We start from the raw sequence: 57671 nt of genomic DNA on the forward strand, positions 1-57671 counted from the left end.
ACCATATTGAGGACGTGAATAGTATAATCGGGAATCGGAATTATTAAATAAAGCGTAAGTGTAATAAACTATGAAAAAAAACAAATGATAAAGAAATAATGTATTCATCAGTTTTTTCGAAAAGAACTTATGTTTTTTCGAAAAAGTGCTGTACATCATTTGATTGATGACAAATAGTGCTAACATTAAAACTAAAGCTCCAAGCATTAACTAGAATAATTCAAGATCCCCAAGGCTATACTCCCAGGATTTAAATTTTAAAAACATATTTTGATCAAGGTTTTCATCAATTAGTTTAAAGGTTAAAACAGGTCCAAGACCCCCACTTAAACTTCTTTTAAAAATAGTACCTTCCAAAGGAACATTCAAGCTAACAAACTGGACCCCAAATTTTTTAGCCCAATTCATTATAATTTTTTTAATCGTCTTTCTAGAAGCATCTTTTGTAAACAACAACTCCGAAATACGAAACTCTTTGAAATTTTTATGAATTTTCACATAGCCAGCAATAAAATATTCAGAATTTGATTTTATAAAATAGGATTGCATTGGGTTATTTACATATCTCCAATTTAAATAACTCTCCCCTTTTGGTGTGAAAACCTTATCCGACCCTATAAGATCCTCATTCCATTTATCCAGATCTAAAAATTCATTTGGTACGTCATTACTGAAATTTTGCATTATTTCTTTCTCCTTTTTCCAGTAAAAAGGGTTCACGGGTATTACATGAATTCTTAACTTAGAAATTTCTTTCCATCCCATTTTAAGATACCCCGGCTTACTCTGGGCATTTGGGGTGTTAAAAACGAAATGATCCCCACGTTCCTTCCCCATAGCCAGAGCATTTAGAGTTAGTTTTTTAAAAATTCCCTTACCCTGATGATCAGGATGTGTTGCAGTATCTACCGCTCTGAAAGCAGAGTACACTTTATCCCCCTTCTGCCAATTCCATCGCATAAAAGCCCGTACTCCAATGATCTCATTTTTTTCTTCTGCTACCAGAATTAAAGACTCCCCAAATGGATTATCTATATGTTTATATCTCCAAACCTTTTCGGTTTTTTCAGAAGATCCTTCTCCCAGACTGGCTTTCAAAACTTTAATAATATCTGGTATATCACTTTGACTAGCTTCCCTAATATTCATACTGCTATTATTAGTGCTCAAGTTTAGCCTGATTACTGTATAATTCTTCCAGCTCCTTAACCATTATATTTAAACTGAACTTTGCTCTCACACGGTCTCTTGCAGCCCTTTTAAATTTAGTGAGACTATCAGGGTTTTTTATCATTTTCTGAACAAGCACTTCTAATTTCCCCAACTCATTCGTCTCACAAACAAGACCATCTATTTTATTCCTTACTACTTCTTTAATACCTCCAGCATTTGTAGAAACTATTGCACACTCCATACTCATTGCTTCCAGCAGTGCTATAGGCAGACCTTCAAAAGAAGAACTCATCATAAAAACATCCATGACTTCAAAATAAGGCTTCACATCTGTTTTAAGGCCAGGAAAAAAGACTTTATTTTCTAATCCAAGACTTTTCCATTCTTTCTTTATCTCATCTTCCAGGGGGCCGGCACCAATAATTAAACCATATACATTTGAATTCCTGTCGCTTATAGTTTTAAATACCCGTAACCATTCAATTAATCGCTTTTGAAATCTAAAAACAGCGACATTACCAATAACTAAAGCATCCGCTGGAATTCCCAGTTCCTGCTTGGTCCTTAAAGATCCTGATTTTATAAAAGCATCAGTATTTACTCCATTTAAAACTGTTTTTACCGGAATGTCTGGGCTAATATTTTTCGATATAGAAAGTGTCACATCTTCCGATACTCCTATAGCCATTGACTGACTGTTAAATGAATATTTATTTAAAATTTTAGTAACGGGATGATAGCGTTCCTGCATATTATGTTCACTATAAATCACCGGAATATTTGTTCTCCAATGTACCAGACGCCCGGCAAAACCTGCCCATGGAAGATGACAGTGGATCAGATCTATTTTGTGCTCTTTACAATATCCAATAATTTTTTTATACTGCGTTAACAAACGGATATTATCCTTCGCTTCAAAACAGGTAACCTTTCCACCAGCCTCCTTAATTGCCTCAACCATTTGATCTTTCCAGGATAGAAAGTAGATATAATGAAACTCAAATTTTTCCTTATCATGCAGCTTTAAGGTTTCTGGCAATAACATTTCAGCCCCCCCTCTTCCCAATGATTTTATAATATGAAGTATCCTGATTTTTTTCATAGAAAGGCAAAGTTAACCGAATTGCAACCTCTATCAATTAATTAAAAAAAAATTAGTAAAATATTCTTTTTCAGAAATGATAATAATAGGTATCCTGAAAACGCTTTGCAATTTCAGAATTGAAATATATTGATTCTACCTTTTTTCTGGCATTTTCAATGATCTCCAGATTAGGACTATGTAAGATTTCTAGAACTGAATTAATGAAATCTTCTTGATTATTAGCAGTTACTATTATTCCGGTTTCCTCGTTTACTATTTCTGAAATCCCCCCAACATCATATGCAACTACAGGTGTTTCGCAAAACATGCTTTCCAGTAAGACACCAGGCAAACCTTCAATTATACTAGGTAGAATCAGGACATTTGCCGCTTTAATATAAGGAAGAGGATCAGTGACAAAACCATAAAAAGAAATCTTATCTTCCAGTTCCCTTTTGCTTACAAGTTTTTCAATTTTTGATCTTAAGGGGCCATCTCCCAAAAGGTGTAAATGGGCATCTGGATATTTTTCTAAAATCTTTTCAAAAATATTGATTAAGCCTTCATGATTCTTTTCAAAAGTAAAACCTCCTACATGAATTATATGTTTCTTTCCAAAAGGTTCTAATTTCTCTGGCATTATCGTTTTAGAATTCTCAATACCAATGGGTATCGTTACAGCTTTATTTTTTAAAACCGGGAAGTTTGCAACTATATCATGCTTTGATACATTGGATACTGAAATTACCTGATCAACCTGATTATAAAGGAAGTTATTGAATTTCTTCTGAAAATTGCTTTTTAAATACCTTCCAACTTCGCTAGCATTTCTAAAAACAATCGGGACCTTCCAATTATATACTTTTTTAGAAAAGACTGCATATTTTAAAGTATCACCTGCATTTGCCTGAACTATATCGGGTAAAAAATTTAGAATAATCTCATTAAGTTTTTTCCAGGCCTTTAAATCAAAAAGCCTTCTGTTGGAAGAAGCTCCTAGTGACTCTATTTCTCCCTTCCATGGCAGATCTGTTTTTCCAGAAAATACAGAAACTATTTTCACAGTATTACCCAGGCTATCCTGATGATTCGCTAATTGACATGCAAAGGTCTCAGCTCCTCTATTTTGAGGTCTTTGTATTAAATGCAGGATACGTAAGCGATCTTTTTTATGGTGCTTTTTTATCCTGAAATAAAAATTCTGATAATCAGAAATTCTTTTTTTTAATTCAAACTTATGGACAGCCTGTCTGCGCGCATTCTCTCCAAGTTTATTATACTTCTTTGGATCCTTAAGAACTTTTATTATAGCATCTGAGAGTTCAGAAATATTCCCTTTTTCATATATTAAAGCCGATTCCTCATCAACGCATTCAAGATTTTCCGGGATGTCAGAGCAAATAATAGTTTTCCCGGACATCATTGCTTCTATTAGAGCTCCAGGCAGACCTTCAGAATATGATGGATACAAAAACACATCTGCTTTAAGAAGTAATTTATTAATATTATCTATACGGCCAAGGAAATGGATGTAAGGCTCTAACTTTAATCTTTTAACTTCCCTTTCAAGATGTGTCCTGTATGGTCCGTGACCAGCAAAAACAAGTGAAACATCTCCACATTCTCTTAAAACCTTAGGCATAGCCTTTAAAAGATCATTCTGACCTTTAAGCTGGATTAGACGACTTACATTGAGGAGAATAATTCTTTGATTATTAAGATATGGAAATTTTCCATTTTTTTTATCAGGGTCAAATTTAGAGCTATCTCTTCCCCTATAAATAACCTCGACCTTATCCTTTTCAATATTTAGAGCTTTTCCAGTTTGTGTTTTTATAGTATGTGAATTGGAAATAAAATAATCTACATATTTCACACTTCGCCGATCAAGCTCAAAGAAATAATTTAGTTTTAATTTGTCTATGGCATTTTTTCCTCTAAGTCTTTCAGGAGAATAAGCATTACTTACAAAACTACCAACAAGGCAAATAGCAGGAATTTTCTTTTTAAGTTTTCTGGCAATAATTTCAGAACGAAATAATGTAGCATGTACAATATCAGGCCTTTCCCGGTAATAAATAGGAATTAATTTATCCAGCGCCTTATTGAATGCGTACTTATCTTCTAAATCCAGTGAGTATACCTTTATCCCTGCCTGCTCCAGATGGGGCTTCAACATATCTCCCTGATAGATATGCACAAAGACAGGTGTTACTTCTGTAAAACCCCTGGCAATTTCAACCAGACTCTTTTCAGCTCCGTATCCCTCTAAAGTATCTATCAAAAAAAGTACCTTCATTTTTTATTTCTCTACTTCTTTTAATATTTGATCATACAGGAGTTCATGTTGCCGGGAAACTTTTCCTATTTCAAATCTTTCTTCAGCTACTTTCATGCCAGTTCTCCCTAATTCCTGCATTTGTTCAGAATTCTCTATGGCCCAAATAATTTTCTGGCTTAAATCATGAATATTTTTTGGTTCAAACAATAAGGCCGACTTTTTATCTTCAACAGATTCCTCTATTACCGGTATTTTAGCCGCAACGATCGGGGTTCCCATAATCATAGCTTCTACAAGGGCTCCTCCCTGACCCTCATAATGTGAAGGGAAGAGAAATAGATCTGCCCGTTTTAATAGTCCCGGTACATCGCTCCTGTTGCCTAAGAGAATAACATTCTTTTTTAAATTCAATTCTGAGATCAAACTTTCAAAAACAGACCGGTCGTGACCTTCACCCGCAATTAAATAAGTTAGATCAGGAACCTTTTTTATTACTTCGGCCATAGCTCTAATTGACTCTACATAACCTTTTCTTTTTAATAACCTTGATACAGTTAGTATTACAGGGCTATTTCCAAGTTCTTCTAATTGCGAAAATTGAACCTCGGCTTTTGCTCTAAAATGACCAATATGTCTGCCCCTGTAAATAACTTTAATATTGTCCGCATTAATTCCCAGGGCTTTAGAATTTGAGGGAATAATTGCGTTAGTAATAGACATAAACCTATTTGCACGCCTAGCTGTAATTCTATCTATAAAGCGATAAAAATTTAAGGCTAATGTTTCTTTGAAATTTAGACTGCTAAAACGTTCAGAAGAATAGCTGTCATTTACAAAACTATTTAAAACAGGTATATTATACTTAGGTCCTAAAATCCGGCTAAACTGCTCTGCCCTAAAAAGTGTGGCATGAATTAGATCTGGATTTTCTTTTTCAATTATACTTCCTATTTCCTTCAGACCAGGAATTATACCGAATTTATCTTCCAAATTCAGGGTATATACTTTAATCCCTTCATTTTCAAATCGAGATTTCAAAGTATTCCCCTTATATATACTTATAACAAAAGGCTGCCACTCCTTTAAGCGCGAGGCTATTTCAAGAATACTGGTTTCAGCTCCCCCTATTTCAAGTGTATCTATTAAATATAAAATCTTTTTCATTTAGGCCGATAACTTTTGATGTATATAAGAGGCTTGTTTTAATGGAAGTATTTCATATAGATATTTAACGATCTTTATTTTAATACTTTTTAATTCAGAGGGTATTTTATTGTAATAATGCCTTGCTCTTTCTTTTTCATATATGTGAAAATTGAGCCACATTAGTTTATAATAAAATTTAGCCTGAAGAATTTTACTCCCATCTATTATATCAAAATGCTCAGGAAGAAAAATATTATATGCCACAGCTATTTTCTCAAAAGATTTAGACATCCTATCATCCCCTTTTTTGATTACGTTCATTAAAATCTTATCACTATTAACATAATCATATTGCTGGGAGATCCTAAGAAAAAAATCTGTGTCTTCCACAGCAGGTAAATTTTCATTAAATCCACCACATTCAAGAAAAGCACTTCTTTTTAAAGTAATTCCAGATCCAGAACCAATTTGTAAGTTATGTAGAAAAGTGATATATGGATTTTTTTTTCTAGGTGGAGTCCATGCACGTTCATATGTTCTGTCTTTATAATGATATCTTACCCCTGTCCACATAAAACCAACATCAGTTGAAGTTTCAGATAACAATTTATTGCTTTCTTCCAGAAAATTCTTCTCGTAAAAATCATCACTATCAAGAAAAGATATAAATTCCCCCTTTGCCAGGTTCACTCCATAATTTCTTGCAACAGCTGCGCCTGAATTTCTTTTTAATTGGTGAACAAATATCTTTTCACTCTTTAACTGTTCAATTTCGGAGATAGAATTATCCGTAGATTTATCATCAACAATTATTATTTCAAAATCGGTATAAGTTTGATCAAGAACACTCTGTATTGCAACTTTAACCTTTTGAGCTCGATTATAATTTGGAATAACTACACTGAATTTAGGCATTCTTAAGTGAGGTTGATTTATTACTTATCTTTTTAATTATATTTTCTAAACCATTTCGTTCCTTTTCCAGACTAAAATGATCTTTTATTCGATCGACAGAATTCGCACTCAGACGACTTCGTAAATCAAAGTCATTATATAATTGAATTAATTTCTCGGCATGTCCTCCAATATCTCCAGGTTCAATTAAAAATCCTGTAACTCCGTCCACAACACTATCTTCCACACCTCCACACTTACCTGTTACGACAGGCAATCCAAAAGACATTGCTTCAATTATCGTCACACCAAAAGCTTCAACCTGGTTTGTATAAGCATCCACCTTATTATGCGCAGTAAAAATATTACATTGCTGATATAAAGTTTCCGCTTCTTCTTTATTAACCCAACCAAGTAATTTAATTCTATCCTTATATTTTGACTGGTTGATTTTCTCCCGACATTGATCTTCCATTTCACCCCCTCCTGCAATAAGCAACTCTCCCTTTAATCCCAGTTGGCATGCTCTTTCAAAGGCCTCTATTGTTTCCAGTGGTCCTTTAAAATCGACCAGCCGACCCAGGTAAAGAATCTTGAATGTTTTATTATTTATAGGTGTAATAAGCTTTTCTTTTATTTCAATTCCAAAATGGTTGATGAAAATTCTTGATTCATCCACTCCTTTTTTTAATAATTGTTTTCTGGTAAACTGTGAGTTAGCAATAAAATAAACATCTTTGGAAAGTTCCTCTAATGACTTAAAATACTCCGGTGGGTGGACTGGTATACCTGTTCTAATATCTTTCAAATCCCACATCACATCTTTACCGTGACAATGAATTAAAGTAGGATTTTTAGACTTACGGATAAATGTTTTAAATTTTATCGCATATCCAATAAAATGAATATAATTTATATTGGTATTTTCTTTTTTCTCAGCTTTTAATAAAATTGTTGGATACGTAAAATTAGAATTAAGATCCTCATTTATTCTTCTTAAGATTTTCGAATAAAACGGATTTATATTTAACTGGTCAGTTTTTATTCTTTCCGTATTTATTTCATTTGTACCTATAACCGCAATAGAGCCGCCTAGATTTTCAATTAACCTGAAGATCCATTCAGATTTTATCTTCAATGAAGGAAATAGCATTAATAATTTCATCATTCTAAAAATTTTATATAACTCTAAGTTTAACTATCCTTGATTCTTGAAGTATACATTTAAAAATATCTACATGAAAATTTCATAGTTTCAAAATTCCTACTTAAATAAAATATGCACCCCGTGATAACAAGTTTTTACCAAAATTAAGGTGTTAGAAAGAAAATATTTGAACTCTCCTTTTTTAACAGGTCTCGTAAAATTAAAAATCATGTTTTTAAAAAGATATTTAAATCTCCGTCCAGATAAATTCCCTTGTTTTTTTAAGCTTTTTATAGCATAATATCTTGCCAGTATTTGATGTTTATAGTGGAATGAAAAAGATTTCTGATTATGCATTTGCTCTGAGTGCATTCTACTATATACCAAAACTTCATCGTCGATATGGTAATTAGGTTTCTTAGACAGTTGTTGAACAAGCATTAACCATTCCTGAGAATTCCTTAGATCTTCTTGAAATGGAGAAGGACCAATAAATTGTTTTTTCCATAAACCATCTCCCGTACTAAACCTTATTTTTCCAAATAAATAATTATCAAACGGATCCTTTAAAGGAAAGAATTTGGACCAATATTTATCCCAGGTAAAATGACCATCACTGCTTATTTCTTTAAAAAACCTGGACCTTGAGAATACTACATCTAAATTATTTTCTTTTATAAAACTCATTTGTTTCTCCAAGCAATGTGGTGCCAAAAGATCATCTGAATCAAGCCATTTCACATACTTACCTTTACTTACCTCAAAGCCCCAATTCCTTGCTGCATTTCCCCCTCGCTCTCTATTTGCAGGTCGTTGCTGATAAATTATCCTGGAATCCCCAAATTGTTTAATAATTGATTCCGTATTATCTGAAGATCCATCATCTACAATTATTAATTCCCATTTTGGATATGTTTGATTTATAATACTCTTAATTGTCTCACCTATAATATGAGCCCTATTATAGGTAGGTATAATTATGGAAACGTATGTAGTTTTGATCATTGAATAAACTTTCAATTTTTTAAAAAGCGATGGATTATAAAAAGTAGGAACATCTTTTGAATGAATAAAAGACTATTGACCTTTTTTATTCCTTTTACATGTTTAAAGTATAGCTTGCAATAATTAATAAATGCTTCCCAATTTTTACTTTTAGCATATTCGAAAATAATGGGTCTTAGTGTTCCACTTATTCTATCAGAATAGTAGAATGAAACTTCCCTATCTTTTGATCTATAGAAAGAATTGAGACTTTTGAATAAACTTAACCTCATTTCAAGTTTCTTTATTTGGGCTTTTTTACCCCAAACACCTCCTCCATGTAACCTATAACCAGCTTTTTGAATAAATGGCAAATATTTTCCCTTGCCATAATTTCCTAAAAGGCTAGTAATAAAAACATCTGGAGTAGAAACACTATAAATTTCCCTTGGATAATCTTCAATAATGTTACGGAAACATATACTTAGAAAAAGTAAATATGCTCCTTTCATTAATTCAATTTGAGTAAAATCTTTTCGACAGCTAGCCGGTAACTTACTATCTTTTAATACTTCCCCATTTTCATTGACAACAAGTGCATCGTGATAGGTAACTACATAATCCTCATGATTTTCTAAAAATTCAATTTGCTTCTGCAACTTTGTTTCATCAGTCCAAAAATCATCTCCTTCACAAATAGCTATATACTTTCCCTGACATTGTTTTAAAGCAAAAATCAAATTTTGAGTAACACCAAGATTTTTTTCAGGGCAAAAATATTTTATACAGTTCCCTTTATTATGATTAGCAATAAGCCTTTTAACTATTTCGGCTGTTTTATCTGGAGAATTATCATTAGAAATAACTAATTCCATTTCAAACTCTCCTTCTTGCATTAGAATGCTCTCAACAGCCTGTTCCAAGTAATTTTCATGCCTGTATGTAATCATACATACACTTATTAGTGGCTTTATTTTTTTAGGGCTAGTTTCATCAGATAACATCAAATTTGGTTTCTTATTAACTTTTCTTTTTCTTTAATATTAAAATAAGTTCCTTTAAACTATTCCAGCCTAATAAATATGCAATTCCGAAATAACTTATTACACCTAAAAAAGTTCCTCCAATGAGCCTTATCAAATCCATTCGATGATTTAATAAATAAAAATCTAAAATAAAAACGAATGCTCCGGCAAGAATAGCTACTAGTACAGTTGGTAAAACATCATAAATTTGCTCTAAAGCAGAATAATTAATAAACTTTCCCGAATAATGTGTATTTACCACAAAGGCCATGACTGAAGTAAAAACCTGACCATATAACAGGGCAATAATTCCATAATTTATGGTAAGGGCAATAGTAATAATGATAATGATCTTCTTAACAACTTCTAGTTTAAGAAAAAGATCACTCCGCCCCTTTACATTCAGTATATTTAGGTTATACGAATGAATAGGATATAGTATCCCTGTTGCACATAGGATTTGAAAATAAGGAACTGCAGGCAGCCACTTTTCTGTAAATAAAAATCTAAAAAGTGGTTCTGCCAAAACGGCCATAAAGACTAAAACTGGAGCAACTACAAAAATCACCATTTGCATTAACTGCTTATAAACCCTCTTAAGTCTTACATCGTCATCTTGTATACTTGCAAATAGTGGATAAGTAACTTTATTTAGAGCATTTGAAATATTGGTTACCGGCAATTGCTTCAAGGTTTGGGCCCGCGTGTAAAATCCCACCTGCCCAGCTGAAAAGAAACGGCCTATGACTATTATAAAAAGATTATTGAAAACCGAATTTAATAACTCAGACAGTGTTAACTTATAACCAAAATTAAAATGATCCTTGAACTTTTTTATATTAAAAACAAAACCTGGACTCCATTTAGAGTAAAACCAAAGCTGTACTGAATTAATAAAAGCACTTGCTAAGGAACTCCAAACTAGGCTCCAAACACCAAATCCGGTATAAGCCATTCCAATACCAATTATTCCTCCAATAATATTTGATGGAATCGAAACGATCGTGAGGGTCTTAAAATCCATCTTCTTTGTCAACCGTGAGCCCTGAACTGCAGAAAATGCCGATATTAAAAACGTTAGGCAAAAAACACGAATAATATTAATTAATATCGGTTGTCCATAGAAATCAGCTATAAGTGGCGCAGAAATATAAATTACTCCATAAATGAATAGACTTGCAGCTAGGTTAAAATAAAACACTGTAGAATAGTCTTCCTCATCCAGATTATCGCTTCGGATTAATGATTGTGTTAAGCCTGCATTAAGAAGTGTTTTCCCAACTGCTATAAATACGGCGATCATACCTATAAGACCAAATTCTTCCGGCATCAGAATTCTGGCTAGAATTAAAGAAACCACAAATCCTATTGCTTGGTTTCCAAACTGTTGAGCGAAAGTCCATGCTATTCCTGAGGTAGCCTGTTTTCTTAATGACATAAATACTTTGTGATTAGGCCCTATAATTACTCATCTGGAGTTAATGTAAGATTCAAAAATATCTTTTTCCCATCCTCTTGAAAAAAAGCGTTTTGATATTCACCATGTGTTAGTGCGCGTAATCTATTAATTACTTGCCCGTAGGTTGCATTTTCATTCAAATTTATTTCACATAGTTTATAGAAATCTTTTTTAGAGTAAAAATTCCCCCTCCCTTCTGGAACAATTTTCTCATAAGTATTATCAAAAATTTGATCAAAATAAGTATAGAACAATTGCATTTCGGCCTCCAGAACTCTATTATAGATATCCAAAGAAGTATCCCAAGGATATTTTTCAACTAACATTCGACAGATAATTGGGCCATTATCAAGTTTTTCATCCATCTCGTGTATTGTAGCACCAATTTCCAGGTTATTCACAATTGCAAAGACTTGAGGATACCAACCTCTATTTATAGGATTATACCCTGGATGAATATTAATACTCCTAATATTATCCACAATCCGTTTAGGAAAAAATTGATAGCAATGCACGGAAATGACTAAATCGTAATTTTTAATGATCTCCTCCTTGTGATCATTAACATTAATAATCGAATCCTTATTTAGGAAATCTTCATGATCCCAAATTGCAGTTTTTATACTGCTATGTTTAAACTCAAAGTTTAGGTCATTTCTATTCTTTTGAAGGATAATTTTTTGCATTCGATCATACTGAACTCTATTATCAATAATAACCAGTATATTTTTCATATTGACTCAACTACTAAATTGCATATCCTTTGAATTTCATCAAATGTCAAGTCTTTGTATAAAGGCAGACATAATATTCTTTTAGAAATATCCTCAGATATTGGATTTTCCTGATAGTCAACTATTTGTGTATAGGTATTAACTGAAGGATAGAAATACCTCCTTGGATATATCTGGTTATTATTAAGCTTTTTTTCAACCTGTAATAATTGATGTTCAGACTGAAAGATAACGGGAAAATACGAGTAATTACAAGTGCCTAAGTCAAGTTTCTGAAAACTCAATGAGTTTTTATTCTCTAAAAAATTCTTATAATAAAAGTATTTTTTCTGCCTATCCCTCAATACTTTGTCAAAGTATTTAAGGTTTGCCAAGCCAAGTGCAGCATGTATCTCAGTCATTTTGCCGTTAAATCCATCTTCGATCACATTTTTTTCTTGATCGTGCCCAAAAAAACGGATTCTTCGTAATTTTTCATGTAGCTCGGAAGAATTAGCAATACAAGCACCGCCTTCCCCGGTATTAAATAATTTAGTTGCATGTAAGCTTGTCGCAGAAATATCACCATAGCTTAAAAGACTTTTATTATTATAAGTACTCCCAATCGCATGAGCCGCATCATATATAACCTTTAAATTATACTTTTTTGCAATCGAATCAATTTTTTCAACATTGCAGGGATTGCCGAATACATGTACCGGCATGATTGCTACTGTATCATCTGTTATTAGCGATTCTATTTTATTTTCATCAATATTGAGAGTACCGGGATCAATATCACAGAAAACCGGTTTACACCCTTCCCATTTAATTGCACTAATTGTAGCAACCCAAGTAAAGGAGGTAGTAATAATCTCACCTTTTAAGCCAAGAGCTTTGATAGCCATCTGTAATGCTATTGTTCCATTTAAAACAATAGAAAAATTATTCAGCCCGAATTTTTCAGCTACTTCAGCTTCCAGCTGTTGCACTTTGGGACCATTATGAGTTAGAATTCCTGAATTCCACACTTCTTCCATCAACTCTACATATTCTGATAAAGGAGCCAAGGAAGGTTGTGTCACATAAATTGGCTTACTTTCGCTATTCATTTGCTTTTTGTTTTATTTCCTGTAACAGGCAGGATTGATTAATGTTTTCAAGATATTCTTGTTGTCGTAATTTTTCGCTTCCAATAACTTCTCTGAAATATTCCAGCATATTGATAAAATGATTGGCTGGTTTCAGTTCAATATTCTTCACTCCATTCTCTTTTGTTTCAAGAATTATAGACGGTGTAACATTTTCACCTGCTGTAAATATTCTGTTGGTATAAATTCTTCCTTCCGAACCTAAAATTTCCACATTACACTGGTAATAGTTATCAAAACCAAAATTTATCTGTGATCGCAAATTGCCTTTACTTTGTTTTAACGTCGCTCCTCCCCAAATATCTACTTCAAAACCATTATTTGAATTAAGACTGGCATCTGCTACAACAATTTCTTTTCCAAGAATAATCTGAGAGATCTTAACCGGATAAGCCGCTGCATCCAGCAATGCACCTCCTCCAAGTTCTTTTTTATACCGAATGTTATTTTTATCTGGAAAAGGAGGAAAACAGAAGCTACTTCTTAAATACCGAAGCTCTCCAATTGCTTTATTTGACAAAAGTTCCAGAATATATTTCAATTGGGGATGGAACCTGAATTGAAAATTCTCAACTAGAGCTAAATCTTTATTCTCTGCTATATTATTTAATTCAATTACTTCAGAATGTGAACATGCAAGTGATTTTTCTACTAAAACATGAATACCCTTATCCAAAGCTTGTTTTACCCATTGAAAATGAAGAGAATTTGGTAAAGGAATATATATTGCATCCACAAATTCTTTGTCAATTAGATTTTCATAACCTTCAACAAGTCTATAATCATCATTTAATGATGATTTTTCAATGCTTCTAGTGGCTAATCCATAAAGCATGAATACATCAGGCAGAGCCTTAATAGCCGGGATTACTGATCTAGTTGCTATGTTAGCACTACCCAGAACTCCTATTCTAATTTTATTCGATTGTTTCTTCATAAGCCAGTTTAAAGGATAAAGCAGATAAAAGACTTCTTGCCTGAATATTTAAATAATTATTATGTTTTAAGAACATTTGAAGTTGATTATAGCTCATCCAAATATAATTTTCAGGAAGATTTATAGGAATCTCATCCTCATCAAAAATTATCATGCTCCTATTTTGTTCTTTATAAAACCTTCCTCCCTCTTCGGACTGAAAAGTATCAAATATTAATTTTCCCTTGTCTGTATTTAAAATGTATTTTAGATAAGGCAATCCTTCAATAGAAGAATCAGTTCTATAATTATCTGTCAAACACTGAACCGTCGGGGCTAGCTCTATTATATCAAAATTTCCACACTCTAACTTAGCTTGCATAATAAAATGCAAGACACCATTTATATTCTTACAAATTAAAGCACATAATCCTTCTTGCACAGGTTTCACCATAGGTTGAGACCAGTTTACAACCTCCCTATTATCTATTACGATATCTGCAGCTATTATCTCAAAATATTTATTGTCAATATGATAGATATTTCTATCAGTGATAATCCAATTTTCCAGTGAGTGAAGTGGTTTTTTACAAACATCTAGTTCCCACTTACATTTTTGATACGTAATAAATTTAATTATATCATCCAAAGAGTTTACATTTTCAGAATCATATGCACAAGATTCGAGTAAACCTTCATTAAAATTACTAGAGGAAAAACCAGGAAAAGTGTGACGGAACTGATCAAGATTTATCTTGGAAGATTCAAATAAGGGAATACCTGAAACGACCGTTCGAGTATCCATATTCACAACATTATCAAACCTCATAAGCTCTTTTATTTGAGACAGGGTGAGCCAAATGAAATTATCCAATATTTCCAATTCTTCGTCAATCTTTATTATGATGTTTCGGTTTCTCTTTTTTAAAAACCTGGCACCCTGCTCCGATTGCAACTGGTCTATGAGTATTTGTTCCTTTTTTACGTTTTGAAAATAATTCAAATAGGCAGGAGCATTCCCTTTATGAACTTTAGAGTAATTACTTTTTGTTGCCTGGAGAGTTGGAGAGAGTTGAACGAAATTTATATTGCCCGGCTCTATTTTTGCCTGCACTAAAAAATGAAGAACCCCGTCAAACTCTTTTGTAATAAATCCCAGATAGCCTATTTCAGGCTGATTGATTATTGGCTGTTCCCAGTCAGTAATTTCTCCATAATTAGTAGATATCCGGATACCATCAATTGAAAAAAATTTTCCTGAATTGTGCATTAATGAATTTTGACTAAAATCCCAGTCTTTAAGACTGGAAAATGGAACTTCATTAATATCTACATTCACTTTTCTGTTTTGCTCCTTAATCCATTTCAACGCATAGGAAGTAGAATGAACAGCTTTATTCCCTAAAAGACTTTTGGTAAAAAGATTTATTAAATAATTATTCATATTGATTCTCCTAAAATTTCTACTGGCTTTTTACCTCAATAAATAATTTCTACAATTTCTTTCAGATAATTTCCGTATTTAGATTTCCCATATCGTTTCGAAAGTTTTTTAACTCTTTCCTTATCGATAAAATTACTTAGATAAGCAACTTCCTCAATACATCCAATCATAGTACTCTGTCTATTTTGTAAGACTCGAATAAATTCTGTAGCATCATCTAAGGATTCAACTGTTCCAGTATCAAACCAACTCATCCCCCTGGTCATTACCCCAACTTCTAACATTCCATCATCCAAGTACATCTTATTAATTGTTGATATCTCTTTTTCCCCCCTATCAGATGGCTTTACTTCTTTGGCATATTGGACTACTTTATTATCATAAAAATATAATCCTGGAATAGCAAATTTTGATTTTGGTTTTGAAGGTTTCTCTTCTATACTTTTTACTTTCCTTGCTTCGTCAAATTCTACAACACCATAACGCTCCGGATCTTTAACCGTATAAGCAAAAATTGATGCCCCTGTAATATCAGTTTTACTCCGCAATAAATTAACAAGACCATTGCCATAAAAAATATTATCCCCTAAAACCAATGCAACTTTATCCCGACCTATAAAATCTTCACCAATAATAAAAGCCTCAGCGAGGCCATTAGGCTTATGTTGTACAGCATATTGAAAATTACACCCAAGTTCACTGCCATCTCCTAAAAGTTTTTTAAAAGCTTCCTGATCATGAGGAGTTGTAATAAATAATATATCCTTTATTCCGGCTAGCATCAATACCGAAAGTGGATAATAGATCATAGGCTTATCGTATACTGGCAACAATTGTTTACTTACAGCAATTGTAATTGGATACAACCTCGTTCCACTTCCTCCAGCTAATATAATTCCTTTCATGACTTGTATTGTTTTATATAGTAATCTTGGTATTGTCCAGAAGTGACATTTCTCAGCCACTCCTCATTAATAAGATACCAATCGATTGTTTTTTCCAAACCTTCTTCAAAAGTTACCGAAGGTTTCCACCCCAACCCTTTATTAATTTTATTTGCATTGATCGCATATCTTTTATCATGGCCAGGCCTATCCTTTACATAAGTTATCAAATCTGCAGAAGTGCCTGGTAATCTGTCTAGTTTCTGATCCATCAATTTGCATAATAGTTTGATCAGGTCGATATTTTTCCACTCATTAAAACCTCCAATATTATATGTCTCCTTAATTCCACCATTGTGAAAAGTTAAGTCTATTGCCCTTGCATGATCTATAACATAAAGCCAATCCCGCGTGTAATTTCCATCTCCATACACAGGCAATGATTTTTTTTGAACAATGTTGTTTATAAATAAAGGAATTAATTTTTCAGGAAACTGATTTGGCCCATAGTTATTTGAACAATTAGATATTATATAGGGAATACCATAAGTTTCTCCGTAAGCTCTAACAAAATGATCTGAGCTAGCTTTAGAAGCCGAATACGGCGAGTTCGGATCGTATGCAGTCTCTTCCACAAATAGACCGGACTCACCTAAAGATCCAAATACCTCATCTGTGCTAATATGATAGAATAATTTCCCATTATAATTGCCACTCCATGTTTTATTAAAAGCATTCAGTAAATTTAATGTTCCAATTATATTAGTTTTAACAAAGGCTAATGGATCTTTTATTGACCTATCTACATGAGACTCAGCCGCTAAATGAATGACTCTTTCAAATTTATGCAAGTTGAATAAATCTTCAATTACAACAGCATCATTAATATCCGCTTTCAAGAAATGATAATTTGGTAAGTTCTCGATATCCCTCAAATTCTCAAGGTTACCAGCGTAAGTCAATGCATCAAGATTATATATTTCATATTCTGGATATTTATTCACAAATAACCTCACCACGTGAGACCCGATAAAACCCGCACCACCAGTAATTAAAATTTTCATTTTTCTTTAATTTAACTTCCTATCGCATAAAATTCAAAACCGATCTCTTCCTTGGTCTTTCTTTCCAGTAACCTACGACCATCGAAAAGGAAAGCAGGTTTTAACATATCATCATATATCTTTTTCCAATTCAGCTCCTTAAACTCATCCCATTCGGTAAGAACCGCCACGGCATGAGCATCTTTGGCTGCCTCATAGGAAGTTTTCACCACTTTTACCCGAGATCGGTTTTCCTCTGAAGACCGGCTATTCAAATAATCCAGATCTGCATAGATCTGTTCGGCTTTTACCTTAGGGTCATAAACCACGATCTCAGCTTGTTCGTTTAAAAGGTAATCGGCTACATAAATCGCAGCAGACTCCCTGGTATCGTTAGTATCCTTTTTAAAAGCCCAACCTAATAATGCGATCTTCTTACCTGATACTGTATTGAATAAGGTCTGAACCATTTTTGCGGCAAACCTTCTCTTTTGATGATCATTCATGATTATTACCTGTTCCCAATAATCTGCAACTTCATTAAGGCCAAAAGATTTCGCGATATAAACCAGGTTTAAAATATCCTTCTGAAAACATGAACCACCAAAGCCTACAGATGATTTAAGAAATTTGGAGCCAATACGGGAATCCATACCCACGGCTCTTGCCACTTCATTTACATCTGCCCCGGTTTTCTCACATAACTCACTCATTGCATTGATGCTAGAAACTCGCTGAGCCAAAAATGCATTTGCGGTTAATTTGGAAAGTTCTGAAGACCATACATTCGTAGTCAAAATCTGATCTTTAGGAACCCAATGGGCATATACATCAACTAAGGCCTGGACAGCTTCACTTCCTTTTTCAGTCTCTATATCTCCACCTATCAAAACCCTATCCGGATTCATCAGGTCATTTACAGCTGTTCCTTCAGCCAGAAATTCGGGATTAGACAAGATCTGATAATTGACTCCATTACCAGTATTATCAAGAATATTCTTTAAAGCCTCTGCAGTTCTTACAGGTAGTGTCGATTTTTCAACAACAATCTTATCTGAAGTTGAAACCCTGGCAATCTGCCGGGCACATAATTCTATAAATTTAAGGTCTGCTGCCATCCCCTTTCCAATCCCATAGGTCTTGGTAGGTGTATTTACAGAAATAAAGATCATATCCGCTTTATCTATCGCAGAATCCACATCTGTAGAAAAGAATAAATTACGATCTCTGGCTTCGGATACTATTTCAGACAATCCTGGTTCGTAAATTGGTATATTTTCAACATCCTTATCGTTCCAGGCAGCAATCCTGGATTCATTAATATCCACGACGGTAACATTGATCTCTGGACATTTTTGAGCTATAACAGCCATGGTTGGCCCTCCAACATATCCTGCACCTATACAACAAATATTTTTAATTTTCATTCTGACTTATAATTTTCGATCACATTTATTACCCAAAACTCCTTTTACGTCATAGACCACAGCTCCATTATTTTTAAAAGCATTAAGATCCAGCTTCATAAATTCCTTATGAGCAACCGTAAGTACGATGGAATCGAATTTATCTTTAGGTAAACTGCTTATAGTTTCTAATTTATATTCATGCATGACTTCTGCCGGATTTGCAAGAGGATCGTAAATTGTAACATCCACACCATATTCTTTCAGATTTTTTATTACATCCACTACCTTAGTATTGCGTACATCAGGACAGTTTTCCTTGAAAGTTATTCCAAGAACCAGAATTTTTGAACCTTTAACCTTGATATCATTCTGCAACATCAATTTTATCACCTCTGAAGCTACATATTGTCCCATGGAGTCATTCATTCGTCTACCTGCGAGAATAATTTCAGGGTGGTAACCGATTTCCTGGGCCTTCTGGGCCAGGTAATAAGGATCTACACCTATACAATGTCCTCCAACAAGACCTGGTTTAAATGGTAAAAAATTCCACTTGGTACCTGCCGCTTCCAGAACATCCTGCGTATCAATATCCATCATATTGAAAATCTTTGCAAGTTCATTTACAAAAGCGATATTTATGTCCCGTTGTGAGTTTTCAATGACTTTAGCAGCTTCTGCTACCTTGATTGTTGGCGCCAGGTGCGTACCTGCAGTAATAACATCGGCATACAGGCTATTTACTTTTTCGCCAATTTCTGGAGTGGATCCTGCAGTTACCTTTAAAATTTTTTCTACGGTATGTTCTTTATCGCCAGGGTTGATTCTTTCCGGAGAATAACCTACGAAGAAATCCTCATTAAATTTTAATCCGCTTACTTTTTCCAGCACCGGGACACATTCCTCTTCGGTAACTCCCGGATATACAGTAGATTCATATATTACTATATCACCTTTTTTCAGGACCTTCCCTACTGTTTCACTTGACTTATAAAGAGGGGTAAGGTTGGGCCGGTTATTTTTATCAACCGGAGTGGGAACTGTAATTACATAATAATTACAATCTTTAATATCTTCAAGGCTGGTAGTGCAGAATAAACCTAAAGCATTTGAGTCCTGTTCTTTTAAAACAGAGCGTAAAAGATCATCTTCAACCTCTAGGGTAGAATCCTTGCCACTCATTAATTCATCTACTCTGGCATCATTAATATCAAATCCGGTTACAGGATATTTGGTAGCGAATAACCTGGCTAGAGGTAATCCTACATAGCCAAGACCGATTACTGCAATTTTATTATTAGTCATCTATTCTAATGTATATTATTTAAGATTATCCCAATACCAGGCAACGGCTTCTTTCAAACCTTCCTTAATTTTATGGCTTGGTTTGTATCCAAGTAATTTTTCTGCTTTTTCCACAGAAGCTAAAGAATGTGGAATGTCACCAAGTCTGTTTGGTCCGTGTTTGATTTCGATATTTGCAATTTCAGGATCAAATTCCGAAAGGTAATTTTTAAGCAATTGAGTTAGCTCAATTAAATTAGTTCTATCTCCTACGGCAGTATTATATACTTCATTTAGCGCATCCGGATTATCACAAGTCAAAGCCAGTAAATTCATTTGCAAAACATTGTCGATATAAGTAAAGTCCCGGGAATATGTACCATCACCATTGATAACAGGACTTTGGTGATCCATAAATTGCATGACGAATTTTGGAATGACTGCAGCATACGCGCCATTTGGATCCTGTTTTCTTCCAAAAACATTAAAATACCTAAGACCGATTGTGTCTAATCCATATGAACTACTAAATATATCGGCATACAGCTCATTCACATATTTAGTTATAGCATAAGGCGATAACGGTTTACCTATATTGTTCTCAACCTTAGGTAAAGATTCCGAATCACCGTAAGTAGAAGAACTGGCAGCATATACAAATCTTTTCACCTCATTATCCCTTGCAGCAACAAGCATATTTAAAAATCCGGAAACATTTACTTCGTTACTGGTGATAGGGTCCTTTAAAGAACGGGGTACAGAACCCAGAGCAGCCTGATGCAAAACAAAATCAATGTTTTTGCAGGCATTTGAACATGTTTCAAGATCACGAATATCCCCTTCTACAAACTCAAATCTTGGGTTTTCAATAAATAACTCTAAATTTTTTATGTGGCCGGTAGAAAGATTATCCAGGCATTTTACTCTAGCCCCCAATTCTAAAAGAGTCTCGCAAAGATTAGAACCTATAAAACCAGCTCCTCCGGTTACCAGTATATTTGAATTCGATATAATTTCTTTCTGATTTTCAGTAATCAAGATCTATTTTTTTACTTTTTCAGTTGGCAAATATAAAATTTCCTATTCTGCTTTTTAAGATCGTCTTCTTAAAGAATTCCCAAAAACTTTAGGAGTAAGCTTAAAACCCAGTCGACTCCAAATGCACCATTGTAGTCGTGATAATCTTTTCTTCAAACTGACCAGATTCATATTTTCCTTGCAGTCTGTTATTTAAGACCTCAATCGCTGCTACTCCCAGTTCTTTAGGGTGTTGCTCTATATAACTCAAAGAGGGGGTCAAGTATTCCGCCACCTCCCGGCCAATATAACCTATGAGCTTAAGATCCTGCGGTACTTTAATTCCTTCTTCATAAGCGACACGTGTAGCCAAAATAGCACTTTCAAAATCTGTACAGAGTAACGCCTCTATCTTTTGATCAATTACGAGATCTTTTATTTTTCTTTTTAATTCATCGGCTTTAGTACTGGTTGCCATAGGTAGCATATTTTCTCCCTGCATGGCTTTTTGATAACCTTTTATTCTTAATTGCCCGATTCCTACATGATGAATAGCTGAGGCCAGTCCTATTTTCTGTAATCCTTTAGCCTTAAAAAAACTGGCGGTATCATAAAAACTTTTTTCGTCATCTACCCCGATCTTATCTGCCGGAAGGTCCAGATTGATCCTGTCATAAATTACAACCGGAATATCATAATCCAGCAAAGCGAATAAATGATCGAATTGTTTTTTCTTTTGAGTCTCTTCTGAAATAGCTATCAATACACCGTCTACCATTCCTGAAGTTAACATATCACAAATTTGTTTTTCCCGCTCCAGAGATTCGTTGGAAATATAGGTGATAATTTGCTGTTCGTGTTTATGTGCTTCAGCTTCCATTCCAGAAAGTACTCTAGCAAAGAAACTATTGGAAATATTCGGAATTACCACTCCTATGGTTCCTGTTTTACTTTTTTTGAGATTTACCGCGACCGGATTGGGCCTGTAATTATGTAATTTAGCCAGCTCCTTCACTCTTTCAGCAGTCTTTGGACTTATTTCGGGACTATCATGAAGGGCCTTCGACACCGTTGAAACACTTACATTCAAAAGTTTCGCCAGCTCCTTTAAAGTGATCTTGCTTTTCATAGAGAAATTTAATTTTTATCAGCCTGAAAATACTCAAAAAAGGTCAACCTTTATCTAAAAGGTGATTGTTATGCCGAATATTTCAATTTCCATACAAAGAAAAGAATAATAAATCGTTTACAAGTACAGAGCTATTGCTATTGAACCGAAACACAAAATTATTTCTCTGTAACGCCTGAAATACCTTAATTATATGCCCGACAATCCTGGAGGAAAAATAGTTTGATTCAGATTTATAAATTTGATTATTATCTTCAGACAATTAAAGGTAACATTATATGAAATTGCCCAAATCATACTGGTTTTATACCATTGCTGCTATTATCACAATTATAGGGCTAATTACCGGTTGGTATTTTTTTCTATTTATACTAATACCATTTAGTTTCTTTTCTTCAAAAAAGGATGATTAAGCCAGTATAATTGAGGTCTATACCGTAGTTAAACTTATCCTAAACAACCCTGAGTTCTTGCTTAAATTCGGCTTTCAGCGTAATTTGATTTTATAACTAAATGCAATAAGATGAAAGATTACGGTACATTATCACAAGCTATTAACAAACTTAAACTTGAAGAAGGTTACGAAGAAGATTTCAACCTCCTGGATGAAAAGATCGAACTCAAATCCAAGGATGAAACTTTTGGTGTGGAAGAATTTGAAGTAGATAAGGTATTGAGATTTGAAGGGATGAGTAATCCAGATGACAATGCTATTCTCTATGCAATTACCACTTCAAACAATCATAAAGGGGTTTTGGTAGATGGTTACGGAATTTCCAGTGGTCAAATATCCAAAAAAATGATGGATAAACTCGATCTTAAAGACCACAGACCGCTTAAATAGGCTTAGTTAAACTTCTATTAAAATAAGCTCACCAATTGCTCAAATTGCAGCGCTATTGTATTTTTGTATTGAATTTTACAAAACAATAAATAAAAACTATGAATTACTTAGGATTGGATTCCAATAAAACAAAGAAAACGGTAGAACAACTAAATATTCTTTTAGCAGATTATCATATATATTATCAAAAACTTCGTAATTTCCATTGGAACGTTATTGGTAAGAACTTCTTTGATCTTCACGAAAAGTTTGAAGAACTTTATGATGATGCAAAACTAAAGGTTGATGAAATTGCCGAAAGAATCTTAACTTTAAGGTATCAGCCCACTAGTAATCTAAGCGAATATCTGGAAAGTTCAAATCTTAAAGAATCTCCTTCAGATATAACAGATAAAAAAATGATCGAGATTTTACTTGAAGATCACGGTATCATTTTAAAGCAAATGAGAAAAGTTATCGAAACAGCAGATGCGGCAGACGATGAAGGTACGATAGATCTAATTGGAGCGTATATACGCGAGTTAGAAAAAACAAGTTGGATGCTGGATGCATGGAAAATGAAAACCAGTGATCAGCACAAGCCGGTAAGTAACTAATTTAATTAAAATATGCAGGAATTTAGCATTCAGGATTCATTAAACGGTATAATTGATAAATTAGGCGGATGGCTGGACTCTTTAGTCCTGAATCTGCCTAATTTTATTTTAGCCGTTCTCGTATTTATAGCTTTTATTTTTATTGCCAAATACGTAGGTAAACTTTTCGATAGAATTACAAAAAACCAGATAAAACAGGATTCTATTCGCATGATAACCATAAAAGTTATCAAAGCGATTGTAATCCTGATAGGTTTCTTTATCGCCTTAGGTCTTTTGAACCTGGATAAAGTGCTTACTTCTGTTCTCGCTGGTGCCGGGGTGGTTGGTCTGGCCATTGGTCTGGCTCTACAGGGAACTTTGAACAACACTTTTTCTGGTCTTATATTAAGTTTTTTACCAGAAATTCAAATCGGTGATTGGGTTGAAACTAATGGATATGCAGGAAGTGTTACCGAAATCAATCTGCGTAATATTGTCATTAAACAATCAGATAACAATTATGTGATCATACCTAATTCAAAGATCGTAGAAGAGCCTTTTAAAAACTTTTCAAGCACAACACGCTCAAGAGTATTTGTAAATTGTGGTGTTGGGTATGAATCAGACCTTGAGATGGTTCGGGATCTTACATTGGACGTGATTAGTGACCTGTTTCCACAGAGAGGTAATGAAGAGGTAGAATTTTTATATAATGAATTTGGGGACAGTTCTATAAATTTTGTAGTTCGGTTCTGGACAGATGCCACTAAGAACAGGGACCTTCTTGTAGCCCAGAACAAGGCTATTATTGCTATCAAGAAAGCATATGACAACAAAGACATCAATATTCCTTTCCCAATACGCACCATAAATTTCACCAATGAATTATCTTTAAATAAAGCTAAAGGATAGATTCAAATTTATTATAATAAAAAAAAGCCCCTAACCGGGGCTTTTTTTTATTTGCAATTTATTTAGAATTTCAAGCCTAAACCAAACTGGAATCTTGCTCCTTCTTCACCCGCGAAAAGGCTGAAATTAGCCTGGATGGCATCAGCACTGTTAATCCAGATACCACCACCATAACTGTCATGCCATCTTTTACTTTCCTTACTGTCTAACCAAACCCTTCCCAGATCATAACCCAGATAAATGCCGGGCTGGAAAGGAAGAAAGCTCGTCTTCACGGTTTCAAAAGAATAGCGCAGATCTGCTCCTGTACCAAAGGAACTCTTTCCAGTAAATCTTTCCAGTCTATATCCACGCAAGCCTGAATCTGCACCTAATTGCGCAGCCTGATAAAACTCAAATTCATTCCCTATGTTTAAATGTGCCTCAGCCCTCGTTTTCAATACCAGTTTACGGTTCCTGGTCAAGGCATTATAAAATCCCATATAAGGTTTAAAATAACCGTATTGCCTTTCCGGATCTGTAGTATTAATTTTTGCCCCAAGATTCAATTCGAAGAGCATTCCCCGGGTTGGATTGAATCTGTCATCATAACTTTCGTACCTGTAAATTGCATCCAGACCAGCGAAATACTTTCTGTCAAAGAAATTTTCATCTTCAGGAACAAACTCCTCGGTTAAAAATCTTCCTTCATCTTGCTGAACTTCAATGCCTTCAAAATTTGCCGTAAAACCGAAAAAACTACCAAATGGAGTTTTATTGACCAAAGCCGCCATTATCCCGTATTTACTTAATCCAACCCTGTTGTATGAAAGCCCCCTTTCATCATCGGGATTCCGGGTTTCGTTACCAAAACCGAAAAAGTTTTCTGAAAAATCATTACTGGCAAAGTTCGCACCTACCTGCAAATTATATTTACCCATAATACTGGCGAATTCGGCTACATAATTCAGCCTGAATCCGTTGGTAGCTGAGTGTATCTCCCCTGAAAAAGTCTGCTGAGAGGTAAAGGGATTTCTTTTAAATCTATTCACTGATTTTGCATATTCAAACCCAAAATTTAAGCCATCATCGGGATTATAACCAATCGCAGGAGTTATAGAACCAGAAGAAAATGTCTTTTTATCTTTATCGTACGTATTGATCTCATAATTATCAGTAAACCGAAGTCTGGCCCCATTATTCTTCGCTACCGTGTTAGGCAGGGAAACATGATCATAGATCTTTAATTTTTCTCCACTGTTAATGGTATAAACATCATTATTCTGTCCTCCAATAATCCTGACAAAGATCTCTACCTTACCATTACCATCTACAAATATTTTATCATCATCATCTAATCCATAAATCCATATTTCTTCGGTTTCATTAGATTTATATACCTTATCGCTTAATCTTTCAGCCCTTTCGCCATCTTTATTTCTGGTTATCGTGACGCGGGTCTTACCTTCTCCAAGCCTTTCAACATCAATAAAGTCATCCTTATCTGTTCCTGTAACTATAGCCAGGTTAGCAAGGTGTGCATAATATCTTTCAGCTATATCAATGATATTATCTCTCCTTCCTTTCAGGTTCTTAATGAGTTCCTGCGTTGTTTCACCTCTGGTTTCTTCAGGTAATTTTTCAAAGGCCTTTTCAATAGCTTTATCAGTTACATTTTCTTTAATATATTCAGCTTCTTCCAGCCAGGTCTCTTTTCCTGTATTCTGAAGCAGGGACCTGTCCAGGCCTATCGCCGCGATATTGAACCATTCCACATCTTTAATATCATCGCCATATACTGCAAATTGATTTGCAAAACCGGTGATAGCTCTTAATGTGCCAAAAAATGCCCCGTCAAAATTGGAATATACCTGATCCCGGTCTCTGGGTATGGGCTTGAAAAAATGTTTTCCATCTTCATTTTCGATCTCAGCCCAGCGCCATTGATCCTGGTGCCTGTCCCAGTCCCCAATCAACATATCGAAAATTCGGGCGCGTACATATGCTGACTCATCGAGGATGTATTTTTCATCACGCCTTAATCTTTCCAGCATATCTGCAGTGCTTACAATGTCATGATCTGGACTGCCAAAAGATTCATATCCTGTCCAACCCTCTTCAGGTCGTTCCACGATCATATATATATCATCTCCATGTACTGAATTATATTTTCCCAGTGCCTTTTGTTTTGGTAGGTAGAATATTTCCGGGTTGGTGTGATAAACCCCGGCAGCATCACTAAGAGTAGGTATAGTTAAAAATCCATAAGGATGGGCAGCGGTATAGAAATCTGTAAGCAGGTTCTCTGCTACCGTATTTTCCAATTTATCTTCCACTGGCTGGTTTTTAAACGCTACATTTTGCAAAAACCTTAAGGCATCCTTTCTTACACGCCTTATATTATATTCCCTTCCTAAACTGTCTTTTACGCGCAAAGAAACTGTCTGGTGTCCCCCACCCGATCTCACAACTTCAAGGCCTCCATATAAAGTATCCAGATTGGCAACTTTAAGGGCCACATCTGTACCATACAATTCCCGGTATCTTTCTCCCCATACCGTCTTGTGAACAGGACTTTTTTCAGTTTCGGTTTGCTTATAAACAGAGGTAGTGATAGTTGCCGGGAAACTAGCTGGATAATCCTTAAACTCAAAGGGAACCGGTGTTTTAAGTACTTCCTTCTGAAAAAGTAATTTTGGTTTGTTCTCTTCATTCCCGTAAAAACTCACCCAGGCAGAACCATCCTTGAAAACATCCAGTACAGCGAATCCCTGACCATTATATGCAAATACTCCATCGTTACTGAGCGTTGCATACGAAGCTTTAGATCCCGACCCGGAAACAATCTGCTTTACACTGTCATGTTCTATATACTGTAAGGAATGTTCGTGTCCTGAAGCGAATATTAACCTTTCAGAGCCCGTGGCAATGGTAGAAAGTCTATTTGCCAGAGATTTATACCTGTTATTCTGCGCATCCTGAATGGAAACCCCGCCAGTGGTCCTAATCAAAGTGGCTAAAGATCCAAGTATAGGAAGAGGAATTTTCTTTTGTGATGGATAAATATGCCTGTCTATAGTATATTGCCCGCCATGTACCCCGTTGGTATAAACAGGATGATGCAAGGTTATTAGAACCGTTTTATTCTGATTCTTTTTTATTTCAGATTCCAGTTCGAGAAACATGGCCTCCCTGGTTTTGATCTGATCACAGTCATCATTTATTTTTGGATTCTGATCCCAGTCCTCAAGATACCATTGAGAATCTATAACAATAAGCTGTATATTTTCTGAGATATCTATTGATTGCAGGCCACAGCCAATTTTAGGACTCCAAATCAATAAATCGTCAAATTTACTTTTCAGGTAATCCTTCTGCCTTTCCAGACCTTCGATCTTTTCATTGTACCAATCGTGATTTCCCGGGATCACCACTACCTTTCCATTGTAGTTTTCTATAGCATCCAGCTGTGCATCCAGCCTGTATTCTGCTGCCTCACGTTCAGGAGAACCTTCAGGAGGCATCCCGTCGGGATATATATTATCACCCAGAAAAATGGTGTAATTATCGGTTTTATTCACTGAATCCAGAAACGTCTTAAAAGCTATGAGTCCTAAAGATGTACCACCAGGAGGCGAATACCCGCCATCTCCAAGCAGATAAAAAGATTTTTCTATCTCTTTATTAGCTGGATAGTTAAAATCTGATTTTGGTTCGCCTTCACGATATTTAGGCTCTACCGTAGCGCAGGAATAGAATATAAATAATGTAAATAGCGGGGCTAAAAGTTTAACTTTTTCCATAGAAAGTTGTGGCTAAATTTTTTCGTAATTTGGACAGTAACTTAAGAACTTCAAGTATGAATAACCTCATAGCAAAAGCTGATAAATTTGTTGAAGAATTATTTAAAGAAAAACTCCCAAACACCTTTATATATCATAACTACCAGCATACTCAGCGTGTGGTTAAAAGTACTAAAGAATTAATCGATAATTCTGAAATTAATGTTAAAGAGGAAGAACCGCTAATGCTGGCCGCATGGCTGCATGACACGGGATATATTCATACATATAAGGGGCACGAGGAGAAAAGCGTAGAGATAGCTGAAGATTTCTTAAAAGATAATAATGCGACGCCAGAACTTATAGAAAAAGTAAAAAAATACATTCTGGCTACAAAGTTTTCTACTATTCCAAATTGCATTGGTGAGAAAATAATTCGTGATGCAGATTCATCACACTTCGGTAAGAAATATTTCGAAGAAACCAGTGAATTTCTTAGACAGGAATTAGAACTTCATAATATTAAAAATTTCACCAATGCCGAATGGTTGGAGGAAAATATTACGGTTTTTACAGAGAAACATCAATTCTATACAGACTACGCGATCAAGGAATGGAAACCTGTAAAAGAAGAAAATCTTCTTGATCTAATTGAGAGTAAAAACAAACAGGAGAAAAAGCTCAATAAGGAGGAACATAAAGCCAGGATGAAGGCTAAATTCAAGAATGAAAATCCGGAAAGGAGTATACAAACCCTGTTCAGGGTTACTTTGCGAAACCATATTAAATTGAGTGATATTGCCGATACTAAGGCGAATATCCTGCTATCTGTCAACGCAATCATTATTTCCCTGGCCCTGGCCAACCTTATCCCTAAATTAGAAGCCGAATCCAACAAACACTTGTTGATTCCCAGTTTAGTTTTAGTTCTTTTTAGTGTCGCTTCTATCATCCTTTCGATTCTTTCTACAAGACCGAATGTAACCAGTGGAGAATTTACCAAAGAGCAGGTCAAGAACAGAAACGTGAACCTGTTATTCTTTGGTAATTATCATAAAATGCCTTTCGATCAGTTTAAATGGGGCATGAACAAACTTATAAAGGATAAGGATTATGTATATGAAATGCTGATGCTGGATCTTCATTTACTGGGTAAGGTACTGCATAGAAAATACTTCTTATTGCGCCTAACCTATACGGTATTCATGATGGGAATAATAATTTCAGTGATCGCTTTTATCCTGGCGTTCTACCTAATGTAGTTCTTCCATTAGATCTTCGTAATTGATAACCTTGTCTGGCTGGTTGCTATCCGGTGTGTAAAGTATATTCACCCGGATGGCCTTTAAGCCAACCACGCCCTGGACATCCTCAAGCTTAAGCAGCTCTACCTGGTCTCCAAAATACTTTTTGGCCTGAAGGTATTTTATGTATTGCAAATATTCTCTTTCATCGCTTCCCTGGGAATATACAATGGTCATTTTACCCTTCTGGGTCACACGCTCCTCGGTTCCTTTCACGAAAGCTTTGTCAATGCGTTTCTTAATGATCTCGTACCTGGCGTTGTATGTGCCGTCAACATCAAATTTCTTTTCATCCATTCTATAACGTATAGACATGGTACTATTATATACAAGAATGAGAGACGCAGCTTCAAGATTGATAGGCGTTTTTTCCTGCAACTGGTAGAAACGGTTTTCCATCTCACACATGGTACTCAATTGCCAGAGTCTCAGGTTGAATAAATAAACCTTATTAAAAGGACGCTTATTCGCCATGGAGGCACCAATATACATGTTATGATCTACCCCGTCTGTCTTATATCTTTCAAAATAATGCGGATAGATCTCCTGGGCCTGTACCTGTTTTTTATCGATATACCGTGACATGGTGCGATTGATCTGCTGCACGGTATCATCATATTTTTTGCGATGATTATAGACCAGACCGGTTTCCGGGTTGAGCATATTAGAATACTCATCTACCAATTCCCTGATTTCAGCAGATTGCTTTTTTAAATGGCTCATTAAAGGATTCACTTCCTTTTGAAGAAGATTAAAAACCTTTTGCTCACTACTTGCATTCAGTTTATCTAAAAGTTCTTCTCTGAAATCTGAGATCCTGTATTTTACCTGGTCATATATCGGCAGCTCCTCGATTTGATAAGCTTTTTCAATAATATTCAGAATGATTTCCAGCTGGTCCAGGAGATCCTGCTTAATGGCCTCATTACGAGCTTCTGAAGAGGCCACGATATCAATCTGTCCATAAAGCGGATAAACATCCTTAAAGGTGATATCTTTAAAGGAGGCCAGGCCGTCTTTATCGAGGTCTCTAATGAATTTTTTAGCTTCTTTTTCAAATACCCAAAGCACACTTGGGTGTATGGAAGTACATTCACTTTGTATCACTGCTTTAATCCTGTTTTCGAAATCATTTCGATTACGTTCCACAGTAGAAACAATATAGGGAAGAATATCGTCAAGTTTAATCGCATTGATACTATTCAGTTCATTTTTCCTTTGCGATACCAGTTCCAATATCCCCAGCAGTTTACCGTTTTTGGCTATAGGTGCCAGCAAACAGCTTTTAATTTTATTTTCAGCAAGATTTCTTGCCAGGAGGTTATCATTTTCCTTTAAATAATCTTCAACATTCGAGATAGTGAAATAAGTATTACTATCTATCAGTTTCTGAAATCCCTTTTTACATATACCCGTTTCACAGTCATTAGCCAGCTTATTATTCAGAATAAAACTTCTGGCATCATCATTCTCCATTCGTTCAAAGATCATTTCTTTATGATTAAAAACCGTGAAGCCAACCCGCAGATCTGAAATTTTATATATAGACCTGAAAATTTCCTGAAGTTGTTGTAATTCTTCAGCTTCATTTACTTCCTCAAATAAAAGAGTTGTTTTTAATTCTGAAATAGCATCATCTATAGTCACATCTGTAAGGTTCACAATAGTAAAGCCTTTAAAAATATAACTACCGGGAGGAAATTTTTCCTTCCACAGGTCTGAATCATCTACGTTTTGCAGCAGTCTATCCACATCTTCCTGCGATATTTCTGGTGCATCATCTTTCTTAATGATTTCAACAAAATCTGCATTCATGGCTATACGGTAATGACGCTGGATGCCGTTCTCATCTGGAATATCATAGTATAAAGGCCTGGATACGTCTATCTGGAAATCATAGTGATGCTTTAGTATCTGGATACAGGAAAATATATAAATCATATCTTCATCTGTATTCCTGAAAGTGAGTTCAAAATCCTCGCCGGCATTTGCCAGGATCTGTTTCAATCTTTTGGATTTATTGAACAAAACATCATGAAACGGTATAGAGGCAGCCTTGATTTCATTATTAGTAAGTATACTGGGAAAAAGATCATCTAAAAGAATTTTTATAGGCTCGCGGTATTCCTTTAAAAGTTCGAGATCATTAAAACCTTCTGCCAACGCGGGATAATCTGATATATAATCCAGCATTTCCTGCAGGTATTTCCGGGAAATACTGCTTTCGATCTCATTTACTTCCCTCTGGTATTGTTCAATTACCTTGTGAAAGCTGATCTTTATTTCTAAAGGAAACTCTTTTAACTGCTTCGTCATAACCTGGTAATTTAAGGTAAAATTAAAAGTAATTGCCTCTGTAGGTAAGCAACTACTTTTAAATTAACAATAATTTATAAATATTGCCCGTCTATAAATAAGCAGTTCTTTATTTTTGTCAAAAACACGGAACAAATGAAAAAATTGGCCATATTATTTTTTGGTTTTGCTTTAATTCTTAGCAGCTGCCAGGAAGATAAAGGATACTATTTAAGTGGTACCATCGACGGATTTGAGGATGGCAAAAAAGTTTATATATCAGAGAGGGATGAATCTACCAGAAGCCTTAAAACTATTGATACCGCAGTAGTCAAGGATGGTAAATTTGAAATTGACCTTGAAGAACAGGAATTACCAACTTTGAGTTTTTTAGGATTTGAAGGCTTAAATGGTAACGTGGTCTTTATTTCTGAGAATCAGAAAATAAATTTCGACATTAATAAAGATAGCCTGAGGAACTTCCTGGTTACGGGAGGAAAAGAGAATAAAGCTTTAAATGAATATTTGAGCCATTTAAAGGAATTAAACCGGAAAATGGTTGGTATGCAAACCGATATGAGAAACGCTGCATCGGCAAGGGATACCGCCCAATTGAACAGTCTTAGAAACACCCAGCAGGAATTGAGGGATAATGACAAAAACTTCAAAGAAGAACTTTTCAGCAGAAACAAAGATTCCTATGTATCGGTAATGTTGTTAACAGATATGCTTAACATGAGATCGCATACTTCTGCGGAAGTAAGAGAAATGTACGGTGAAATTTCTGAAAGACTGAAAAAAACACCTTTAGCCAAATCCTTAAAGGAGACCCTGGATAATAGTCTTGCTGCGGAAATAGGAAGCAAAGCACCTTCATTTACAGCTCCTACTCCAGATGGTGAGCAATTGTCACTTGAAGATAATCTTGGTAAAGTCACCGTGGTAGATTTCTGGGCTGCCTGGTGTAAGCCATGTCGCATTGAAAACCCAAACCTGGTTAAAACCTATAATAAGTACAAGGATCAGGGCTTAAATATCATAAGTGTATCCCTGGACAGACCTGGTCAAAAAGACAGGTGGGTGAAAGCTATTGAAGATGACAATCTTGAACAATGGAGCCATGTGTCCAACCTTAAATTCTGGGATGAGCCTGTTGCCAGGAAGTACAGGGTGAGATCTATTCCTGCAACCTTCATCCTTGATGAAGATGGTGTGATCGTCGCTAAAAATCTAAGAGGTGAAGAATTGACCAATAAGATCGGTGAATTATTGAAGTAATTATTTTCAATTTGAATAATAAAAAAAGCGCCTTTCGGCGCTTTTTTTATTTTAATTCGAATCCTATACTCACTTTGATCTTAATTTCTAACTCTCCCGGAGCTATTGTTTGCCCTCCTTCGTTCGACATATTCATTTCCTGCATTGCGGCATCCATCTTATATATTGGCTGAAAACTGTTGTAATCTGTTTCGCTAATAGTAATAGCCCTGCCTATAGTTTGTCCTAAAGGTTCTGCAAGTTGCCTGGCGATATTCTGAGCATCTAGAACAGCTTTTTTCCTGGCCTCCTGCTCATATTTTTCCATTTCAGAAGATTTAAATTGTATACCATCTATTCGGTTCAAACCATTTTCTAACAGGCCACGCATGATCTTTTCATATTTACCAATATCATGGAGCGTTATTGAAATCGCCTGATTTGCCACATAGCTATAGGTCTTCTCATTATAATCATACCTCTTATTAAGATTCATATAATCTGTTTGTATATCTTTTTCAGAAATATTTTGAGATTTTAGATATTTGATGACCTGAGCTACAACTTCATCATTTTCTTTCTTAACCTGGGCAGCTGTAGAACCTTCGTGTTCTATTCTTGATTTAATGAGCACCTCATCTGGCTCAACATTTACAATACCTTCCCCGGTTACATGAACTACAGAGCGGTGCGGTTCTTGTTGCGCTATGATTGGCATAGTGACTATCAGAGCCAGAGCAAATAATATATTTTTCATAGTAATAAGTTATTAGAGTTACTATATATCCAATAAGAATACCAAACTATATATAGCCTGTTCTTTGCAGAAAAAAAAGAATAACAATGGGAATCGCCAAAAGCACCACCATCAATAAGTGCGCTTCAAAGACCCATGGAGCAAATAACATCGTGATGAGGTATCCGCCGGTAGCACCTCCAAAATGTGCGTCGTGCCCAATATTATCTGTCCTCTTTTTCATCCCATAGATTGTGTAAAGTAAATAACCTATTCCGAAGATATAGGCCGGAACAGGAATTACAAAGAATAAGCCTAAGGTCATATCTGGTTGTAAAAGTATCGCGGAATACAAAACCCCCATAACTGCTCCACTGGCGCCAACGGCAGTATAATTATAATCATTCTTGTGAAAGTAGAATGATAGGAGATTACCTAATAATAAACTACCTAAGTAAATTATAAGAAATGCAATAGAGCCTAAATTGTAGATCAGGACATTCGCAAAAAAATACAGGGTTAGCATATTTACAAAAAGATGCCCTGTATCTACATGAAGAAAACCTGAGGTGAAAATTTGAAATTTGGATCCACCTTTTATTTCTGCTATGTTAAATTTATACTTGTTAAAAAAAGTTTGTTTACTGAAACCTTTAAAAGAAACCAGAACGTTCACCGCAATTACCACGAGCGTTACAAGGCTTAATTCTCCCATATTTGCTTAAGTTTAGTTTCAAATATACCATATATTTGCCGAAAGTTTTTTTATGCATGGATTAGTTTTTTGGCTTGTTTACCCTATTCTTTGGGTGGTTTCCATTCTACCTTTCCGATTATTTTACATGTTTTCTGACGCCATTTTTTTCCTGGTTTATTATGTGATTGGCTATAGAAGAAAAACTGTAAGGGAAAATCTCAAACTTGTCTTTCCCGATAAACCTGAAATGGAAATCAACAGGATAGAAAAAAAATTTTACAGCCATATGTGCGATATGTTTCTGGAGATGATCAAGAGCATCAGTATTTCAGAAAAAGAGATCGCCAAACGCTTCACCTTTACCAACCTGGATTACCTGAGGAAATTAGAAAGTCTCGACAAAAGTCTTATTGTAATGTGTGGTCACTATGCCAGCTATGAATGGATAAATGCCTTGCAGCTATACGGACTTAAATACAAGACTTACGGTATCTATAAAAAAATTAAGAATGAACATTTCGATTCTCTGGTAAAGAAAATCAGAGGAAGGTTTGGTGGAACTTTGATCACCACCCAGAAAACCACAGAGGTCATAAGGTACAACCAGGAGCATGGTATCCTTGGGAATTACGGAATGATCGCCGATCAATCCCCAAAATTAAGTCGCGCGAAACACTGGATAGATTTTATGGGAATTAAGGTTCCAGTATTCGATGGATCAGACCGGCTGGCCAGGAAAATGGATATGGCTGTAGTATACCTACATGTAGAAAAAGTTGGGCGGGGATATTACGAAGCAACTCTCAAACCAATTACTGAGGATGCTCCCGGCGAACCACCACACGCCATCACCAAAAAATTTGTTGAATACCTGGAGAAGCAAATTTATAAGAAACCGGAATATTATTTATGGACTCATAAACGATGGAAACATCGTAATGAGCCCATACCTGATAATGCTGAGATAATAGACTAGGTAATAATATCCTGAATTTCCCTGATCATTTTTTGGGCAAGTTCATCTGCTTCCTGCTGTGATTTCGCTTCAGTATAAATACGAATGATTGGCTCTGTATTGGATTTCCTCAAATGTACCCAGTTTTCCGGAAAATCTATCTTTACCCCATCTACAGTCGAGATCTCTTCCTTTTCATGCCTTTTCTCAACAGATTTTAAAATACCATCCACGTCCAGTCCCGGTGTGAGTTCGATCTTATTTTTACTCATAAAGTAGGAAGGATATTCGCTCCTTAATTCAGAAACTTTTTTACCATTTTCAGCTAAATAAGTAAGAAATAATGCAGAGCCCACAAGACTATCTCTTCCATAATGGGCCTCAGGATAAATAATACCTCCATTGCCTTCTCCTCCAATAATAGCATTATTATCTTTCATTAACTGTACTACGTTCACCTCACCTACAGCGCTGGCTTCATAACTGCCGCCGTGCTTTTCGGTAACATCTCTGAGGGCGCGGGACGAAGATAGGTTACTTACCGTATTACCCGGTGTTTTAGATAAAACATAATCGGCGCAGGTCACAAGGGTGTATTCTTCTCCGAACATTTCTCCGTTTTCATCAATAAAAGCAAGTCGGTCAACATCTGGATCTACCACTATACCAAAGTCTGCCTTTTCTTTTTTAACCAGCTCACATATATCTCCAAGATGTTCCTTCAATGGCTCGGGATTATGCGGAAAATGCCCATTTGGTTCGCAATAGAGTTCAATTACCTCCACACCCATTCTCTTCAACAAAGCGGGAATAGCAATCCCACCTGTGGAGTTCACCGCATCCACAGCCACCTTTAGCTTGGCACTGGCAACTTTATCTCGGTCCACCAGCTTCAGTTTTAAAACTTCATCTATATGCTTTTCTATATAATCCTCGATGATGGTTATTTTGCCAAGCGCATCCACATCAGCAAATTGAAAACTTTCCTCCTCGGCGATCTGAAGTATTTTCGAACCCGCTTTACCATCTAAAAATTCACCCTTACTATTAAGTAGTTTAAGGGCATTCCACTGTTTTGGATTGTGACTGGCCGTAAGAATGATCCCTCCATCAGCTTTTTCCAGAGGAACTGCGACTTCTACCGTAGGTGTGGTAGATAAGCCAAGATCAACTACATCTATGCCTAATCCGGTCAGGGTATTCATAGTTAGTTCCTGGATCATCTTACCGGAAATTCGGGCATCCCTCCCCACAACGACTTTCAGTTTTTTATCTTCTGAATTTGCTTTAAGCCAGGTTCCATATGCTGCAGCAAATTTTACAGTATCTACCGGGGTTAGATTTTCACCGGTTTTACCACCAATGGTTCCGCGAATTCCTGAAATTGATTTTATTAAGGTCATTCCTGATTTTTTAAAATTATTATAGCCTGTCTAATCTGGTATTATCAATAATCCACAAATATACATGGGAGGTCACCTACTCTCCAAAACTTAACAAAAATTAACCCCTGCATTGATAAAGTTGTATATTAACGAAATGAATTTCCTTGCCCACATCTACTTATCAGGCGATAACGACCAGATCAAAATTGGTAATTTTATGGCCGATTCGATAAAAGGAAAGAAATACAAGAAATATCCGGCAGAAATTCAAACCGGGATCATACTTCACCGCGCTATAGATTTTTATACCGATACCCATCCTGTTTTTATGCAAAGTACAAGACGCTTATTTCCAATTTATGGCCATTATAGCGGGATCATTATTGACATTTTCTATGATCACTTTTTGGCCGCGAACTGGTCCAGATATTCCGGAACACCATTAAAAAAATATACCCTGGATTTTTATGCTCTATTAAAAGATAATTTTGATGTTTTGCCATCGAAAGTTCAGAGTTTCCTGCCTTATATGATCAGGGATAACTGGTTGTTAAGTTATGCCTCGATTGAAGGGATTGAACACGTACTAGCCGGACTGAACCGGCGCACAGGAAAAAAGTCTGACATGCACCTGGCGATAAAAGAACTAAAAGAGCATTACCAGGATTTTCAATTTGAATTCGAAATATTCTTTGATGAGGTTATTATTTTCAGCAGGGAAAAGATCCTGGAACTTGAAGAAGTCAAAAAAGGCCGGTAAAATACCGGCCTTTTCATTTTTTAATGTTAAAATTTCTATTTAACGAATCTCCATCTACCGCTAATTAGCTCTACTTCTTTAAGATTTTTACCTTTTTCAACATACCAGGTATCATTCTTTCTTAGAACCATTACCCCTTCAATAACATAGTATTCCCCATTGATATATTCTGTTTCAGGATTAGTAGGTTCTGGTTCGGTTGGTTCAGGCTCTGTAGGCTCAGGTTCGGTTGGTTCAGGCTCGGTTGGCTCCGGCTCTGGAACTGCTCCCGGGTACATTACCTGGATTCCCTCAAGATCTCCGTTAGAAAGTTCAGATCTTTGCACTGAATATGTTGAACCATCTTTCCTTGTAATAGTAGGTTGACCATTCGCAGAAAATGAATAAGAACTATACATCATTATAGAACCAAGGTCCAGACCTGCAGTATAATCTGCTCCATCATACCCTGTTTCTACGTAGGTATAAAAGTTATGTTCTCTTCCAGATTGGATATTATCAAAATGTACGGTTATCGTTTGATCGCGATCTGCACGGCTCTGTTCGTGCCACAGGCCTACAGCATGCCCTATCTCGTGGATAGTATTCCCTGTAGAGCAAGCGTCTGCTAACGTGATAGGCTGTCTACCGCCTATCATTCCCACGTATGAAGAACATCCTCCACCCGGTGTAAAATATATATAATTTGATTCAGAAGAACGTCTTACGAATTGAACTGCCGTCGTAGATTCCCAATGAGCAATAGCATCATTTACCCTTTGCTGATTCGGAAGGGAAGGGTCGATATCATAATAAACGGTATTATCTGGCCACAAATATTCTGTTCTTCCAACACTTTTGTCGGTCGTCGCAGGATCCTCATCTGCTTCCAGTATCAGATTAGCCGGACCTTTAGTGATATTAGACTCCGGTAAAAAGATATCACCCTGATAAAGATATTTACCTTCAATTACCTCGACTGGCAGCTTTCTACCCGCGAAGTAGATATTGGAAACTTCTCCAGATTTGGAAGGAAAAGCAACTTCTGTGAACTCATCGGCCAGATAAGCCAATGATTCATTTTCTTCTGTTAGCGAATTAGACAGCTCATCTTCGCTACAGGCAATTAATCCAAACAATGGAATTGCCAAAAGATACTTGAGATTTTTCATAAGTAGGATTTTAGTTAAACGTGATGGAAAGAATCATTTTGGGTAAAGGATTCGTCCCGGTAAATTCAGTTATTATTTTTATCGATTAAATTTACTCTTTATCGATTGTCTTAAAATTGCTTCGAAGCCAATGTTAAAAAATTAACTGTGTAATTATTCCACAATGGGTGTTGCTTTAACATTTTCTTTACACAGTTAATTTTAAAAAATTGTGACTATTATATTAAGCCCAATACCAGTATCCATTATAAAGCTTAACCTCTCTCCAACCAAAAGGTCCATAGTAGAACCAGGCATCCGAATACCTTAAAACTGTCAGACCACTGATGGTGTAGTATTCACCATTTATATAGTTGCTTACAGCCTCAGTTCCTGCTGGATACATAGAATTCACACCTTGTATATCTCCACTAGACAATGCAGACCTCTGGGTGCTATAAGTACTGCCATCTTTCTTGGTGATCGTAGGCTGCCCGTTACTTGAAAAAGCATAAGCGCTATACATCATAATAGATCCAAAATCAAGACTGGTAGTAAATTCTTTACCATCGTAACCTGTGGCTGCATAGGTTTTGAAATTATACTCCCTCCCACTTTGGATATTATTAAAATTAATCGTGATATGATTATCTCTGTCTACACGGCTTTGTTCATGCCATAGGCCTACAGCGTGCCCAATTTCGTGAATAGTATTACCTGTTGAGCAGGCATCAGCAAGGGTAATGTTTTGTTTGCCGCCAACCATTCCAACGTATGAAGAACAACCGGAGCCTGGGGTAAAGTAGATATAATTAGACTGCCCTGAACGTTTTACAAATTCCAGGTTAGTATTGGCCTCCCAATGGCTAATAGCATCATATACGCGATTCTTATCTGGCAGACTACCATCTATTTCATAATATACTGTATTGTCTGTCCAGTAGGCAGAAGTCCTCCCTACACTCTTTTCAGAAGGGGTTTCACCTTCTTCGTAAACTAACTTTACAGGACTTTTAGATGTTTCGGACTTTGGGATAATAATATCTCCCTGATAGACATATTTTCCATCTATATCCTCAACTGGCAATTTGATTCCAGTATAATAAATTTCTGTTTCAGCTCCCTTAGAATCAGGGAAAGCCATTTCTGTTAGATCATCCTGAAAAGTAACTGTTTGAGTTTGGGGCTCATTCTCAGTTCCAATCTGATCGGTAACTGGATCTTCACTACAAGCTAAAAATGCAAGAACTGGTAGTACGAAGATAAATTTCAATTTTCTCATAAGTAGGTCTTTTTTATTTATGTATTTAAATGGTTCCTAAGTTTCGATTTCCGGTCAGTGATTTACAAAGTCCGTTCCAAAAATTTTAACTTAACTTTCAGTTAATTTTTTAACAATCAAATTCTTACAATTTTTTTGAATTTGAATTATTGAATAAGATCTGGGGATCTCGATTAAACATTGAAAAATTGTTTTCGAACTTCTCAAATCCGCTGAATCCGTTATAGTTTCCCGCAGATTTTAAGATTTAAAAACAACCTGATATCCTTGTTTGATAACCTCAACATATTATTTTTTTTGAAAACCTTAACTTTTTTTAAGAAAATAAAAAAAAAGGCTGTCCGGAAAAGATCCGGACAGCCCATACAACATCCTCAACAGAGAATGAGTAAATTAACCCGCAATATTAGTCACCCCCCGGTCAAATAATAGTGTCGGGTTAATATCTAATATTCTAATTCGCAGAACATGCATTAATTTGTATCCTAACAAAGAATGAATAATCATAATTACCGAGATTACTAAATTCTTCGAAAATATCAGGCTCGTCTCCACCGGGTGTTGGTAGTGAAATACCGTTTTCGCAAGTGACGTCACTTCCACTTTCGTCTTTCACTTCAATAATATAATCATCTGCACTGAAACCTTCGTTTAAAATTACGGTAACTACAGGATATAGGTCATCACTTAACTGTATTGTAACACTACCAATTCTGTCATCGTCACCGCCACCTTCAGGTACTATAAAGTACGGATCTGGAAATTCACCGGCTGGCTGAGTAATTTGAACAAAACCGTCTAACCCTTCAAGAAAATATTCTGAACATCCAGAATCTGGAGCTGGAATAGTAAGGTCACAAGCCACTGGTCCGTTAGTTTCTCCACAATTAGCATCAGGATCATTTATACATCCCGGCTTCTCGTCCTTATCAGCAATTCCATCTTCATCCGCATCAGCACAACCTTCAGAAGTTACTGGAGTATTCTCAGGAGTATCTGGGCAAAGGTCATCGCCATTGTCAACACCATCGTCATCACAGTCGGCTAGTGGATTAGTTGGATCACATTCGGTACCTCCACCGTTTCCGCCAGAGCCGTCACCAGACAAAGCACCTTCGCATTCACCTATTAGGATGTGATCATATTCATTAGTGGTTCCATCAGCGTTCAATAATCCATTCACATCATTCCAGCTCAATTGAACCTCGATAGGAGAATTATCGATATCTCCATAATTTCCATCCCAGTCATTAGGATAGATTACCAGGAATAAATATGGAGCATTTGCTGCAAGAGCATCTGGTTTACCAGGAACTATAAGACATAATGGATCTGAATAGTAATTTCCAGCCACAATACCATAATCTGCATCATCTACATCATCTAATGATATACCATCATATAACTGGATACCGGTATCATCAGGACCAAAGTAAAGGTCTACGCTGTAATTAGCAACAAAGTGTCTTCCATCCTCGTCACAGTAGTTTATAAATAAACAGTAAGGGTAAATTACCTCGGGCACTACATCAAAGAATACGTAACCATATTCATTAGCCATTCTTCGGTCATAACATAAAACCTCAACATCTATATAAGGCTTTGTTCCGTCCTGTACTGAGAATACGAATTCCAATGGATCTTGCACATAACCATCATATAAATCTGGATTATCATCCGGGGCGATGGGTGCAATCCAAATTCTATTGCCTTCGGCATCGAATACAATAAAACTCTTTAGGGTAACATCTACTTCATCCCCATCTGGAACGGGAATTTTTAGTTTCTCGGAATAATCGGTAAAATAATCTCCCCCTTCAGAAAGAATATCTATGGTAATTACGCCCATAGATTCTGCCGACTGGCCTGCATAAGAAATTTCCAGTTCCACATAGGCAGGTTCTGCATCTGAACAATCAGGAACATTGTCAAAGTGTTCTTTATTAACTTCTGCTTTCCTGGACAGGTCATTCAATAATGCACCAAAAGTTAGATCTACCGATTGAACCGATGGGTCATTTGAAATTGTAGTATTTTCATCTTTACTACAGGAAGTAAATAGCATTGCCACAATTGCGGCGAAGGCTAAATAGTTATATATAAATTTCATAATACTTTTTGCTTTAAATTAAAAATATAGATAAAGCCGGTCGCCAAAGCGACCGGCTTATATAATTAGTCATCGCTATCGTTATCATCACACGCATCTGCATGAACGATTACCCAGAAATCATCTGCTAGATCATCAAGAATATCCAGGCTCTGATCTTCCAGTCCAACCAATATGCTATTTCTATTATATCTTCCAGGAGATTTGGCTACACCATAAGCTTCCTCTTCCGTATCTGCTACGTGAATATGCAGGCTGCTAAAGCTGTAATCTCCCTCTAGATCGAAATCGAATTTTAAATTCGAACCATCTCTGGAAATAGTAACGCTACCTATATTGGTACCTTTACTCAGATCATTTTGACCTGCTCCTACGTAAATATCCCGGGTTATGCTTCCGTCCTCATCAAAGAACTCGATCCAGCCCCAACGATTAGAGTTGGTAACTTCATTTATTCTAAGGTTGTCAGAATACATGAATGCGGTTCCACATTGTCCTTTTTCTGGTTCATCGCAGTTATTTGATGCATCATCCGGACAAGGATCATCGTTGTTTGGTAAACAATCGCCGTCATTATCATTCTCAGGTTTTACCAACGGACATACGTCACACTCATCTCCTGTTCCATCAAGATCTGTATCTTTTTGATCATTATTTGGCTTTTCCGGACAGTTATCACAAACGTCTCCATATAGATCACCATCAATATTCGATTGGTCGCCATTAGGGACATTCGGACAATTATCACAGGCATCACCATCACCATCACCATCTGAATCGGCTTGATCTGGATTATTTACACCAGGACAATTATCACAGTCATCTCCAACACAATCGTCATTATCTGGCACACAATCCCCATCTCTGTCAATTTCAGGTGAAAGTGGACAGTCCTCAATTGGTGGCTCACAGCCAATAAACAAGTGAATGTATTCTACAGTGTCACCATCGGCATTCAGGTAGGAATCAATATCATTCCAGCTTAATCCAACCTCTGGAAGAGGCGTGTTATCAATATCTCCATAACTTTGTTGCCAGTCTAGTGGAGTTACGGTATAGAAAATATAGTCTCTGTCCAGATCATCAAACGGTGATTCAGGAATAACCAGACATAATGGGTCTGCGGCGCTGCCGTCAGCTGAAACATCTGGAGTTTGAGAGGTACTATAAAGAGAAATTCTATCTCCGTTTATATCTTCATATTCTAAATCAATGCTATAATATCCAACATAATGTCTACCATTAGGACTTGGACAATAATTGGCAAAGAAACAAACCGGATATAATTTGCCCGGTACAAGATCAAAGAATGGATAACCATATTCGTTTACCATACGTCTGTCATAACAAAGTACTTCAACCGGAATATAGGGCTTGGTACCGTCCTGAACCTGGAATACAAATGGGAGCGGGTTGCTCACATAGCCATCGAATTCACCTGGTGTTTCTTCAACCGGTGCGATCCATATTAAGGCTCCTCCGCTATCTGGGTCACCGTCATAGACTCTAAAGCCGTTCAGGGTAACGTCTACAGATCCTCCATCTGCTACGGGGATTTTAAGTTCGTCAGAATAAGCAGTAAAAAAATCTGTTCCATCTGTTAAGATTTCAACATCAGTTTGATAGTCAGTACCGCCATATTCATAATTGATTCTGGCAAAAGTTGGTGTTCCATCAGAGCAATCTGGCACATCACTAAAATGTCCTTTATTTACTTCTGAAGCCCTGTTTGCCAGGTCATTTAAAAGAGCTCCAAATGTTAGCTCTACAGATTGCACATTGGGATCATCTCCCGGGGAAGTCCCCTCATCTTTACTACATGAGGTAAAAAGCAATGCTATGATTGCCAGGCAGCTCATGCCGATTTTTAATTTTTTCATTATAAAAAGTTTTAATTTGATATTTAGAATGGTTAATAAATAATCAGAAGCCTGTCTGAGGATCCCAGACAGGCTTTGATCTTCTATTCTATTTTTTCCAGTTCACCACAGGCAACCGGCAATAAATCTTCTCCTATGCCATGTAGCACGATCACTTTTTGGTCAAGGGGTGTTAAACCTGCTTTTTGGTCTGCGCTAAGGGTTCGGGTTCGTTGATATATGTAATTACCCATAGCATCTGCAGTTGGGAAATCCCCTCCTGGCATATCTAATCCTAACCGAACTCCTCCATAGAATGGCACTCCCTCTGTCAAAGTAATTATGTCATCATCTCCTGAAGCTGATTCTGGTGGACATACAGCGTCCATTCCATCTTTACCATGAATATGTTGCGGATGTTTTCCTGGTTCCATTCCTGTAGCCAGAATTGTTACATCGAGAATAGATCCCTTAATAGAAACTGCTGCGAGAGCTATGACTCCTGAATCATTCAACTCTTTAACACAGGTTTTATAGGTCATTCTGTTATCACGAGGATCATCAAAGATTGGTGGGGTATCTGGCTCATCACATCCTTCGAAGAAGTGGAAGTATTCCAGGTTGTCATCTCCGTCAAAGAAAGTACGAACTTCCAGATCTGAAAGAATACTAGTTCTAATGACCTGTCCGGCATCCGGACCTTCTTCAATTGTTATTTCAATTCTATAACGGTCTTCTTCACCAAGTTTATCTGGTAAAACCATACATACAGGATCTGCTGCCAATTCACCGGCATCGTTCTCTTCAATTTTACTAAACAATTCTTCATTGGTATATAACTGATCCAGGATTTGATCCTGATCATCAACTGTCCAAACAGCTACGCTGTATGAAGCCAAAGCATGTCTAAGCCCTGGAGGTGGACAGAAGTTTCCGAAAATACAGAACTCAATAAGCTCGGTATTTTCAAGCTCAAAGAATACATAACCATATTCGTTAACCATACGATTATCGAAACATAAAACCTCAACATCTATATAAGGTTTAGTACCATCCTGTACCTGGAACAATACTGGCAGAGGATCGTCAACATAGCCAGAGAAATCACCTGCAGATTCCATAGGAGCAATCCATATTTTCACTCCTTCAGAATTATAGACCACAAAGCTGTCCAGCGAGACAGTAACCTCACCATTATTTGCTACAGGAATTTTTAATAATTCAGAATATTCTGTGAAATAGCCGTCTCCATCTTTTAGAATGTCCAGGGTAATAACTCCCGTGGTTTCTGGAGCCTGTCCAGTATAGGATATTTCTAATTCTACATAAGCTGGTTCTGTAACAGAACAATCTGGAATATCATCCAAATGATCTTTATTCACTGCAGCTGCCCTATTAACTAAATCATTTAGTGTGGCTTCAAAAGTAAGTTCTGCAAAGGTAAGATTGTCCTCAGGTCTAACTGAGCTTTCTTCTTTACTACATCCGGCTAAGAGCAGAGCAAGCACAGCGCATAACGCCAGTAATCGATTAATTTTTTTCATAATTACGAAGTTTAGGTTTAATATTTAGAATGGTTAAAAAACTTTAATATCACCTCAAATGAACAGATGGCCACAGAGGATCTTAGGATCAATAATCAAGATCTGGGGAAGTTGAGATTGGGTGGGAGTGACTTAATTTTTCATACGAAACAGTATTGGTTAATAATATTTAGAATGGTTAATATATATACAGACCTTCCCTCGGGAAGTGAAGTATCAAAACATTAAGTTAAAGTGACTTGGGGGGTCCTGGAAATAATTTCGCAATAAAAAACCTATTGGTTTAGTTCATTTCGAAACATTGTAAAACTATAAAACTATCTCCGGTAAAGGCATGGGGGAATTCCCCTATATTCGTTCAACAAACCACTGTTTAACAGTAATTTGGCTTTTATTTAAGACTTAGGAAGATCCACAAGATTATGGTTAATAGCAAAAATAATACTCTCCAGAATAGTTTCTGAATTCGTCCTTTTTATAATATTAGATCTATGCTTTTCTATAGTTTTTGGAGAGATAAATAAAGCATCTGAGATTTCCTTGGTTTTGTAACCTTTACATAATAAAGATATTATTTCCTTTTCTCTTTTTGTAAAGCTGAATTCTGCCAGTTCACTGTTATCCTCGAAGCATTTTTCAACCTGGTTTGCGTGGCTGCCAATACTATCATCCATTTGTAGTTCGTTACCTGAGAAATCGACCATCATTATAAACTGGTCTGTAATATTCCTGCTTAGCTTGGAAAAACTTATGCGGGCATTTCTCAATTTATCATTATGTAACAACAAGGAAGTCTTAGTTACTGCCTTCATGTGCTTACCCCTGGAAAAATTTCTAAGACTGGTCTTAACTTTGGCTTTATTCTCAATATTCACAAAATCGGTTAGCTTCAGCCCCTCGGTTTTATCTAAGCGAAAGGTTTTTTTGAAGCTATCATTCATTAAAAGGATATTATTTTGTTTTAACAATACCACAGGCTGAGCCATCAGATTGAACAATCCCATAAAGCAATCATGCCAGTAATTAAAACATTGCGACTGTACGTTTCGGCGAATCCTTAAGGCAATCTGGTCTATGCCCATAGTATCTGAGAGGTATTCATCGATAATAGCTTTATATCGTTTATTCAGAATAGTCAGATCTTCCTCTTTTCCATATACAAAAAGAAAACTTTTATTTAAAAAATGAGTGGATTTGAAATTTTTAAGATTGCGAAAATCGGAGGTTCGGTTATAGGAAGTTTTATCAAAAAAGATAGTATCAGGTAATAAATTCAGGGCTGTATTAAAAGCAACGTGAATTGATCTCTCCCTCGTTATCTCGAAATTGACACTTACCTGTTCTACAAGTTTATCTACAAAATCCTCATTACTACTTACAATTAAAAGTTGTCTTTTTTCCATCATCAACCGGCATTAAAAAAGGTAACATTAAATCATGAACATCGCAGAAGCCTGCAAGAAATTGCCAGGACTAAGAGATTAACGTAAATGGTAAAAATAGATTGGGAGGGTAATTTTCGAATGAATCAAATATAAGTGTTTTCCCCTATATTTGGGAATAATACAGGTAATATTATCCTGACACAGATAATCATAAATCGAAGTTTAAAAGCAACTTTTAAGACCTGTAGAACTTCTGTATTTTTTAAATTGAAATGATTTTTAAGCACATTTACAATTAATCTTTCAAAATCCCTTAAAAATTACAGCAACCTTAACATCAGTAGATTGGTATTGACTTTTTAAATATTAATACAATAAGTAACTTTGCCGTCTTGAAAAATTTTATGGCGAAAACTGAAGATAGAATCGAAGTACTGGGCGCGAGAGTCCATAATCTTAAAAATATTGATGTTAATATACCTAGAGAAAAACTGGTGGTCATCACCGGTCTTTCCGGTTCCGGAAAATCTTCTTTGGCATTCGACACGATCTACGCCGAGGGTCAAAGGCGCTATATAGAAACTTTCTCGGCCTATGCCCGGCAGTTTCTGGGTAGCCTGGAACGACCAGATGTAGACAAAATTGAAGGGCTTTCTCCTGTAATCGCTATTGAACAAAAAACAACTTCTAAGAACCCTAGAAGTACGGTTGGAACCATTACCGAAATCTATGATTTTCTAAGACTCCTTTTTGCCAGAGCCGGCGAGGCCTATAGCTATAATACTGGCGAAAAGATGGTAAGCTATACAGATTCCCAGATCCAGGAATTGATCCGGGAGAATTTTAGCGGAAAAAAAGTTAGTATCCTGGCACCGGTGGTTAGAAGCCGTAAAGGTCATTATAGAGAATTATTCGAACAAATTGCCAAACAGGGATTCCTGAAAGTGAGGACAGATGAGGAAATGGTTGACATCGAAAAGGGAATGAAACTGGATCGGTATAAAACACATGATATCGAAATCGTCATAGACCGTCTCAAAATTGAGGAAAAGGCAGAATCAAATAAGCGTCTTGGTGAGAGTATTAAAACGGCCATGTACCATGGTGATGACACTTTGATGATCCTGGAACAGGAAACCGGAAATGTGAGATATTTCAGTAGAAATCTTATGTGTCCAACTACCGGGATAAGTTACCCCAATCCTGAACCAAATAGTTTTTCTTTCAATTCTCCAAAAGGTGCCTGCCCAAAATGTAACGGGATAGGAACACTTTACCAGGTAAATATTAATAAAATTATTCCCGATAGATCCAAGTCCATAAAAAGTGGCGGTTTAGCCCCTCATGGGCCACAAAAGAAGAACTGGGTTTTTTCTCAACTTGAACTGATCGCAGAAAGGTTTGATTTCAAATTAACAGATCCTTTAAGTAAAATTCCAGATGAAGCTTTGGAAATGATTCTTAATGGAGGAAAAGAAAAATTTTCAAGGGAGTCAAAAGCCTTAGGAATCACCAGGGATTATAAAATAGATTTTGAAGGGGTAGCAAATTTTATAGAGACCACTTTTATTAATAATGACTCTACATCTCTGCGGCGCTGGGCAAAAGAGTATATGGACAAGGTAAATTGTCCAGAATGTAATGGTTCAAGGCTAAAAAAAGAAGCCCTGTATTTCAGAATAAACGATAAGAATATTTCTGAATTGGCTCATTTGGATACCAGTGATTTATATGAGTGGTTCGATGGAGTAGAAAAGAAACTTACAAACAAGCAGTTACAGATCGCTGAGGAGGTTATTAAGGAAATTAGAACCAGGCTTCAGTTCCTGCTGGATGTAGGACTTACCTATCTGAATCTTAACCGTGGATCTAAATCACTCTCAGGTGGTGAAGCACAAAGAATAAGACTGGCCACACAAATTGGATCCCAGCTGGTAGGAGTCCTTTATATTCTGGATGAGCCCAGTATTGGTCTGCATCAAAGGGATAATGAAAAACTGATCAATTCGCTGGAATCTTTGAGGGATATTGGTAATACCGTTATTGTGGTAGAGCACGATAAGGATATGATAGAACGGGCAGATCATGTGATCGATATAGGTCCGCGCGCCGGTAAGCATGGAGGTGAGATCATTTCTGAAGGCACTCCTGCAGAACTAATGACACACAGCACACTTACGGCAGATTATCTAAGTGGCAAAAAGGAGATCGCTATCCCTGAAAAGCGCCGAAAAGGGAACGGTAAAAAAATCGAACTCAAAGGAGCTACGGGTAATAATCTGAAAAATGTAAATATTAGTATCCCTCTAGGAAAGATGATCGCGGTTACCGGGGTTTCCGGAAGTGGAAAATCCACCCTGATCAATGAAACCCTTTACCCCATTATGAACGCGCATTATTTTAACGGGGTAAAAAAGCCGAAACCATATAAGAGTATCAAGGGACTTGACCACATTGATAAGGTAATAGATATCAATCAAAGTCCTATTGGCAGAACTCCGAGATCTAACCCGGCAACCTATACCGGTGTATTTTCTGAGATTAGGAATTTATTTGCGAAAACGCCTGAAGCTTTAATTAGGGGTTACAAACCGGGAAGGTTCAGTTTTAACGTTAAAGGGGGTAGATGCGAAACCTGTAAAGGTGGCGGCCTAAGAGTGATCGAGATGAACTTCCTTCCAGATGTATATGTAGAATGTGAAACCTGCCAGGGAAAAAGATTTAATAGAGAAACTCTGGAAATAAGATATAAGGGGAAATCAATTTCAGATATCCTGGAAATGACGATCGATGAAGCAACTCCATTCTTTGAAAATATCCCGAAAATTTACAGAAAATTAAAAACTATTCAGGATGTTGGGCTGGGCTATATAAGTCTGGGACAGCAGTCTACGACCCTTTCGGGTGGTGAAGCGCAAAGGATAAAGCTGGCAACAGAACTTTCCAAGCGTGATACCGGGAATACTTTCTATATATTAGACGAGCCAACAACGGGTCTTCATTTTGAAGATATACGCGTTCTTATGGATGTTTTAAACACCCTTACCAATAAAGGAAATACGGTTTTAATAATTGAACATAACATGGATGTTATTAAAATGGCTGACCATATTATCGATATTGGATACGAAGGCGGAAAAGGAGGCGGAGAAGTTGTTGCCACCGGCACTCCCGAACAGATAGTTAAAAACAAAAAAAGTTATACGGCAAGGTTTCTTAAAAAGGAACTGCCCTAATAAATAAATATGAAAACACAGAATAGCAATAAAGCCTGGAATGAGATAAAAACAAATGATTCCTGGGCGATTTTTAAAATCATGGGGGAATTCGTAAATGGTTACGAAAAATTAAGCCAAATTGGCCCGTGTGTATCCATTTTTGGTTCTGCCAGGACCAAGCCAGATATGAAGTACTACAAACTGGCAGAAAAAGTTGCAAAAAAGATCGTTGATCACGGTTATGGGGTGATCACAGGTGGTGGACCCGGTATTATGGAAGCAGGTAATAAAGGTGCGCACCTTGCAGGAGGTACCTCGGTAGGTCTGAATATAGATTTGCCTTTTGAACAACACGATAACCCATACATAGATAATGACAAAAGCCTTGATTTTGATTACTTCTTTGTACGCAAGGTGATGTTCGTAAAATATTCCCAGGGATTCGTAGTGATGCCAGGCGGTTTTGGTACGCTGGATGAACTTTTTGAAGCGATCACCTTGATCCAAACACATAAGATCGATAAATTCCCAATAATCCTGGTAGGTACAGAGTTTTGGTCTGGTCTTGTAGACTGGATTAAAAAGACCTTACTCGATAGTTTTCAAAATATTAGCGAGGGGGATATTGACCTGGTTCAGGTTGTGGATACAGAAGACGAGGTTATCGAAATTCTTGATCAATTCTACGGGGAATATAATCTTAGTCCTAATTTCTAGTTAACGGCTTAATTGAAGGTATCAAACTTTGATTATATTTAGCCCTGATTCCTCATCAGTACTAAAATTATTTAATTGAAACACCTTCAGTTCTTCCTGATCCTTTTATTTTTTTCCGGATGTCTTTCTGCCCAGAATGCCATCGAGGTGAATGCGCGTCTTATAGATAGCATTCATACTATACAGATCGATCAGAAGATTAAGTTTATCAATACCGGAGACGGGGAATTAAACACTATTTATCTTAACGACTGGAATAACGCTTTCAGCAGCAAAACTTCAGCATTGGCAAAACGTTTCGCAGAGGATTATGCGAGACGTTTTCATTTTGCTAAAGATCACGAACGTGGCCATACCACTATTAAATCTATCACGAATATTTCCGGCGACAACCTGGAATGGGACCGGCCCGGTAAAGTCGTCGACCTGGTGAGGATACAGTTAAGGGAACCACTTTTAACTGGAGATTCTGTAACGTTTACACTTAATTATGACCTAAAAATACCCGACGACAAATTCACCCGGTATGGCCGTGACGACCTGGGTAACTACAAATTACGCTACTGGTATATGGTACCCGCCCCGCTGGATAATAATTGGAAATTATACAGCCATAAAGACCTGGGAGCGCAGTACGTAAATCCATACACGGTCAAAATCAGCATTGATGTTCCCACGCAGTATTATGCTGCCTCGGGTCTGGACCTCACTCAAACCCAAACAAAACGAGGTTTTAAGACCATAAAATTTGAAGGAAATAACCGGGTTGACAGTGAAACCTACCTTTCCAAATCTTTTATTTTCGAATCTATAAAAACAGATCCTAACCAGGTAATTACCAATATTGCAGATGAAAATATAGCGTTTGAACTTAAAAAGACTTTATTGGAGAGAAGTATGGATTTCCTGCAGGAAAGGCTTGGAGCATACCCCCACGAAAATATTTTCATCACCCAGGAAGATTATCTAAACAGTCCTATATATGGTCTAAACCAGTTGCCGGGATTCATTAGACCATTTCCCGATGGTTTTCAATATGATATTAAGTTATTCAAAACGATCACGGCCAATTATCTCAAAAATACGATCTTCATAAATCCAAGAGAAGAAAAATGGGTTATAGATGCTATAATGGTTTCACTTATGATGGATTATGTGGATACTTATTATCCAAATATGAAATTGATTGGGAAGCTAAGCGAGATCATAGGAATACGCTGGTTTCATGCAGCAGACTTGGAGTTCAATGATCAATACCAGTTCTTGTATATGAACATGGCCAGGATGAACCTGGATCAACCACTAACCACGAGCCAGGATTCACTTGTGAAATTCAATAAAAATATTGCCAATGCTTATAAGGCCGGGGTTGGGATAAAATACCTTGAGAATTTCCTGGGAGATCAGTCGGTAAAAAAATCTATTTCTGAATTTTATTCTACCTATAAATTGAAGAAAGTGAACGATGAGGATTTTATGAATATCCTCCAAAAAAACACTTCCAAGGATATTTCATGGTTTTATAAAGATTATGTAGCTACCAACAAGAAGATAGACTTCAGAATAAAAGAAGTTAAGAAACTGGACGATTCTTTAAGAGTTACCATTCAAAATCTTCGAAAAAACAATTTCCCTGTAAGCCTCTACGGCCTCCAGGACAAAGAAGTGGTTTATAAAACCTGGGTAGAAAATATTCGGGATACTCTTAGTGTAACAATCCCAAAAGATAATATAGAGAGACTGGCTTTGAATTATGAACAGGAAATCCCGGAATTCAACCAGCGTAATAATTATAAGGCCGTCACTACGCTTCTGGATAAACCTATCCAGTTTAGACTACTACAGGATGTGGAGGATCCCAGGTATCACCAGGTTTTCTTTATGCCGGAATTTGATTATAATCTATATGACGGAATTTCCATAGGCCCGAAATTATATAACAAAACAATTCTAAGCAGAACTTTTAATTTTGCCATTTCTCCAAAATATGGGTTTACTAGTGAAACCCTGGTAGGATCGGCTTCGCTCTATAACGAACACCAATTCGAGAATGAAAATCTCTACAGTATTTTTTATGGTGTCTCCGGTACCCGGTTTTCCTATGGTTTTGATCTGTTTTATGAAAAATTCACTCCTTTTCTGGCATTTTCCTACCGTAACTCCTACTTACGAAGTAACGAAAGGCAACGATTAATTATACGAAATATTAATGTTCGCCGGGACCAGAATCCAATAGAACCCCTACTCCAACCAGACTATAACGTACTGGACGTAAAATACATTTACAGCAACCCGAATTTCCTAAAACACTTAACCGCATCTTTCGATTACCAGTTATCAGATAAATTCAGTAAAGTTTCGGTAACTGCAGAATACCGTAAACTTTATACTAATAACAGGCAGATCAATCTCAGGTTCTTTACCGGTGCGTTTCTTTATAATGATGACAGCTCCAACGACTATTTCAGTTTTGCCCTGGACCGTCCTACAGATTACCTGTTTGATTACAATTATTATGGACGTAGCCAGGGAAGCGGTTTATTCAGCCAGCAAATTATTGTGGCCGAAGGTGGTTTTAAGTCCCAGTTACAACCGGAATTTGCAAACCAGTGGTTATCCACGGTAAATGCCAGCACCAATATCTGGAACTGGATCTACGCATATGGAGATGTTGGATTGGTAAAGAATAAAGGTGAAAAGGGTGAGGTCTTATTTGATTCCGGGATCCGGATTAGTCTGGTCCAGGATTATTTTGAACTTTTCTTCCCGGTGTATTCTACTTTGGGATGGGAACTGGGCGCACCAGATTATGATCAGCGAATTCGGTTTATTGTTGCTTTAGACATAAATACGCTTATTAAATTATTTACCAGGCGGTGGTATTAAAAGAAAAACATTTGAATTAATTTTTCCGTAATTCAATTTCGGAATTATCAACAAATTCCTAATACTTTCCCTTTTAATTCTAAAATAAATACTATTTAAAGGTTAAAATTACATTATTATCAATTTTAGCTAAATAATTTGAATTGTATTTAATGATACTTTTCGCTACATTTGTTAGCATCCAAAAATTTGTTCATGCATAGCGAAACTCAAACTGAAAATTCAATTTCTTTCGATGAATTCAAGTCTCAGGTACTTGAAGATTACAGGATTGCTGTTACCAGCCGGGAATGCAGTCTTTTAGGGCGCCGGGAAGTTCTTACCGGTAAGGCAAAATTTGGAATATTTGGTGACGGAAAGGAATTACCTCAGTTGGCTATGGCCAAAGCCTTTAAAAAAGGTGACTGGAGATCTGGATACTACCGGGACCAGACTTTTATGATGGCAATAAATGAATTAAGCCCAGAGCAGTTTTTCGCCGGCTTATATGCCGATACCAATCTGGAAAATGAACCAATGTCTGCGGGACGGCAAATGGGTGGTCACTTTATGACCCACAGCCTCGATGAACACGGAAATTGGAAAAACCTGATGGAACAGAAAAATTCCAGTTCAGATATATCTCCCACTGCCGGCCAAATGCCACGCTTACTGGGACTGGCCCAGGCATCTAAGATTTTCAGAAATGTAGAAGGAATAGATGCTGAAAAATTTTCAGACAATGGAAATGAGATCGCGTGGGGAACTATAGGTAATGCAAGTACCAGTGAAGGTCATTTCTGGGAAACAATCAATGCAGCCGGTGTTTTGCAGGTACCAATGGTGATCAATGTATGGGATGACGAATATGGTATTTCTGTACACGCAAAGCATCAGACCACAAAAGAAAATATTTCTGAAATCTTAAAAGGTTTCCAGAGAGATGAGGAAAATGACGGTTATGAGATCATGGTCGTGGAAGGCTGGGATTACCCCAAACTGGTAGACACTTATGAAAAAGCTTCGGCAATAGCACGAAAGGAACATTTGCCGGTTCTAATCCATGTAAACGAATTAACCCAACCTCAGGGACACTCAACATCCGGATCTCACGAAAGATATAAGTCTGAAGAAAGACTGAAATGGGAAAAGGAATACGACTGTAATATTAAGTTCAGAGAGTGGATGATCGAGAATGATTTCGCAACTTCAGATCAACTTGAAGAACTGGAAAAAAAGATCAAAAAGGAAGTAAGAACGGCAAAGCATAATGCCTGGACCTCTTACTTAAAACCAACCCTCGAGAAAAAGAAAGAATTGATTAAAATTCTTGAGGATGCTGCAGGTTCAAGCTCTAATGCAAACTTCATCAATCCATTGAAAAAAGAGATTGAAGGAATTAAAGAGCCTCTAAAAAAAGACCTGGTTTCAATAGGAAGAAAATGTCTGCGGTATTTGATAGGTACCGATACCCCTGCAAAAAATACGCTTATAAACTGGCTGGATAAATTTGCAGACCAGGCCTATGAAGATTATGCCGCGCATTTATATAAAGAAGAAGATACAGATCTTGAAATATTACCAACTTATGATGATGAAGCGGAAGAAGTTGACGCCAGAATCATATTAAGAGACAATTTTGATACAATCTTTAGTTCCAAACCCAATACCCTTATTTTCGGAGAAGATTCAGGAGAAATTGGGGATGTAAACCAGGGGTTGGAAGGACTTCAGAAAAAATACGGTGAATTCCGCGTTTCAGATACGGGCATTAGAGAAGCCACAATTCTGGGACAGGGTATTGGAATGGCAATGCGAGGTTTGAGACCAATTGCAGAAATTCAATACCTGGATTACGTAATGTACTGTCTGCAGGGATTAAGTGATGACCTTGCAACGGTTCACTATAGAACAAAAGGTAGGCAAAAAGCGCCCTTGATAGTTCGCACCAGGGGGCACAGGCTGGAAGGAATCTGGCATAGTGGATCACAAATGGGTGGTCTTCTAAACCTTCTTAGGGGAATGTATGTGCTGGTACCGCGAAACATGACTAAAGCGGCTGGTTTTTATAATACCCTGCTAGATCTTGATACTCCTGCGTTAGTGATAGAATGTCTTAATGGCTACAGACTTAAAGAAAAGTTACCTAATAACCTTGGTGAGTTTAAAACCCCTATAGGAGTTACAGAGACCGTTAAGGAAGGAAAGGATATAACTATTGTATCCTATGCTTCTACCCTAAGGATCGTGGAAGAAGTCGCCAAAGAATTGCTTGAGGTTGATATTGATGTTGAAGTGATCGATGTACAATCGCTGCTGCCATTTGATGTAAATCACGATATTGTTAAAAGTGTAGAAAAGACAAATAGATTATTAGTTATAGATGAAGATGTACCGGGAGGAGCCTCCGCATTTATTTTGCAAAAGGTACTGGACGAACAGAATGCCTACAGGTACCTGGATAGTAAACCTCAAACCCTGACAGCGAAAGAACACAGACCGGCTTATGGAACAGACGGGGATTATTTCTCGAAACCATCTGCTGAAGATATTTATGAGAAAATCTACTCCATCATGCATGAATCAAACCCCGGGAAATATCCTAAATTGAGATAAAAGACAATTTATATAATTAAAAAAGCCATGAACGATTTCATGGCTTTTTTAATGGAATTTTATTAGTGACTACGGAATCCATTTCTTTTCAAAATTAGGCTTACGTTTTTCAAGGAATGCGTCCCTGCCCTCTTTAGCCTCATCGGTCATATAGGCGAGTCGCGTAACCTCTCCGGCGAATACCTGCTGCCCTACCATACCGTCGTCTGTAAGGTTCATGGCAAATTTCAACATCTTAATAGAGGTAGGTGATTTTGCCAGGATCTCCTGAGCCCATTCATAGGCGGTATCTTCAAGTTCAGCATGCGGTATGACCGCATTTACCATTCCCATTTCGTATGCTTCCTGGGCAGAATAATTACGCCCTAAAAAGAAAATCTCACGTGCCTTTTTCTGCCCTACCATTTTCGCCAGGTAAGCAGATCCATATCCTGCATCAAAACTGGTTACATCTGCATCGGTTTGCTTAAAGATCGCATGCTCTTTACTCGCTAAAGTAAGATCACAAACAACATGCAGACTATGTCCTCCACCAACGGCCCAACCGGGAACAACGCAGATCACTGCTTTTGGCATAAATCGAATTAATCGTTGTACCTCGAGAATGTTCAGACGGTGGTAACCATCCTCCCCAACATACCCCTGGTGTCCTCTTGCCTTTTGATCTCCACCGCTACAAAATGCCCATTTTCCATCCTTAGCTGAAGGCCCTTCGGCAGATAAAAGTACAACCCCAATTGAAGTATCCTCGTGGGCATCATGAAATGCATCCAAAAGTTCAGAGGTGGTTTTAGGTCTGAAGGCGTTGCGTACGTCAGGACGGTTAAAAGCAATTCGGGCCACTCCGTTAAATTTCTTATAGGTAATATCTTCGTATTCTTTTACAGTTTTCCAGTCGATTTTAGACATGATATAATTTTTGTGTTAAAAATAGTGCTTTACAATGATTTCAGAAAGCTGAATAAAAAAAGCCTGCGAAAATGCAGGCTTGCTATTTTTAATAATATAAAACTTAGTTCATATATTTTGCCATAAGTGGCTGCAATTCCATTCCCCAGGCCTGGCCTATTTCCATTCCTTTTTTAGTAAGTTCAGGAGTTATAGCAACCATTTTCTTACCTACAGGGGTAGCGTAAAAAGCGAGGATCTTATCTATCTCGGCTTCAGTAAAGCTTTCAGTATAAATATCTGCCATTTTATTATAAAGCTCGGTGGTACTTGCGGCCAGTTCTTTTTTAAATGCTGCTCTGTTCTTTTCAGGGATCATTTCCACGATAG

General features: G+C 36.6%; 44 protein-coding genes (2 of these 44 cut by a window edge). 11 read left to right on the forward strand and 33 right to left on the reverse strand.

Annotated features, from left to right (window positions below):
* The 20 genes from FGM01_RS06780 to FGM01_RS06875 form a co-directional block, all read right to left on the reverse strand.
* Positions 1–207 carry the 5' portion of a hypothetical protein gene (locus tag FGM01_RS06780; protein ID WP_143410399.1) on the reverse strand. It extends 993 nt beyond the left edge of the window, so the window shows 207 of its 1200 coding nt (coding positions 1–207); its start codon is at positions 205–207; its stop codon lies off the left edge, out of view.
* 3 nt (positions 208–210) lie between these two features.
* Positions 211–1149 (reverse strand): GNAT family N-acetyltransferase, encoded by a 939-nt coding sequence (locus FGM01_RS06785; protein ID WP_143410400.1) that lies wholly within the window; start codon positions 1147–1149, stop codon positions 211–213.
* Between the two features lie 10 nt (positions 1150–1159).
* Complete coding sequence (locus tag FGM01_RS06790; protein WP_143410401.1) at positions 1160–2275, reverse strand: glycosyltransferase; 1116 nt, start codon at positions 2273–2275, stop codon at positions 1160–1162.
* Between the two features lie 70 nt (positions 2276–2345).
* On the reverse strand, positions 2346–4556 hold the full coding sequence (locus FGM01_RS06795) for a glycosyltransferase (protein ID WP_143410402.1): 2211 nt from the start codon (positions 4554–4556) through the stop codon (positions 2346–2348).
* A 3-nt stretch (positions 4557–4559) separates the two neighbouring features.
* Positions 4560–5702: a glycosyltransferase gene (locus FGM01_RS06800; protein ID WP_143410403.1), complete on the reverse strand. Its 1143-nt coding sequence runs from the start codon at positions 5700–5702 to the stop codon at positions 4560–4562.
* Positions 5703–6599, reverse strand: a complete 897-nt coding sequence (locus FGM01_RS06805) for a glycosyltransferase family 2 protein (protein ID WP_143410404.1) — start codon at positions 6597–6599, stop codon at positions 5703–5705. It abuts the gene before it with no gap.
* A complete protein-coding gene (locus FGM01_RS06810) occupies positions 6592–7746 on the reverse strand; it encodes a glycosyltransferase family 4 protein (protein WP_143410405.1) in 1155 nt (384 codons plus the stop codon). Before FGM01_RS06810 ends, FGM01_RS06805 begins: the two co-directional genes overlap by 8 nt.
* 96 nt (positions 7747–7842) lie before the next feature.
* Positions 7843–8745, reverse strand: coding sequence for a glycosyltransferase family 2 protein (locus tag FGM01_RS06815; RefSeq protein ID WP_143410406.1), 903 nt, complete (start codon positions 8743–8745; stop codon positions 7843–7845).
* On the reverse strand, positions 8742–9713 hold the full coding sequence (locus tag FGM01_RS06820) for a glycosyltransferase (protein WP_143410407.1): 972 nt from the start codon (positions 9711–9713) through the stop codon (positions 8742–8744). Before FGM01_RS06820 ends, FGM01_RS06815 begins: the two co-directional genes overlap by 4 nt.
* A 16-nt stretch (positions 9714–9729) precedes the next feature.
* Positions 9730–11172, reverse strand: a complete 1443-nt coding sequence (locus FGM01_RS06825) for a lipopolysaccharide biosynthesis protein (protein WP_143410408.1) — start codon at positions 11170–11172, stop codon at positions 9730–9732.
* Between the two features lie 26 nt (positions 11173–11198).
* Complete coding sequence (locus FGM01_RS06830) at positions 11199–11927, reverse strand: dTDP-4-amino-4,6-dideoxyglucose formyltransferase (RefSeq protein WP_143410409.1); 729 nt, start codon at positions 11925–11927, stop codon at positions 11199–11201.
* A complete protein-coding gene (locus FGM01_RS06835) occupies positions 11924–13018 on the reverse strand; it encodes a DegT/DnrJ/EryC1/StrS family aminotransferase (protein ID WP_143410410.1) in 1095 nt (364 codons plus the stop codon). The genes FGM01_RS06830 and FGM01_RS06835 overlap by 4 nt, the downstream gene beginning before the upstream one ends.
* Positions 13011–13994, reverse strand: a complete 984-nt coding sequence (locus FGM01_RS06840) for a Gfo/Idh/MocA family protein (protein WP_143410411.1) — start codon at positions 13992–13994, stop codon at positions 13011–13013. Before FGM01_RS06840 ends, FGM01_RS06835 begins: the two co-directional genes overlap by 8 nt.
* Complete coding sequence (locus FGM01_RS06845; protein ID WP_143410412.1) at positions 13975–15417, reverse strand: NDP-hexose 2,3-dehydratase family protein; 1443 nt, start codon at positions 15415–15417, stop codon at positions 13975–13977. Before FGM01_RS06845 ends, FGM01_RS06840 begins: the two co-directional genes overlap by 20 nt.
* Before the next feature lie 35 nt (positions 15418–15452).
* Entirely contained in the window at positions 15453–16322 is an 870-nt protein-coding gene (gene rfbA, locus FGM01_RS06850; RefSeq protein ID WP_143410413.1) for a glucose-1-phosphate thymidylyltransferase RfbA, read from the reverse strand.
* Positions 16319–17365, reverse strand: a complete 1047-nt coding sequence (gene rfbB, locus FGM01_RS06855; protein ID WP_143410414.1) for a dTDP-glucose 4,6-dehydratase — start codon at positions 17363–17365, stop codon at positions 16319–16321. The genes rfbA and rfbB overlap by 4 nt, the downstream gene beginning before the upstream one ends.
* 11 nt (positions 17366–17376) lie before the next feature.
* Positions 17377–18771, reverse strand: a complete 1395-nt coding sequence (locus FGM01_RS06860; RefSeq protein WP_143410415.1) for a UDP-glucose 6-dehydrogenase — start codon at positions 18769–18771, stop codon at positions 17377–17379.
* Between the two features lie 6 nt (positions 18772–18777).
* The gene (locus FGM01_RS06865) at positions 18778–20058 is read right to left on the reverse strand and encodes a nucleotide sugar dehydrogenase (protein WP_143410416.1); all 1281 of its coding nucleotides are present in this window, start codon (positions 20056–20058) and stop codon (positions 18778–18780) included.
* Between the two features lie 15 nt (positions 20059–20073).
* Complete coding sequence (locus tag FGM01_RS06870) at positions 20074–21075, reverse strand: SDR family oxidoreductase (protein ID WP_143410417.1); 1002 nt, start codon at positions 21073–21075, stop codon at positions 20074–20076.
* 100 nt (positions 21076–21175) lie between these two features.
* The gene (locus tag FGM01_RS06875; protein ID WP_143410418.1) at positions 21176–22183 is read right to left on the reverse strand and encodes a LacI family DNA-binding transcriptional regulator; all 1008 of its coding nucleotides are present in this window, start codon (positions 22181–22183) and stop codon (positions 21176–21178) included.
* 523 nt (positions 22184–22706) lie between these two features.
* On the opposite strand from FGM01_RS06875, the gene FGM01_RS06880 reads away from it, so the two are divergent.
* The 3 genes from FGM01_RS06880 (at position 22707) to FGM01_RS06890 (ending at position 24517) form a co-directional block, all read left to right on the forward strand.
* Complete coding sequence (locus tag FGM01_RS06880) at positions 22707–23027, forward strand: phosphoribosylpyrophosphate synthetase (protein ID WP_143410419.1); 321 nt, start codon at positions 22707–22709, stop codon at positions 23025–23027.
* A 98-nt stretch (positions 23028–23125) separates the two neighbouring features.
* Positions 23126–23623: a Dps family protein gene (locus FGM01_RS06885; RefSeq protein WP_143410420.1), complete on the forward strand. Its 498-nt coding sequence runs from the start codon at positions 23126–23128 to the stop codon at positions 23621–23623.
* 12 nt (positions 23624–23635) lie between these two features.
* Complete coding sequence (locus FGM01_RS06890; RefSeq protein ID WP_143410421.1) at positions 23636–24517, forward strand: mechanosensitive ion channel family protein; 882 nt, start codon at positions 23636–23638, stop codon at positions 24515–24517.
* A gap of 62 nt (positions 24518–24579) precedes the next feature.
* On the opposite strand, the gene FGM01_RS06895 is transcribed toward FGM01_RS06890, so the two are convergent.
* Positions 24580–28299: a metallophosphoesterase gene (locus FGM01_RS06895; RefSeq protein ID WP_143410422.1), complete on the reverse strand. Its 3720-nt coding sequence runs from the start codon at positions 28297–28299 to the stop codon at positions 24580–24582.
* A gap of 56 nt (positions 28300–28355) precedes the next feature.
* Between FGM01_RS06895 and FGM01_RS06900 the strand changes: the two genes are divergently transcribed.
* Positions 28356–29540 carry a Pycsar system effector family protein gene (locus FGM01_RS06900; RefSeq protein ID WP_143410423.1) on the forward strand — a complete coding sequence of 395 codons (1185 nt, stop codon included), beginning with the start codon at positions 28356–28358 and terminating at the stop codon, positions 29538–29540.
* Here FGM01_RS06900 and FGM01_RS06905 read toward each other — a convergent pair.
* Positions 29532–31898, reverse strand: coding sequence for a GAF domain-containing protein (locus tag FGM01_RS06905; RefSeq protein WP_143410424.1), 2367 nt, complete (start codon positions 31896–31898; stop codon positions 29532–29534). The two genes, FGM01_RS06900 and FGM01_RS06905, sit on opposite strands and share 9 nt — an antisense overlap.
* 135 nt (positions 31899–32033) lie before the next feature.
* Between FGM01_RS06905 and FGM01_RS06910 the strand changes: the two genes are divergently transcribed.
* A complete protein-coding gene (locus FGM01_RS06910; protein WP_143410425.1) occupies positions 32034–33155 on the forward strand; it encodes a TlpA disulfide reductase family protein in 1122 nt (373 codons plus the stop codon).
* 46 nt (positions 33156–33201) lie between these two features.
* On the opposite strand, the gene FGM01_RS06915 is transcribed toward FGM01_RS06910, so the two are convergent.
* Positions 33202–33891: an SIMPL domain-containing protein gene (locus tag FGM01_RS06915; RefSeq protein ID WP_143410426.1), complete on the reverse strand. Its 690-nt coding sequence runs from the start codon at positions 33889–33891 to the stop codon at positions 33202–33204.
* Between the two features lie 46 nt (positions 33892–33937).
* Positions 33938–34585, reverse strand: coding sequence for a rhomboid family intramembrane serine protease (locus FGM01_RS06920; RefSeq protein WP_143410427.1), 648 nt, complete (start codon positions 34583–34585; stop codon positions 33938–33940).
* Between the two features lie 52 nt (positions 34586–34637).
* On the opposite strand from FGM01_RS06920, the gene FGM01_RS06925 reads away from it, so the two are divergent.
* Positions 34638–35543, forward strand: a complete 906-nt coding sequence (locus tag FGM01_RS06925) for a lysophospholipid acyltransferase family protein (protein ID WP_143410428.1) — start codon at positions 34638–34640, stop codon at positions 35541–35543.
* Here the strand turns inward: FGM01_RS06925 and glmM are convergent.
* Positions 35540–36925 carry a phosphoglucosamine mutase gene (gene glmM / locus FGM01_RS06930; protein WP_143410429.1) on the reverse strand — a complete coding sequence of 462 codons (1386 nt, stop codon included), beginning with the start codon at positions 36923–36925 and terminating at the stop codon, positions 35540–35542. The two genes, FGM01_RS06925 and glmM, sit on opposite strands and share 4 nt — an antisense overlap.
* Before the next feature lie 136 nt (positions 36926–37061).
* On the opposite strand from glmM, the gene FGM01_RS06935 reads away from it, so the two are divergent.
* The gene (locus FGM01_RS06935; RefSeq protein WP_143410430.1) at positions 37062–37667 is read left to right on the forward strand and encodes an acyl carrier protein phosphodiesterase; all 606 of its coding nucleotides are present in this window, start codon (positions 37062–37064) and stop codon (positions 37665–37667) included.
* A gap of 35 nt (positions 37668–37702) precedes the next feature.
* On the opposite strand, the gene FGM01_RS06940 is transcribed toward FGM01_RS06935, so the two are convergent.
* The 6 genes from FGM01_RS06940 to FGM01_RS06965 all read right to left on the reverse strand — a co-directional run bounded on the left by FGM01_RS06940 (position 37703) and on the right by FGM01_RS06965 (position 46998).
* The gene (locus tag FGM01_RS06940) at positions 37703–38818 is read right to left on the reverse strand and encodes a M12 family metallopeptidase (RefSeq protein WP_143410431.1); all 1116 of its coding nucleotides are present in this window, start codon (positions 38816–38818) and stop codon (positions 37703–37705) included.
* Positions 38819–39041: 223 nt separating this feature from the next.
* Positions 39042–40079 (reverse strand): M12 family metallopeptidase, encoded by a 1038-nt coding sequence (locus FGM01_RS06945; RefSeq protein WP_143410432.1) that lies wholly within the window; start codon positions 40077–40079, stop codon positions 39042–39044.
* Between the two features lie 454 nt (positions 40080–40533).
* Positions 40534–42189: a hypothetical protein gene (locus FGM01_RS06950; RefSeq protein ID WP_143410433.1), complete on the reverse strand. Its 1656-nt coding sequence runs from the start codon at positions 42187–42189 to the stop codon at positions 40534–40536.
* 65 nt (positions 42190–42254) lie between these two features.
* A complete protein-coding gene (locus tag FGM01_RS06955) occupies positions 42255–44069 on the reverse strand; it encodes a hypothetical protein (RefSeq protein ID WP_143410434.1) in 1815 nt (604 codons plus the stop codon).
* 83 nt (positions 44070–44152) lie between these two features.
* Positions 44153–45592, reverse strand: coding sequence for a hypothetical protein (locus tag FGM01_RS06960; RefSeq protein ID WP_143410435.1), 1440 nt, complete (start codon positions 45590–45592; stop codon positions 44153–44155).
* 395 nt (positions 45593–45987) lie between these two features.
* On the reverse strand, positions 45988–46998 hold the full coding sequence (locus FGM01_RS06965; RefSeq protein WP_143410436.1) for a helix-turn-helix transcriptional regulator: 1011 nt from the start codon (positions 46996–46998) through the stop codon (positions 45988–45990).
* A gap of 383 nt (positions 46999–47381) precedes the next feature.
* Here FGM01_RS06965 and uvrA point away from each other — a divergent pair, with 383 nt between their 5' ends.
* The 4 genes from uvrA to FGM01_RS06985 all read left to right on the forward strand — a co-directional run bounded on the left by uvrA (position 47382) and on the right by FGM01_RS06985 (position 56393).
* On the forward strand, positions 47382–50213 hold the full coding sequence (uvrA, locus tag FGM01_RS06970; RefSeq protein WP_143410437.1) for an excinuclease ABC subunit UvrA: 2832 nt from the start codon (positions 47382–47384) through the stop codon (positions 50211–50213).
* A 9-nt stretch (positions 50214–50222) separates the two neighbouring features.
* On the forward strand, positions 50223–50912 hold the full coding sequence (locus FGM01_RS06975; RefSeq protein WP_143410438.1) for an LOG family protein: 690 nt from the start codon (positions 50223–50225) through the stop codon (positions 50910–50912).
* A gap of 75 nt (positions 50913–50987) precedes the next feature.
* Complete coding sequence (locus FGM01_RS06980) at positions 50988–53798, forward strand: gluzincin family metallopeptidase (protein WP_243735777.1); 2811 nt, start codon at positions 50988–50990, stop codon at positions 53796–53798.
* A gap of 195 nt (positions 53799–53993) precedes the next feature.
* Entirely contained in the window at positions 53994–56393 is a 2400-nt protein-coding gene (locus FGM01_RS06985; protein ID WP_143410439.1) for an alpha-ketoacid dehydrogenase subunit alpha/beta, read from the forward strand.
* Positions 56394–56462: 69 nt separating this feature from the next.
* Here the strand turns inward: FGM01_RS06985 and FGM01_RS06990 are convergent, their stop codons facing one another.
* On the reverse strand, positions 56463–57302 hold the full coding sequence (locus FGM01_RS06990) for a 1,4-dihydroxy-2-naphthoyl-CoA synthase (protein ID WP_143410440.1): 840 nt from the start codon (positions 57300–57302) through the stop codon (positions 56463–56465).
* Positions 57303–57405: 103 nt separating this feature from the next.
* Positions 57406–57671, reverse strand: the 3' portion of a protein-coding gene (locus tag FGM01_RS06995; RefSeq protein ID WP_143410441.1) for a DUF2059 domain-containing protein. It continues 139 nt past the right edge of the window; the window shows 266 of its 405 coding nt (coding positions 140–405); the start codon falls outside the window, past its right edge; its stop codon occupies positions 57406–57408.

It is taken from the genome of Christiangramia sabulilitoris (assembly GCF_007050985.1).
Lineage (GTDB): Bacteria > Bacteroidota > Bacteroidia > Flavobacteriales > Flavobacteriaceae > Christiangramia > Christiangramia sabulilitoris.

Coding starts and splice junctions, on each gene's coding strand:
- FGM01_RS06785 (WP_143410400.1), bottom strand. CDS start 1,149: ATGAATATTAGGGAAGCTAGTCAAAGTGATATACCAGATATTATTAAA.
- FGM01_RS06790 (WP_143410401.1), bottom strand. CDS start 2,275: ATGAAAAAAATCAGGATACTTCATATTATAAAATCATTGGGAAGAGGG.
- FGM01_RS06795 (WP_143410402.1), bottom strand. CDS start 4,556: ATGAAGGTACTTTTTTTGATAGATACTTTAGAGGGATACGGAGCTGAA.
- FGM01_RS06800 (WP_143410403.1), bottom strand. CDS start 5,702: ATGAAAAAGATTTTATATTTAATAGATACACTTGAAATAGGGGGAGCT.
- FGM01_RS06805 (WP_143410404.1), bottom strand. CDS start 6,599: ATGCCTAAATTCAGTGTAGTTATTCCAAATTATAATCGAGCTCAAAAG.
- FGM01_RS06810 (WP_143410405.1), bottom strand. CDS start 7,746: ATGATGAAATTATTAATGCTATTTCCTTCATTGAAGATAAAATCTGAA.
- FGM01_RS06820 (WP_143410407.1), bottom strand. CDS start 9,713: ATGTTATCTGATGAAACTAGCCCTAAAAAAATAAAGCCACTAATAAGT.
- FGM01_RS06825 (WP_143410408.1), bottom strand. CDS start 11,172: ATGTCATTAAGAAAACAGGCTACCTCAGGAATAGCATGGACTTTCGCT.
- FGM01_RS06830 (WP_143410409.1), bottom strand. CDS start 11,927: ATGAAAAATATACTGGTTATTATTGATAATAGAGTTCAGTATGATCGA.
- FGM01_RS06835 (WP_143410410.1), bottom strand. CDS start 13,018: ATGAATAGCGAAAGTAAGCCAATTTATGTGACACAACCTTCCTTGGCT.
- FGM01_RS06840 (WP_143410411.1), bottom strand. CDS start 13,994: ATGAAGAAACAATCGAATAAAATTAGAATAGGAGTTCTGGGTAGTGCT.
- FGM01_RS06845 (WP_143410412.1), bottom strand. CDS start 15,417: ATGAATAATTATTTAATAAATCTTTTTACCAAAAGTCTTTTAGGGAAT.
- rfbA (WP_143410413.1), bottom strand. CDS start 16,322: ATGAAAGGAATTATATTAGCTGGAGGAAGTGGAACGAGGTTGTATCCA.
- rfbB (WP_143410414.1), bottom strand. CDS start 17,365: ATGAAAATTTTAATTACTGGTGGTGCGGGTTTTATCGGGTCTCACGTG.
- FGM01_RS06860 (WP_143410415.1), bottom strand. CDS start 18,771: ATGAAAATTAAAAATATTTGTTGTATAGGTGCAGGATATGTTGGAGGG.
- FGM01_RS06865 (WP_143410416.1), bottom strand. CDS start 20,058: ATGACTAATAATAAAATTGCAGTAATCGGTCTTGGCTATGTAGGATTA.
- FGM01_RS06875 (WP_143410418.1), bottom strand. CDS start 22,183: ATGAAAAGCAAGATCACTTTAAAGGAGCTGGCGAAACTTTTGAATGTA.
- FGM01_RS06880 (WP_143410419.1), top strand. CDS start 22,707: ATGAAAGATTACGGTACATTATCACAAGCTATTAACAAACTTAAACTT.
- FGM01_RS06885 (WP_143410420.1), top strand. CDS start 23,126: ATGAATTACTTAGGATTGGATTCCAATAAAACAAAGAAAACGGTAGAA.
- FGM01_RS06890 (WP_143410421.1), top strand. CDS start 23,636: ATGCAGGAATTTAGCATTCAGGATTCATTAAACGGTATAATTGATAAA.
- FGM01_RS06895 (WP_143410422.1), bottom strand. CDS start 28,299: ATGGAAAAAGTTAAACTTTTAGCCCCGCTATTTACATTATTTATATTC.
- FGM01_RS06900 (WP_143410423.1), top strand. CDS start 28,356: ATGAATAACCTCATAGCAAAAGCTGATAAATTTGTTGAAGAATTATTT.
- FGM01_RS06905 (WP_143410424.1), bottom strand. CDS start 31,898: ATGACGAAGCAGTTAAAAGAGTTTCCTTTAGAAATAAAGATCAGCTTT.
- FGM01_RS06910 (WP_143410425.1), top strand. CDS start 32,034: ATGAAAAAATTGGCCATATTATTTTTTGGTTTTGCTTTAATTCTTAGC.
- FGM01_RS06915 (WP_143410426.1), bottom strand. CDS start 33,891: ATGAAAAATATATTATTTGCTCTGGCTCTGATAGTCACTATGCCAATC.
- FGM01_RS06920 (WP_143410427.1), bottom strand. CDS start 34,585: ATGGGAGAATTAAGCCTTGTAACGCTCGTGGTAATTGCGGTGAACGTT.
- FGM01_RS06925 (WP_143410428.1), top strand. CDS start 34,638: ATGCATGGATTAGTTTTTTGGCTTGTTTACCCTATTCTTTGGGTGGTT.
- glmM (WP_143410429.1), bottom strand. CDS start 36,925: ATGACCTTAATAAAATCAATTTCAGGAATTCGCGGAACCATTGGTGGT.
- FGM01_RS06935 (WP_143410430.1), top strand. CDS start 37,062: ATGAATTTCCTTGCCCACATCTACTTATCAGGCGATAACGACCAGATC.
- FGM01_RS06940 (WP_143410431.1), bottom strand. CDS start 38,818: ATGAAAAATCTCAAGTATCTTTTGGCAATTCCATTGTTTGGATTAATT.
- FGM01_RS06945 (WP_143410432.1), bottom strand. CDS start 40,079: ATGAGAAAATTGAAATTTATCTTCGTACTACCAGTTCTTGCATTTTTA.
- FGM01_RS06950 (WP_143410433.1), bottom strand. CDS start 42,189: ATGAAATTTATATATAACTATTTAGCCTTCGCCGCAATTGTGGCAATG.
- FGM01_RS06955 (WP_143410434.1), bottom strand. CDS start 44,069: ATGAAAAAATTAAAAATCGGCATGAGCTGCCTGGCAATCATAGCATTG.
- FGM01_RS06960 (WP_143410435.1), bottom strand. CDS start 45,592: ATGAAAAAAATTAATCGATTACTGGCGTTATGCGCTGTGCTTGCTCTG.
- FGM01_RS06965 (WP_143410436.1), bottom strand. CDS start 46,998: ATGATGGAAAAAAGACAACTTTTAATTGTAAGTAGTAATGAGGATTTT.
- uvrA (WP_143410437.1), top strand. CDS start 47,382: ATGGCGAAAACTGAAGATAGAATCGAAGTACTGGGCGCGAGAGTCCAT.
- FGM01_RS06975 (WP_143410438.1), top strand. CDS start 50,223: ATGAAAACACAGAATAGCAATAAAGCCTGGAATGAGATAAAAACAAAT.
- FGM01_RS06985 (WP_143410439.1), top strand. CDS start 53,994: ATGCATAGCGAAACTCAAACTGAAAATTCAATTTCTTTCGATGAATTC.
- FGM01_RS06990 (WP_143410440.1), bottom strand. CDS start 57,302: ATGTCTAAAATCGACTGGAAAACTGTAAAAGAATACGAAGATATTACC.